Consider the following 57,671-nt stretch of genomic DNA (forward strand, 5'->3'; position numbering starts at 1 on the left):
ATATAGTATTATTTAAATATGATAAATAATAATTAAATATAATTAATTGGAATGGAGTGAAGAATTTGGTTATTAAAAATCGTGCTTTTATCCAATCAAGTGCGGCACAAATAAAAAAGGAATTACATAATCCTAAGTTAGTAGAAATGTATGAGCGTTGCATGATTAATACGCTAGATACAACTATTAAAATTCGTGAAAGCGGGATGACATTTATTTTAACTGGTGATATTCCGGCGATGTGGCTACGTGACTCAGTTTGTCAGGTTCGTCCGTTTTTATTTTTTGCAGCAGAGAATGAAGAAATTCAATCGATGTTAATTGGTCTTAGTAAAGAACAAGCTAAATTAGTAGCGATTGATCCTTATGCAAATGCCTTTAATGAGACTGCTAATGGTGCCGGACATCAAGCAGATATTACAGAAATGCATCCACAAGTTTGGGAAAGAAAATATGAAATTGATTCCTTATGTTATCCAATTCAATTAGCATACTATATTTGGAAAATCACAGGCAGAACAGAACAATTTGATCAAGCCTTTTTAAAAATGTTGCAATCAATTTTTGCATTATGGCAAGTGGAGCAACATCATGAAACAAAATCTACTTATCGATTTGAACGAATGGACTGTGTACCGTCCGACACATTAAAACGAGATGGCCAAGGTACCGAAACAACTTATACTGGAATGCTTTGGTCTGGTTTTAGACCAAGTGATGATGCATGTGAATATGGCTATCTTATCCCATCTAACATGTTTGCAGTTGTGGTGCTAGGCTATGCGAAAGAAATTATCGAAGCATTTTATCCAGATGAAAAAGAAACATTACAACAAGCAGCTACTTTGAAAGCCGATATTCAAACTGGAATTGAGAAATTTGGCACGTATAACCATCCGACTTTTGGAGAGATTTACGCATTTGAAGTTGATGGTTTTGGTAATCAATTATTAATGGATGATGCTAATGTTCCGAGCTTACTTTCACTGCCAATTATTGGCTATAGCAAGAAAGAAGAGAAAATCTATCAAAATACAAGAAATTATATTTTAAGTAAAGATAATCCATATTATTTTGAAGGAGAACATGCAAAGGGTATTGGTAGTCCTCATACACCAAACGGTTATATTTGGCCAATTGGACTTGCAATTCAGGGGCTAACTGCAACAGACCAAACGGAAAAAAATAGCATTCTTGATATGTTGCTTAGAACGGATGCAGATACTGGCTTAATGCATGAATCATTTCACCCAGATAATCCAGCAGACTTTACTCGTGAATGGTTTTCATGGGCGAATATGATGTTTTGTGAATTAGTGCTTGATACAGCAGGGTTCAAGTTGGTGGGTGCTTTACCGAAGTAACGAAAGGAGGCTAATCATGGCACAAATTAGAAATAAATCTGTCCAAGTACATCAACAAAGAATGGCGTATCTTTTTATTGCTCTTCCTGTTTTATTATTAGCAATCTTTATGATTTTGCCCATAGGTATGGCGCTAGTAGTAAGTTTTACCGACTACGATATTATTAATACACCAAATTGGATTGGCTTTGATAACTATGTCAAGATGTTCCACGATCCATATTTCTTCATTTCATTGAAAAATACAATCGTTTATACAGCATTATTTGTTCCGCTTGGGCTTGTAGCATCACTTGGAGCAGCTATTTTAATAAATATGAGTAAAAAAGGAGCAGGGTTATTTCGAACATTCTTTTATGTTCCAGTACTTTGTTCCACAGTTGCTACGGCGACAATTTGGTATTGGCTTTTAAATCCACAGTACGGTTTAATTAATCGTGTGTTAGGATGGTTTGGGATAAATGGTCCCGCTTGGCTTTATGATTCTAATTGGGCAATGTTTGCAATTGTTGTGATGAGCGTCTGGATGACTTTTGGAACAAATATGATGATTTTCATTGCAGGGCTTCAAGGAATTCCAGCCAATTTATATGAAGCTTCAAAAATCGAAGGCGCATCTAGATGGAAGACATTTCGCTATGTTACTTGGCCATCACTTTCAAGAACAACTTTTCTTGTGACAACAATGTTAATCATCAATGCATTTCAAGTATTTGACCAAGCGTATGTATTAACGAAGGGCGGACCAGGGAACTCAACGATTACACTTGTTTATTATATCTACAATGAAGGCTTTGGTGGCTTGAAAATGGGTTACGCCTCCGCGATTTCTTTTGTATTATTTTTAATCATCTTAGTATTTTCGATTATTAATATGCGCATAAATAAAGAAGATAGGACAGTTTAAGGAGGCTTAAAATGAACACCATAAAATTGAAAAAAATAAGTAAATCGGTACTTTGGTACATTGCTGTCATATTAATTAGCGTAATTACGGTATTTCCACTTATCTGGACTTTATCAACATCATTTAAGCCAGCAAGTGAAATTTTGAGTAATAGTATGAATTTAATTCCAAAAATGTTTACTTGGGATAATTACAAAGATGTCTTTAGTACGACTCCATTTGCACGCTATTTAGTAAACTCACTGATACTTGCAGTTGGTGGTGTATTAACAAATCTATTTTTCGGCTCACTTGCCGGATATGCTTTTGCTAAGTTGCCATTTAAAGGAAAAAAAGGATTGTTTATGACATTCCTAGGAAGTATGATGATTCCCGCAGTTGTAACAATGATTCCATCTTTTCTAGTTTTAAAGAATTTTCCGCTGATGGGTGGAAATGATATTACTGGTCATGGTGGAATGGGTTTTATTAATACTTACTGGGCAATTCTAATTCCCGGAGCAGCTGGCGCGTTCTCCATTTTCTTTATGAAACAATTTTTTGAAACACTTCCAGATGAACTTTCGGAAGCAGCGCGAATTGATGGTTGCTCTGAATTTAAGATTTTCTGGAAAATTTATATGCCACTTGCAAAAACTGCCCTTGCTACACTTGGAATTATGACTTTTCAAGCAGGGTGGAATCAGTTTATGTGGCCATTGATTGTCCTCAACTCGCAGAAAATGATGACCGTGCAAGTCGGACTCGCCTCCTTCCAGTATAATGAGAGCGCGAATTACGGGGCACTGATGGCGGGGACAATTATCTCCACAGTTCCAGTATTATTTGTATTTATTTTTGCACAGAAATATTTTGTCGAAGGTATTGCCCATAACGGCGGTAAATAAACGAAAAAAGGAGTGTATACAATGAAGAAAGTACTTTTAGCAATTCTTGGCACAGTGTTATTACTTAGTTTGGCAGCTTGTGGTGGTGGCAAAGATACTAGTAGTAAAGAAAAAGATGGAAAAGAAGAAATTATTATGTGGGGGTCATGGTCAGGGGATCAAATTAAACAATTAGATAAGCAAATTGCTAGTTATAATGAATCTCAAGACACTTATAAAGTAAAATATGTATTACAAGAAAATGTAGAAGAAAAACTGTTAACAGGAATTGCTGGTGGAGAACTTCCAGACCTAATTATGTGGGATCGTTATCAAACGGCACTTTATGCTCCAAAAGATGTGCTTGAACCTCTAGATAAGCTAGTTAAAGACGATAAAGTGGAACTAGGTGACTTCTATGAAGAATCCGTTAAAGAAATGACATACAACGATAAATTGTATGGTTTGCCACTTTTAAATGATAACCGTGTTTTATTTTACAACAAAAAATTACTTAAAGAAGCAGGCGTTGAACCACCAACAACATGGGACGAGCTTGCAACTGCAGCTCAGAAAACCTCTAAATGGGACGGTAAAAAGATGACACAAGCAGGTATGTCATTACAAGATGTGGGCTTATTTAATCTTTACTTAATGCAAGCGGGTGGAGAGTTAGTAACTAGTGACAACAAAAAAACAGCTTTTAATTCGGAACAAGGGTTAGAAGTACTTAATTATTGGGATAAAATGCAAAATGATTTAAAAGTGTATCAACGTGGTTTTGATGATGGAACAGATGCATTTGCTGCAGGAAAAGAAGCCATGACATTTAATGGACCATGGGCACTTGCTGATTACAATAAAGTAGAAGATCTTGACTATGGTGTAGTAGAACCACCAACAGGACCAAATGGAGATAAAGGCGCAATCATGGGCGGATTTGGTTTAGTAATGCCAAAACAAGCAGAACATAAAGATGGCGCATGGGACTTTATGAAATGGTGGACAACAAAACCAGAAAATGGGGTAGAATTTGCTAAAATTAGCGGTTGGTTACCAGCAAACAAAGTCGCTGCTGAAGATGCTTATTTCACAGATGATCCCAACTATTCTGTTTTTGTTAATACGATGAAATATGCGAAAATCCGTCCAACTGTAGCTGGTTACGCAGACGTTGAAGGATTAGCGATGAAACCACAATTCGAAAAATTCATGAACGGAAATATTAGTGCTGAAAAAGCTTTATCGCAATCGGAAAAAGAAGGTAATCAAATTTTAAAAGAAGAGAGAGATAAATAATTGATGAAATGGTCAGATTATGCAACTTTAGGACAAGAAAGTTTAGAGAAATTTTATAAAGCTGATACAGAAGAGCAGTTTTTAAATAACTTTTATCCAATCAAAAATATTGAGGAAGATAATAAAGTTTTTAATTACTGGTGGCTAGCACATCTAGTAGAAGTAAGATTAGATGCTTACTTGCGGACAAATAAGCAAGCTGATTTAGAGGTAGCAGAATGGACATATGCACATAATAAGAACCGTAATGGCGGAACACTTATTCATGATTTCTATGATGATATGCTGTGGAATGCACTTGCAGCTTTTCGGTTATACAAAGTAACTGGTAAAGATATCTATTTGAGTGACGCAAAGTTAGTATGGCAAGATTTAGTTGATACTGGTTGGAATGATACGATGGGTGGAGGATTTGCTTGGCGCAGACCACAAATGTATTATAAAAATACCCCAGTGAATGCACCATTTATCATTTTATCATGCTGGCTTTATAATGAACTAAGCGAACAAAAATACCTTGATTGGGCGCTTAAAACCTATGAATGGCAAACAAAAGTCCTTGTTCGTGCCGATGGGTTTGTAGAAGATGGGATTAACCGTTTAGAAGATGGCGCTATCGACATGGAATGGAAGTTTACCTATAATCAAGGTGTATACATTGGTGCGAGTTTAGAGCTTTTCCGAATTACAAAAGAAAGTAAATACCTTGAAATGGCCAATAAAACAGCAGACATTTCATTGCAAGAGCTAACTGAAAACGGTATTTTCAAAGAAGAAGGAAGTGGCGGGGACGAAGGACTTTTCAAAGGAATTTTCTATCGTTACTTTACTGATTTAATTGAAGAAACAAATAATCAAACATTCCGGGATTTTGTTACAAGTAGTTGCCAAGTGTTAATTGACAATGCGATGGTTGACGGATACTTGCTAATGGGAATGAACTGGAAAGAAAAACCAAGTGGTCAAATTCCTTATTCAGCAGAGTTAAGTGGAATGATAGCACTTGAGATGGCAGCAAAACTAGAAAAATAAATAAAAAATACCTCCACTAGTGAATCGACCTCCAAAAGTTAGAATGCTTAATCTGACTTTTGGAGATTACGACAGTAGTGGAGGCTTTTTTAATTTTTCTTATATGCTTTGACAGAATCTCCCTCGACAAGAAGTGGGGGTAACATTTCTTTTTTAAACGCGTCAGGTTGATTAATTTGTTTTAACAACATATCAACCGCCTTAACACCGATTTTATATTGTGCTTGTTTAATATGGGTAAAACGAAAAGCAGATGCATCAAAGAAATTATCTGGGTGATCAAAACAAACAACCGATAAATCTTCAGGGATGCGCTTATTCAATTTAATACAAGCTTGCTTTATTAACAGCGCAATATTGTACTCTGTTGCAACCAGCGCGGTAATTTCTGGATGCGTTTCTAAAAACAGGGCAATTTTATTAATATCCGTTTGAATTGAAACAGTTGAATTGGGCATTACTGACTCGATTTCGCGAAATACATAATCAGAATGAAATGCCGTATGGAATGAAGCATGTCCACGGATAAAGCCATTCACACGACTATCCAGGGTTGAAACAGGACTTGTAGAAGTAATCATCCCAATATGTTTATGGCCCAGCTCAAATAACTTTTCGGTAATAATCCTACCCGCTTCCGTATTATCAGAGCTAATTGATGAAATTGGTAAACCTTCCAATGTGCGGTCAATAACAACTAAGGGGAATTTTTGAGAAGCAAGTTCCAGCAAAGTTGGCGAAACAAATTTTGAACTAGCAGGTAAAATCAGTATACCAGCTACATTCATTTCAATAAATTCCTGTAAAATTTCTTCTTCTCGTTCGGTATCCCCAAGTGATTTTTTAACAACAATATGTGCCTTCGAGTTACTATGCTCTAACATTCCCGAAAGCAAAATCGTGCCAAAAGTGTCATCGAAGTTAGTGATAATACAACCAAATAGAGGCTTGTCGAACATTCTAGTTTCCACTTGTTCACTATTTGGAGATGCACTAATAACGAAAGTACCAACACGGGGACGTCTGGAAATATAACCATCTTTTTTTAATAGTTCCAGTGCCTTTTTTAGCGTAATACTACTCACATCAAATTGATCCATTAGTTCTTTTTCTGCTGGCAGTTTATTTCCAACTGGGATTTCACCATCTTGAATAGCCAGTTTAAGTTGATCATAGACTTGCTGATACAATAGTTTTTTCATTTACTCACCCATTAAATATATTTTATAATATTAATTATATTTATTTTCGACACCAAAGTAAACTAATTACAATAAAAAAGTGAAAATTCATTTACAAACTTTAATAAATGGATGACTCATGTTAAACTTAAAGCTAGGAAAAAAGGAAAAGGTGTAGAAATGGCCATCAAAAAATTAAATGATTTTTATTTTAAAAAATTAGGAAACTGGAATTTAATACATAGCTTTATAAAAGGTTTTTGGAGAGCATTTTTTTTGTTAGTAATAGTATTAATTATTAGTGATATAGTCATTATTGGGCTATTGGATTCTCGTTACTTTATTCCAACCATTTTACTAAGCTTGGTGTGTGTGCCGCTTCTTTACTATATCTTGATTTATACCCGTGCAAAAAAATTTATTCGTGTTCGTTATCAACTAAGAAGTTTTTCGGAATTAATAACGATGCGTCGCTATTTATTATTTGCATATCTAGAAAAAAGCGGTTTTAGCACTAGGGATGATTTGGAAAAATTACTTCGCTTTATTCACTCAGAAATGGCAGAAGAAAAGAAAAACAATAAACCGTTAAGTTCGATTGTAGGCGTATTTGTTGCTGCTTTTTTGGCTATTTTAGGGGGCTCATTTCTATTTTTTGTAGATAATGTTGTAGAGCGACTTATTGCTGCTGTTTTAATCATCGTGATGGCGATTATTCTATATATAATAGGTACGTTTATTATGCGAATATTTCGTTCTCACTCCGAACTAAATGCAAGAAAAGAGCACGAACTAACAAAAGAAATTATCGCCATTCAAACAGCTATGCTAGTCAGTGAAAATACCAGTTATCATCCATTTTTAGCGATGGAGAAAAAAGTGAATGAAAATGATTTTTTAAAAGAGATTATTACATCAAGATCCTTTTTATAGACCTATTTAGGAGGCATCATCATGACAACCAAACGCAAAGAGACAAGAGAGAGTGTTTGTTATCGAGAAATCAAAAAGAAAATTCGCAACGGGGAATTAAAGCCAGGAGACCGATTAATCGAGAATACACTATCGCAACAACTAGAAATTAGTCGCACGCCAATTCGTAAAGCTATTGGTATGTTAGCAGCAGATGGTTATGTTGAATATAATGATTTTCGAGGAGCTTTTGTTAAAGACAGCATCATCAACAAAGAACGCTACTTTGAAATGACAGAAATCTTAGGTTTATTTTTAAAACAAGCGATTCATAAAATCCGAACCAAAAAAATAAGTTTTGATAAATTAAAAGTGACAAATAAATTAACCGAAATAAAACAACAAGAAGAGCAAACAGATCCAACAGTCTATATTGATTATGAAAAATGGTTTATTCAAGATTTGCTTACTTATTTGAAAAATAATTATTACTTAAAAATAAGTGAAGATTTTTTTAGTAATATAAAAGAATTTGGCGATGAGGAAGTTATTAAAATTGCACAAAATGCTTCTGTTAAAACCATTGAAAATATTGAATATTTTATTAATGCACTTGCTGTTCATGATTATGATAGGTGTTTAATGATTATTGATGAAGTGATTGATGCACACGTATTAGTTGCTTATCGATGAAAAAATGAGCATCCGCTTTTTTATAAGAAGCAGATGCTCATTTTTTATTTAATTTTCACTAAATATCTACCAGTAATGCCACCGTTCATTATTTGATGAAGGGCAGATGGTAAATCAGTGAACGAAATTTCAGTTGCCAATTCATCCAAATTAGTTAAGCGGAAATCAGTTGCAAGGCGATTCCAGATTCGTTTACGCTTTGGCATTGGACAAAGTACGGAATCAATCCCAAAAAGTTGAATACCACGCAAAATGAATGGATAGACAGTGGAATCTAATTTCCCACCAGCAGACATACCACATGTTGTTACTGCACCGCCATACTGAATAGCAGTTAACAAGTAAGCTAGCGATTTTCCACCAACACAATCAATCGCACCAGCAAATAGTTGCTTATCTAACGCACGAACTTTCTCTGGTTGAAACGCTTCTCGGGAAACAACTTCAGAAACGCCAAACTTTTGTAGAAATTCTTTTGCATCCGCTTTGTTGGAAGCAGCTACGACTTGATAGTTACGTTTAGAAAGTATGGCTGAACTAAGACTTCCCACACCCCCAGTGGCACCACTTACAGCAATTTTTCCATCTTCTGGAGTTACACCACTAAACTCAAGTGCATCTACAGAAAGAGCTGCTGTGAATCCTGCTGTCCCAAGTATCATTGCTTCCTTAAGTGATAGGCCAACTGGTAATGGAACAACCCATTCAGCAGGGACACGAATAAACTCACTATATCCACCGAAATAACTAACGCCAAAATCATAACTAGTTACAATGACTTCATCCCCAACTTGAAACAGCGCTGATTTCGATTCTACAACAACACCACTCGCATCTATACCAGGAATAAAAGGATAACTACGAACAATTTTGCCGTCGGGAAGCACTGCTAAACCATCTTTATAATTAATTCCTGAATAGTGTACTTCGATAAGTACATCGTTTTCCGGTAATTGATCTATGCTAGTTTCTCTAAAATGAAGTGAGGTCTTTTCTTGTTCTTTTTCAATAAAAAGGGCTTGAAATGATTTCATCTAAAAATTCCTCCACCAATCGATTTTGTGTTCTTCATCACTTTACGACTTTTTTAAGGATTTTTCAAGGCTGGTGCTGGTACTAATCTGCATTTCAAGGTAAACTATAATAGATAAGATGCCTAACTATGTGTAATTATAGCAATAGATTTTTTGGCAAGAGAGGGTGAGTACGATGGGGAAGGCATTATTAATTGTGAATCCATCATCAGGTAAAGAAAAAGGAAAAGTATACCAAGGAAAAGCAGAAGCAGTCTTAAAAAAACGTTACGATGAAGTAGAAGTGCGTTTAACGGAAAAAGCTGGGGATGCTACGGAATTTGCTGCTTGGGCTTCTAAACAGGGGTTTGATGCAGTAATTGCGATGGGCGGAGACGGAACTTTAAATGAAACAATTAATGGGCTTGCTATCCATGAAAACCGCCCGGACTTTGGATTTGTGCCACTTGGAACGGTGAATGATTTAGCTAGATCGGTAGGCATTCCATTAAAACCTGAAAAAGCAATTCAGGCATTAGAGCATGCAGAGGGAGTACCAATGGACATCGGCCGGATTGGCGACCAGTACTTTATGAATGTATTAGCAATTGGAATGATTGCTCAAGCAGTTGACCAAGTGAGTGTGGAACAAAAAACTAAATTTGGTTCCGTAGCTTACTTTTTAGAAGGATTAAAAGCTTTTAACCGGAATGAATTATTGAATTTTAAATTAGAGTATGACGATGAAGTTTGGGAAGGTGAGGCTGCATTAGTTGTAGCTGGCTTAACAAAGTCTGTTGGCGGAATTGAATCATGGGCACCAGATGCAAAAATCGACGACGGCTACTTGCACATCGTTATTTTGACAAAACTTGGCTTGCTGGATGCTGCTAATATGATTCCGCAACTAATTCGTGGTAATTTGAAAAATAGCGGCGGCGTAGTTTATATTAAAACAAAGAAATTAACTATTGATGCAAGTGGAGATGATTTAAGTATTAATGTCGATGGCGATCCAGGTCCAGGCGTTCCAGCAGAAATTGAAGTACTTGGAAGTCATTTAAACATTCTTGCACCAAAAGAAAGCAGCAAAAAGCGTTTCGGTCCATTTGTACTAAAGAAATAGGTTATAATAAAGTATAGAAAACAAGGAGATGATACGCTTTATGGAAGAAGAATTAGATGTCATTCATAAAGGTCTAGCCAACGCAAAAAATGGTTTTAAGGCAGTCCCAGGGAAACTATATTTAACAAAAACCTATATCGTACACAAGCCAAATGATTATTTTGATGAGGAAATCAATATCCAATTAGATAGAGTGAGGAAGATTCGTGGTGTTCGCACTAAAATTCTCGGTAAACCACTGTTGTCCAACATTCTAGAAATAGATATGATTTCTGGTGTAAAGTATCAATTTGTTGTTAATAAACAGAAAAAATGGCTCGAAGCAGTTGCGAATGTTTTAGAAAGTCGCGGCGAATCTGAAAAATTAGCATAAAAAGAAGCTGGCGCAAAAAAACGTGTCCAGCTTCTTTTTTTTATGCTAAATAAAAGGCCGTTGCACCAATAAGGTTGGCATCATTACCAAATTCACAGCCAACCACCGTCGGACGAATTTTGGCAATTGGAACGCTTGCTTTTACTTCATCTACATAGGTATTTAGTTCTTCGATAAAGCCAGTTCGCTCACTAATTGCCCCGCCAATAACTACTAATTCAGGATCCAGTGCATATTGTAAATTAAAAATGCTTCGAGCCAAACAATTAAACATGGTTTTAAGCTCGTTAGTTGCGATCAAATTACCTTCTTCTCTAAGTTCAAAAGCTCGAACTCCATCAATTTTTTCTGCTGGTGTAAGTTTCTCGCCAATTCGTTTCGCAGCATTCACCACTGTTCCAAGATCGCTTAGGGTGTTTCCTTCTTGATTCATTAACATATAACCAAACTCGCCGCCATGTAAATTTGCTCCGTGATGAACTTTTCCGCCCTGAATCACTGCTCCACCAACACCAGTGCCAATAATCATAAAAATAATATCTTGTTTATCTTTCGCAGCACCAAGCCAAACTTCTGCTAGTGCAGCACAGTTAGCATCATTTTCCATCGTCACAGGTAGCGCTAATTTTTCTTCCAAAAGTTGCCGAAACGGAAAATTATGTATATAAGGAATTGCACTCGCTCCGCCAATGACGCCGGTTTCATTATTTACCGCACCAGGACAACTAAATGCGGCTCCTTCGAAAGAATGCGTATTGTTTTCCTTTACCTCGACAAGTAATCGAATTAGTTCATCCAAATTATCAGGAGTAGCAAATTTTCCTTTCTCAAGTAACTCACCTTGTTTCGTTAACACGCCATACTTCACTGCTGTACCGCCCATATCAAATGCAAGAATCGTCATAGTCTGTTCTCCTTTATTTAAAAGTATATACTTATAATACTTTTAAATCAGACAAATAACAAATAAAAAGTGAAAATACTTAGCTAAAAATTAACGTCAATTTCTAGTTTTGTGCTATAATAAAGCAAGAATTTAAAGCGCAGGAGGAAACAGTTAGTGGAGATAAAGGTTCAAGAAAAATTGACTGACGGCAGAATCGCTTTTAGTAGTGAATATGGTGAATGCGTTGGGATTTGGGCCGATGAAGACCCAGAACCAAGTAGGAATTACACGGTAGAGATTACGATACCTGATATGATTAGTGCAGAACTTTTGCATGAAAGTGAAGAAAAACATTGTGTTTTAGAAATAGATGAAGAAGGTTTAGTGCACGTGGTTGGGAAGTTAGAAGACTACGAGGAAGATGGATTCGCCGTGCTTCGATTGGAAGAAAGTATTATTTGTTTTGACACCAAGTTCAGTGAAGAAATCGAAATGCTTCATGGTAGATTTGTCGAATTTGTTATTCCAGAAATTAAATTAAGTAATGTTGGTATATAGTTTTAATAAAAAATGAAACTCATTCTTTAACACTTTGTTAGAGAATGAGTTTTTTTGTAGGGAAACATAGGACTAATAAATATACATGGTTATTCATTTGTTATGATTTGAAAACGTTAACTATTTTAAGAATAAGTTTAAAATTGCTATTAAAATCACATAAAACACATTGATAATCGAAAGCTTTGTGACGTTGTATTTTGAAAGTGAATAATTTGTGAATAATGACTCAAATTGTGCTTTTTTTTTACACACGCAAAACTACATATATACATAATTTGTGTAGTAATTATTATAAACAAGCCTTTTTTAAGTCGTTCATGACAAGAATCGGACATTTCATTACATTTTTGGTTATACATTAAGTATTTATATTATTATAAATGGGGAATAACAAAAAAACAGGAGGCAACAAGATGAACAAAAAAATGACATTTCTTAAAGGTACGATGGCTTTAATTGTAGGAGTAAGTATAATTTCAGCTCCTTTGATTACAGCATATGCTGCAAGTGATAAAGTGAAAATAACAATGGAGCGAAGATATGTGAGCGGAAAAGCAAATAATAAATTCCATTCACTAAATAAGGGAACAGTAAAATTGAATGTATCGGCAAAGGGATTTGGAAAAAGCAAACCGAGCTCGACTATTGCTTTATACAAAAGTAGAATAGGATTGGATCAGTATTATGGTAGAGTATCTGTTTCAAGTGGGGCAAATTACTATTATAAAAATCAAACAAAAGTATTTCCTACAAAAGCAGATAAAAAATCTAGTGATTATTACTTAGTGGCTGAAAAAGCAATGGATCGATACACAGTTAAGATTGAAGGGAAAGTTAGTAATTAATAGATTGGAAGAAAGTATATGCTGACATTTTCGATATTAGTAATGATGGTAGCACTTATTGTGTATATTGTTTTTTTCTTATTAAGATGGTTAAAAAAGAAGGAAAAATTTGAAATTATTATTTTTAAAACATGTTTATATATCTATTGTTGTGGAGTAATAAAATATACTATTTTTCCTATTATGGTACAACCGTTTTTAATAGAAGATACAAAAAAATATATAACTGGCCCTTATATGAATCTAATACCATTCAAAACAATAAGTGAGATGTTTATTTATAGTACAGATAGTGATATTTTTCAAGTGATTGCAAATTTTATCATGTTTGTCCCACTAGGAATGATTTTACCTTTGTGCTATCAAAAAATGACTTGGAAAAATGTTTTTCTTATTAGCTTGTTTGCTCCGCTAGGTATTGAACTTATACAATTATTGCAAGATATCATCTATCAATCTCCATTTAAATTTGTTGATATTGATGATATAATACTAAATTTTAGCGGGGGAATATTTGGGTATCTTGTCTTTATTTTACTTCGGCCACTTTTAAGGAAAATGGGATTATATATTGATAAATGTGGAGTGAAGGCAATATAGAATAATTAAATTTAGCAATAATGAAATTACATACATGGAACATATTGTGGTGTCTTAATATACTAATAAATAACCACACTTTTGCACAAGAAAGCATAAAAAGGGGCTAACAACATGATAGCAAAAAGTAGATTAAGAATAGCTATTTCTGCAGTGGCGTTAATTGTACTATGCTTGTGTGTTGGTATAATTTTAACCGCATGTTCGAATGATAAAAGCACCCAAGAAAAGCCTTTGGAAGCAAACGAAATAGAGCAAGTGAAACCGAAAAGTGGTGTTATTTCGTATCATGGGAAATATCTTCAATTAGCTGATAATATAGAAGAACTTGATGACAGTTCACCAGTTATAGTTACTGTCACCAAGGAATCTGAAAAAACGTCTATAACGAGAGAATCTAAAGATAGTGAGATACCAACTGATTTTTATACAATGAGTGAAGTAACGATAAATAATATTCAAAAAGATGAATCAGGAATTTTGAAAGAAAACAAAAAAATCAACGTGTTAGAAGATAGTGTAGAGAATGTAGAAGTAGATGGTGAAAAGTATGATTTAACGATGGACGGATATAAAAATATGCAAGCGGGCGAAGAATATACACTTTTCCTTAGAAAGAGCACATCGGGAGATAATTATGTTTTGACTAACGCTCTTTTAAGTAAGTATCCTGTGGAAGAGGTAGAACAAGATGAATTATTTTTAGAAGATGGGGAGAGCATGGAAGAAACCGAGGATATGAAAGATACTTATCAAGAACTCTACAAAGAGGTTTTGAAGGAGTATTAGTTGGAGAGTTCCCCATTATAGGAGGAAGAAAATAATGAAAAAAGTAAAAATGGAAAAATGGCTTATAGGAGTTTATGTTCTTGAAGTTATTGCATGCATTTGTATATATTTTGCAACAGATATAAAGCTCATACTAGTCTTAGGGTTTATAGCATTTATGGGGATAGGATTCCAAATTTTAAGATACCGAAATGCAAAAAAAGAAATTAATTAACCAACAAAAAAAGCTATGTCTCCATTCCTAACAAACAGGAAAATGAGGCATAGCTTTTTTTAACTATATGTAGCAAACACAGCAAGCATTTTCTCCAAATCTTTCTCAGATCTCGCAAACAACATTAACCGTTGACGATTTGTTTCAATCACGAGGATGCCGTCTTCCGATAAATTCATTCGTTCAATTTTATCATAAGGGAAGAATAATAAGGCGTAGAAAATACCGGTTTTTTTAAAGACTGCTCTTGAACTACGGAAAAAACAAATGTAGATAAAAAGCACGCCCATAATTGCTAGTAATACCGAAGTGGAAAATGGACCTTCCCGGAAAAACGCATTGGAAACAAACAGTAGCGCGATAATTCCGACGAAAATATAGCCATCCCAACGACCTCGAGAACGCAATTTGACAGTTAAAACAGATTTGCCTTTCCATAGTGGAATTACTGCATCATTATACAAGATATACAGTAAAGTTAATATGTTGGCAACAAATAAGAAGATATTCGTAGCATCCCAGACCATTTTTAAATCACTCACAATCTAATATAGATTTCATTTAAACATATTGTAACATAATTACTCAAATAAAAGGGAGAACCGGACTTGACTCCGATTCCCCACATATAAGTTAAAGCTAATTTCTTAACCTAGTGGTGAATAACCTGCTGGCGGAAGTCCTAAGATACCTGACCAGTAGCCTAAAATACCAACTACGAATAGTGCTAGAATTAACCAAAGTGCATTGACTTTTTTCTTCAGTACCCACATACATGCGAAGGTTAGAAGTAGGGCAAGAAGACCTGGCATTAATTGGTCCAAAATACTTTGAACAGTAGTTGGAATGTCTTTACCAGTTTTAGGATCTTCTGTTGTATAAGCTACAAGTGGTACGTAAATTGTGGTCCATTTATTTACGAGCGCACCCATTACGAATAGTCCTAAAATAGAGGCACCTTCAGTTAATTTTTGGAGTAAACCACCAGACATATCAGATACAACATCGGTACCTTTTGTATAGCCATAGAACACGCCCCAATAACGGAAGCCTAAACGAATTGCGTTGAATAATACAAAGAATAAAATCGGTCCAATAATACTACCATCCGTTGCAAAACCAGCTCCTAATGCGGCAAGTACAGGACGAACGGTACCCCAGAAAATAGGATCCCCAACACCTGCAAGTGGTCCCATTAAACCAACTTTGATACCATTGATTGCACCATCGTCTATATCGGAGCCATTTGCTTTTTGTTCTTCCATTGCTGTTGTAACACCTAAAATCGGTGCGGCCATATAAGGATGGGTATTAAAGAATTCTAAGTGACGTTTGATTGCTTGTTCTCTTTCCGGACCTTTTTCAGGATAAAGACGTTTAATGACTGGGATTACAGAGAAACAAAAGCCTAGAGATTGCATCCGTTCAAAGTTCCACGACCCTTGGAAGAGGTTGGAACGAATGAATACGCCCATTAAGTCTCTTTTCGTTATTTTCTTTTCATTTACGATAATTTGTTCACTCATATTTTTCTCCCCCTTCCTTAGTCGTCAAGGTCGTCGTCGAGATCATCAGATTGACGTCTGCCGCCGCCTCCACCATATTGTTCTATAGCATCTTTTAATTGGTATTTAGGATTTAGTTGAATATAAATAATTGCTGCAACTAGACCTAAAACACCCAGCGCTACTAAGTTGAATGCTGTAAATGCAGCGACAACAAAACCTAAGAAGAAGAAAGGCATTAAATATTTCGCTGACATCATATTAATAACCATTGCATAACCGACAACAACGATAAAGCCACCAGCTACGTTAAGACCATTTACAATAACTTCTGGTATAGCATTAAGTAAATTTTCTACGGCGCTTGTCCCAACTGTTACGGCAACGATCATTGCTGGAATAGCGATACGCATAGCTTGAAGTAATAGTGCTGAAACATGTATCCAGTCGAGACTTCGGAGGTTTCCTTCCTTACCAGCTTTATCAGCCATATGTTGGAAAGCAACTGTAATTGTACGAACGAGGATAGTAAGTACTTGTCCAAGAGCAGCTAAAGGAATTGCTAGTGAAATACCTACGCTGATATCTTGTCCACCAGTGATAACTAAGATAGTGGAGATGATTGATGCGAGCGCAGCATCTGGTGCAACTGCCGCCCCAATGTTCATCCATCCAAGGGCAATCATTTCAAGCGTACCCCCAATGATAATGCCGGTTGTAATATCCCCAAGAACAAGACCAATTAGTGTACAGGCAATTAATGGTCGATGTGTTTGCCACTCATCCAAAATACTACCCATACCACTAATACATGATACAAGGAATACAAGGATTAATTGTACTGTAGTCATATTTTTCCCTCCCAATTTTTCTTTAAAATGATAAAAAAGATAATTTCAAGTTGGTAATTGAATTCCCAGATATTTATTACAGGTGCTTTTATTCATAAATCACCCCTTTAAAGGTTTTTTCTGAACGTCTGCACTTTTCTTAGGGCTTAAAAAGTAAGACCAAGGGTGAATTATTTTTCTTTATCAAGCAATGGAATGAGTTTTACTTTGTTATCAGAAGCAACTTTGCGAATCTCAAGTTCAATTCCTTTTTCATCTAATTTATGGAAAGCTGCTTCATCTGCTTCGTCCACTGAAACAGCATTGGTAATCATATGTTTGCCTTCGCGGAAAGCCATACCACCAATGTTAACGGTTGTGATGTTTACACCAGCTTCGACTAAAGTTAATACATCTGTTGGATTTGTGAAGAGCAACATTACCGGAGTAGTAGCATATTTGGGATTGTTATATACACGAATTCCTTTTTGTACATCTACAACGCTTGCTTTCACTCCAGGAGGTGCTACTTGTGTAAGAAGTGTTTTACGAACCTCATCTTTTGCTACATCGTCACTAATAACGATAATACGTTCTACCTGTGTTTCTTTTGTCCAAACTGTTGCTACTTGTCCGTGAATTAAACGGTCATCAATACGTGCTAAGCGAATTTCCATTATAAATCGTCCTCCCCGACTTGTTTTTCTGTTTGTGGTAATGATTTTTTAAGTGATTTAACGCCACCGATTCCTGCTGTAAGGGCAGTTTCAACTAAATCTTTTTGATTACTTGCAGCACGCATGGATAGTGTTTCAAGTAACATCGGAATATTAACGCCGGTGACAACGTCCATATTATCTTCTGGCAGTGCAATTTGGCTGGATGCATTGTATGGACTGCCACCAAATAAATCAACCATAAAAATAACGCCTTCAGAAGTATCCAGTATTTCTAATTTTTCTTTGAATTTAGTAATTAGCGTATCTGTGTTTTCTCCAGGAACAAATGTAATAAATTCCACATTATCCTGTTTACCAATAATCATTTCGGCTGATTTTAAGAGTTCACGTGCAGATTCACCATGAGTGCCAATAATAATCCCAACTGGCATAAGTATCTCCTCCTTAAAGCGTGGATATGACTCCTCCATAAATAGTAACGCAATAACCATGCCAACTTTTCTGTATCAAACGCCCCCTTTAATAATAGAAGTGTTCCAAGGCCTTTATAAGCATTGAATGAAAGTTGGCTGAGTCTGTAATACGCTACAAAAATACCTTAATACACTAAAAAACTCTTTTTTAGACATACATACCACCTTACCCTAAAAAACTGGCTAGGAAACTTTCTAGTAAATCTTTGGACATTTTTAATAAAAAAAGCTAAAACAGCTATTGATTCAAATTACAACAGTTGTTTTAGCTCGATATAATACTTATAAAATTACTTCTGGTTGGATTTCATTTAAAATATCATATAAATAGCATAATTCGTCATTTGTGAGTTTTAAATTCATTTTGTAAATAACTTCTTTGTTGGTTTCTTCCAGTGCTTTGAAAATAGGGGTTTCGGTCATCGTTTTGGCATCATGATAAGTAAGACCATCATGTAAAACCATCCGTTCAAGCGCACATCCAACATGTATAAGTAAATTAATTTTAAAGGTATTATCAAGTTCGTAGCCAAGCTTTTTCTCAAGTACATTAGCAAAAGAAGTGAGAATTTCGATTGTTTTCTTTGGATTTAAGTACATTAAGAATTCATTTAAGCTTTCTTCAATAATTTCTTTTGCAATTCGTCCTGTTTCACCAGTTTTTACAATGATATTGCGCTGTTTAACAAGGCTAACAAGTTGTTCCTCACCATCATCACCAAAAAGTCGCTCAAGTGGAATAAATGGGATTTGGATTTTCGGATCTTGAATACCAACTGCCATTAAAATATCGTTGTCTTCTTGTAATTGTTCCAACCGTGCATCCATCTCGTGTAAGCCAATTGGAATCACTTTAATTGCATCCGTTGTAATTGTATCTAAAATATTTTCGATAAATAGTTGAAGTTTTTCCGCGGTTCCTTCACCAGTCGCGCAAATAGTAACAATAGCATGGGGTTTTTGATTTGCATCAAGTGAATCGTCTTCAGAAGTATAGCCCCCGTATCCTCGGAAATCTTTTAAAGAGTCATAAATACTATCTAACTCCATATCCAAAATATTAGATTTTCGAACAGCTTCAATGACAGTTGCGGTGGAAACCATATCAATAGAACGAACTGGAATTCCCGTACGTTCGGAAATAACCGGCGCAAAGCTTGTCAGAGATCCCATATCCACAAGTAGTAAGAGGCCTCGTCCCATATCCATTTCTCGTGCACGTTCAGTTAATTTATCTAGGACAATTTTGGGGCTCTGGTCAAGCGGCATATCAATTCCTTCTACTAAACCTTCACCAAGCAATTTCTTAGCAACACTAACCATACTACTCGCAGTGTTATTACCATGAGTCGCCACAAGTACTGCAACTCGGGCATTTTCCTGGTCTTTTAAAAGCGAACTAATAAGCAATGTTAAGTACATTACTTCCATATTTGGAACGCGAATGTGGAAAGTTGCTTCAATATCATCTTTAATTTCTCGTGAAAGTTCATAAGCTTCTGGCTGGTCATTAACTACATTTTCGATATTCGTATATTTAAGTGGCTTATTACTTTCTATTCGCTTAATAAAGGATGTTAAATGAAGACTAAAGGCAAGCAAAAAGCGTTCATTTAGTTTTTTGCCAAGTTGATGCTCAATCCGTTGTTCCACACTTTCAGCAAAATTAAGGATTTCTTCATTGACGATTTTTAAAATATTTTCGCGGTTATGAATTGTATTTTTAAATTTGTTGTAAAAACTATTGAGGTGAATATCAATATCCATTTTAATGAATTTTTTAATATCATCATCTTCTACACCTTGATTCATTAATATAGAAGCTTTATCTTCAATAATTTTGTATAAATTGAAGTTTGGTTCATATTCATCCGACGTAATTAATGTATTATTAAGCTCTGGAAAAATGGTTGTATAAGGCTCTAAATACTCGGCGATTGCTTGAAGTTCTTTGCGGCGATTGCTAAAGTGGAAAAATCCGTCTTTAATATTAATCGGTAAAGTTTTAAAATCAATTAGAATTTCATCATCTTTATCAAAACTATTTAAAAAACCTTGTGCACAAACAAGTTGGATATTTGATTTTAACTGTCCAATATTTCCATAAGTAGTATTTCCAAGTAAAGCTTTTGCTGCTTCATCTTCAATTCGAATGGGTTTATTTACACGATGGGCTTCACTAGAAAGTAAGTATTTAAGCAGTTCAACACGTTCAAAAGCAGTTCGCTCTTCCAAACTTGGTAATGTAATAATAATGGGAATCCGTCGCATAAATGTTTTTAAGAGAGAGGATTCAGGGTTTTCAGTAGTGGCGCCAATTATTAATACATTTGATTTTCGTGTTCGATCAGTTTCGCCAAGTTTATTATAGGTTCCGGAGTCCATTAGATAAAAAATCATTTCTTGACCTTCAGGAGGTAGACGATGAATTTCATCAAGGAACAAGATACCGCCGTCTGCCTTTTCAACAAGTCCACCTTTGTCATTATCGGCACCAGTAAAAGCGCCTTTGACATGACCAAAAATATGGGACATTAATAATTGCGGGTTGTTATAATAATCTGCGCAATTGAAAATAATAAATGGCGCATCCGTTGGTAGACGTTTGGCATGTTGCGAAAAGCGATACATTAAATTAGCAAAAAGTGTTTTACCAACACCAGTTTGTCCAAGAATCATTGTATGTAATCCATTAGGTGGATAGAGGACAGCAGCTTTTGCTTGTTCAACGGGAGTTTTTAAACTATCATTTACACCAATTAAATCATCGAAAGGGCTTCTTTCGGCGATTTTTGGTTTGAGTAATTTTAAAAGGGATGCAGAACTTTCAAATTCAAGTTCATTATCAGCTAAGTTACGGCCTATTTCTTCTTCAACAGGTTTTTTGGGAAAATAAAGCACTGGACGACCAATGATTTTGATGATTTTCCCTTGTCTGTGAAGTTCATTTAATTCCATACTGACATTATTTCTTAGAATATCTAAGGTTTCTGAAATAGTTGTGGCGGTAAATCCTTCATTATTCTCAAGCTGTTCGCGAATCGTCATGGTGGAGGGGTTTTCTAAAATAAATTTATAAATACGGTCAATACGCTTCATTAAAATACCTCCCTTTAGTGTATCCGGAAACGATTAGTGTATTAAAACGAGTTAATACACTTATAAATTCTGTATTTAGTTTAGCATGACCACTGAAAAAGTCAATGATAATAGAATAAAAAACAAATTGACTACTCTCACTAAGTAAGTAATAATATTATAGAAGTAACAAATAAAACGAATGAGGTGTTCATAGTGTCAAAAGTACTTTTTATTAAAGCATCGCCACTTCCAAATGAAGTATCAAGAAGTTCGCAAGTAGCAGAAACATTTATCGAGGAATACAAAGCGAAAAATCCATCAGATACAATAGAAGAATTAGTATTATATAATACAGAAGTGCCATTACTCGATTTAGAGTTAATGACGGCTGGAAGAGAACTACAAGCTGGAAAAGCATTTACTGATTTAGCTCCAGAAGTACAAAATAGATTGAATACTTATAATGCGCTTACGGAACAATTCCTTGCAGCAGATAAATATATTTTTGTCTTCCCACTTTGGAATCTTGGAATCCCGCCACTACTAAAAGCGTATGTGGATACTTTTGTTGTTGCAGGTAAATCATTCCGCTATACAGAACATGGTCCAGAGCCATTACTAAAAAATAAAAAAGCTATTTTAATTCATGGTAGTGGTGGTGTTTATTCTGCTGGACAAGCAAGTTCTTATACGCACGGAGAACCATATTTAAATACCATTTTACAATTTATCGGTATTGAAGTTGCTCCAACCATTTTTGTAGAAGGTATTGATCATAATCCAAGCAAAGAAGCAGAAATCGTTGCAGCTGCTAAATCGGTAGCGCGTGAAAGTGCTGCTAAATTCTAAAAACTTTGTGAAAAAATTATTAATATCTTTAATTGATAAGGTAGTATTATCAACTGTCTAGACCAATAAACACTTAGAAAAAGATTGCTAATCCCTAAAGATATTGGTAAAGTAGAATAGAAGAATTCAAGGATAAAGTGCTAATTTTTTAGCACTTTATTCTGTTTAATTATTCGAAAGGGATGAATTAGGATGGCGGAGCAGAAAGAAGAATTGCAAAGAGGGCTGAAAAATAGACATATTCAGTTGATTGCAATAGGCGGGGCAATTGGAACAGGGCTTTTTTTAGGAGCTGGAAAAACGATTCATTTAGCTGGTCCATCTATCATGTTAGTTTACTTAATTATTGGGGCTATCTTATTCTTTGTAATGCGAGCTTTGGGTGAGTTATTAATACATAACCCGACAACCGGGTCATTTACAAAATTTGCAGAACAATATATTGGACCATGGGCAGGCTTTATAACAGGTTGGACTTACTGGTTTTGTTGGATTGTCACAGGTATTGCTGAAATCACAGCAGTTGGAATGTATGTAAAATTCTGGGTACCAGATTTGCCACAATGGATACCGGCGCTAGCGTGTGTGTTAGTTTTACTACTTTTTAATTTAGCAACTGTAAAAGCATTTGGTGAAATTGAATTTTGGTTTGCTATTATTAAAGTAGTTGTTATCATTGCGCTAATTGTTATCGGTTTTGTTTTAGTATTTATTGGCTATAAACATGGAACAAGCACTGCGTCATTTTCCAATTTAGTAGATTATGGTGGCTTTTTCCCAAATGGAATAGCTGGATTTTTACTTGCATTTCAAATGGCGACATTTTCGTTTGTGGGTATTGAGCTTGTGGGGGTAACGGCTGGGGAAGCAGATGATCCAGAACGCACATTACCAAAAGCAATTAATAATATTCCCATTCGGATTTTGATTTTCTATATTGGGGCATTGCTCGTTTTAATGTCCATTTATCCATGGAGTAATATTGATCCAAACACAAGTCCATTTGTTAGTGTGTTTTCAATGATTGGTATACCAGCCGCTGCCGGGATTATTAATTTTGTTGTATTAACTGCGGCGATGTCTTCATGTAACAGTGGGATATTCAGTACGAGCCGGATGCTTTATACACTTTCTGCTGAAGGTAAAGCACCGAAAAAAATGCATCATTTAAGTTCTAATGGTGTGCCAGCAACGGCATTAATTACATCAACTGCATGTTTACTTATTGGTGTATTTTTAAACTATTTTTTACCGGAGAAAGTATTTATTTTGGTAACAAGTATAGCAACAATTTGTTTTATTTGGGTTTGGGGAGTAATTTTAGTTGCACACTTACGTTTTCGTCTTAAATACCCAAAAATTGCGGAGAAAAGTACATTTAAGATGCCTTTATCACCATTTATGAACTGGGTTAGTTTAATTTTCTTTGGCGGATTATTAATCATTCTAGGCTTTGCGGCAGATACACGAATCGCATTATTTGTAACGCCAGTATGGTTCTTAATCTTAGGAATTGCATATCAAATTTTAAAAATAACTAAAAATAAAAAGTCGAAAATTCGACATAATTAACGATTAAGCCCTCCATCGCTAAGCAAAGCAGTTTTAGCAGTGGGGGGGCTTTTTTTTGCTAAGAAAAATCGCCGCAAAATTCTTTACAAATCATGAAAATCGTGTAGAATGATAGGTGTTTAGAGACTTTACAGTGCTTATGCATTTCGAGTGAGTACTCACTCATTTTTATTTCATGGCATTTAATGTGAAGTTTTCTACAATTGAGCGTTTATATGTGAATTTCTATACATAAAAAGATAAAGCGTAGCGAAAGGAATGAGGTAAATGATTCATGCAGGGTTAGATGTTGGCTCAACCACAGCGAAAGCCGTAGCGTTGAACGATCAAGGGGATATTTTATTTCAAACGTACAGAAGACATTATTCGGATATTAAAAAAGTAACACTCGAAATTATGCAAGATATGCAAAAAAAATGCGGTATGACAGAAATGACTTTTAAAATCACGGGATCTTCTGGATTAGCTATTTCCAAATTTTTAAAAGTACCATTTGTGCAAGAAGTTATCGCTTGTACTGAAGCAGTGGAACAAGTTATTCCTGAGACAGATGTAGTGATTGAGCTTGGCGGGGAAGATGCGAAAATTATTTATTTTAGTGGTGGTATTGAACAACGAATGAATAATGCTTGTGCTGGCGGTACAGGAGCTTTTATCGACCAAATTGCCACTCTTCTTCAAACGGATCCAACTGGTTTAAATGAATTAGCGCAAAATGCTAATACGATTTATCCAATAGCTTCAAGATGCGGGGTTTTTGCTAAAACAGACGTTCAACCGTTATTAAATGAAGGAGCTAGAAAAGAAGATATTGCGGCATCTATTTTTCAAAGTGTTGTTACACAAACAATTAGCGGACTTGCATGTGGACGGCCAATTCGTGGTAAAGTAGCTTTTCTTGGCGGTCCACTAACATTTCTAGATCAACTACGATACCGTTTTACAGAGACGCTTAAAATGAAAGAGAGCGATATTATTGCTCCACAAAATGCAGAATACTTTATTGCACTTGGAACGGCATTTACAGGGCTTAATGATGTTCCAATTAAAGTAGAAGATATGGTTAACCGACTTTCCAATATGGATATGACAACCATGACAACAGATACAGTAATCTTACCAGCATTATTCGAAAATGAAACGGATCTAGAAAACTTCCGAGCTCGACACAATAAAATGAAAGCTAAACGGGCGAAGTTGGAAGATTACGAAGGTGATGCTTATTTAGGTATTGATGCTGGCTCAACGACTACAAAACTAATCTTGATGAGCCAAACTAATGAAATTTTATATTCATTTTATTCTAGTAATAATGGGAATCCGCTTCAATCTGTTATTGACGCGACGAGTGATTTATATGAAATTTTGCCAGAGAAAGTGCGAATTGCGCAATCGGGTATAACCGGTTATGGTGAATCGCTTATTAAAGCCGCACTAAAAATTGATGTTGGGGAAATCGAAACAGTTGCTCATTACCGTGCTGCTCGCGAATTTTTACCTGATGTAGATTTTATTTTGGATATTGGCGGACAAGATATGAAATGTATGAAAATCAAAAAAGGAGCGCTTGATAGTTTAATGCTTAATGAAGCGTGTTCTGCTGGTTGTGGTTCTTTCTTAGAGACATTTGCTCAAACGCTAAATTTATCTATTGAAGAATTTGCAGCACGTGCGCTAGAAGCAAAAGCGCCAGTGGATCTTGGTTCACGTTGTACAGTGTTTATGAACTCCAAAGTAAAACAAGTGCAAAAAGAAGGCGTCAGTATGGAAGATTTATCTGCTGGACTAGCCTATTCTGTTGTAAAAAATGCACTACAAAAAGTAATCAAACTTCGTAGCCCTAAAGATATTGGCGAAAAAGTGATTGTGCAAGGCGGAACTTTTTATAATGAATCTGTTCTACGTGCCTTTGAACTTTTGACTGGTCGGGAAGTTATTCGTCCGGATATTGCTGGAATGATGGGAGCATACGGGGCAGCACTAATTGCTAGAGAACATTACGAAACTGGTGAAGTAACGGAAATGCTCGTACTTGAAAAATTACGTGAATTTAGTGCTGAAACTTCACAATCGCGCTGTAATCTTTGTAGTAACACATGTCAGCTGACTGTTACTAGATTTGGTGATGACCGGACATTTATTAGTGGAAATCGTTGTGAACGTGGCGAACGCGTTGAAACAAAACGAAATGTTTTACCAAACTTATATGCATATAAATTAAAACGAACTTTTGATTATAAGTCACTCAAAAAATCAGAGGCTACTCGTGGAACTATTGGAATTCCTCGTGCATTAAATGTGTTTGAAAACTATCCGCTTTGGCATACAATTTTAACGAATTTAGGATTCCGTGTGGTACTTTCTTCTAAATCATCTAAAAATCTTTATGATAAAGGAATTGAAACAATTGCATCAGAAGCAGTTTGTTTCCCAGCTAAATTAACACATGGTCATATTATGGATTTGATTAAGAAAAAAGCCGAACGAATTTTCTACCCATCGGTTGTATATGAAAAACCAGAATTTGGTGAAGCAACAAATAACTTTAACTGTCCAGTTGTTGCAGGCTATCCAGAAGTTATTCGTGTCAATGTTGATGCGCTAGAAGAGAAAAATATTCCAATGATTAGCCCATTTTTAACATTAGATAATGAAAAAGCGTTAATTAGCCAAATGATTTTAGCGTTCCCTGAAATCCCAGCAGAAGATATGGAAAAAGCAGTAAAAGCAGGGCTTCTTGAAGCGGAAATGTGTCGTAAAGATATTCAAGAAGAAGGAGAAGCGGCACTTACTTACATTAAGAAAAATAAAATCAAAGGTATCGTTCTCGCAGGACACCCTTATCACATTGATCCAGAAGTAAATCACGGAATTCCAGAACTGATTACCATGAATGGAATGGCTGTATTAACAGAGGATTCGATTTCCCATCTGGGTGAGATTGACCATAAACTTCGCGTTGAAAATCAGTGGAAATATCATGCAAGACTTTATCGCGCAGCAAGTTTTACAGCTAAAAGTGAAGATTTAGAATTCGTGCAATTGACTTCATTTGGTTGTGGTCTAGATGCTATTACAACAGATATGTGTCAGGAAATTATTGAAGGTCATAATAAAGTGTATACTTTGCTTAAAATCGATGAAATCAATAACCTTGGTGCAGCAAGAATTCGCGTCCGTTCCTTGAAAGCTGCAATGGAAGAGCGTGAGAAAAATAATGTTAAACCTAGCATAATGAAAAAACCAAAAGAGCGCGTAATGTTTACAAAAGAAATGAAGAAAACTTACACTATTTTAGCACCACAGTTAGCGCCAACTCATTTTGAAATGTTGGAAGCTGCGTTTAAAGTTGGTGGCTATAATTTAGAAGTACTTCCAGCCGTTACCCCTCGTGCAGTGGATGAAGGTTTGCGTTATGTCAATAATGATGCATGTTATCCAGCTATTTTGACGATTGGGCAAATGATGGATGCGTTAAAACATGGTGATTATGATTTGGATAATTTAGCTGTTTTAATGACGCAAACAGGTGGTGGATGTCGGGCAACCAACTATATCTCCATGTTGAAAAAAGCATTAGGTGAGGCGGGAATTGACCATATTCCAGTAATTTCACTGAATGCAAATGGCCTAGAAAAACAACCAGGATTTAAATTAACTCCTAAAATACTCGTTCGTCTATTAGCAGGAATTAGTATGGGGGATGCACTTGACCGGATGCTTTATCGGACTAGACCTTATGAAGTAGAAGAAGGTAGTGCCAATAAGTTATTCCGTAAATACCTTGATGCTGGTCGTGAGTTAATGGAGGATTATTCTTTTACTGGATATAAAAAACTTGCAAACGAAATGGTTCAAGCTTTCGATCAACTACCAATTACAAATGAAATCAAACCGCGTGTAGGTGTTGTTGGTGAAATTCTTGTGAAATTCCATCCAGGAGCAAATAATAATATTGTTGATGTAATTGAAGAAGAAGGCGGAGAAGCTGTAGTACCAGATTTGACTGATTTTATTTTATATTGCTGTTACGATGACCATTTTGCTGCAAATACATTTGGTCGCTCAAAAGTAAAATCTTTCGCAAAACAAAGTGTGGCAATTCCGCTAATCAATCAATTCCGTAAACCAGTTACAGATGCACTGAAGAAAAGTGAACGTTTTGAAGCGCCAGCAAGTATTGAATCTATTGCAGAAAAAGCAAGCCAATTACTTTCACTTGGAAATAAAATGGGAGAAGGTTGGTTCTTAACAGGAGAAATGTTTGAGCTACTAGATAGTAATGTGCCGAATATTGCTTGTTTACAACCATTCGCTTGTTTACCAAACCATATCACAGGTCGTGGAATGATTAAAGGCTTGAAAAAAATGTATCCAGAAGCCAATATCATGTCTATTGATTATGATGCGGGATCAAGTTCTGTAAACCAATTAAACCGAATTAAATTAATGCTTTCGATTGCTAGAAAACAACTAGAAACAACTGAAGTAGTCACTGAAAAAGAAACTAATACTAAATTTAACCCAAGAGAAAAAATTCTTGGGAAAGCAAAACAAGTCAGAGAGAGCGCTCCAGTTGAAATGATTGGCAATAAAGTGAAACAAGCAAGAGAAGCTGATCCAGTAGGTGCAATTGCTCAAAAAGTAAAACATGTTGCATCATCAAGTAGTGAACATATTCAAACAGATAACGATTAGTAAAAAAACTGTAAGCAGATAGGAAAAGGAACTGCCCTTCAAAAGTAAGATTTTTCGTCTAACTTTTTGGAGGGCACTACAAAACCTAATTGCTTACAGTTTTTATTTTTCAGTAATCAAAGCAAATTTACCATGAATGACTTGTTTTAAATCCATTGGCGCAATACGGATTTGCAAGCCTCTTTTTCCAGCTGAGATAAGTATTGCTTCCAATGACTCTGCACTACTATCAATAAATGTAGGAAATAACTTTTTCATTCCAATAGGAGAACAGCCACCACGGACATAACCAGTTAATTTTTCAAGCGTTGTTACAGGAACTAACTCACATTTCTTATTACCACTAATTTTAGCGATAGTTTTTAGATTAATGGATTTGCCTGCTGGGATACATGCTACAAGGTGCCCAGTTCTATCTCCTGTTAAGCAAATAGTCTTAAAAATATGAGCCGGATCATTACCGGTTTCTAGTGCCACATGTAATGCATCTAGTGAATCCTCATCCCAAGCATATTCTTGAAGCTGGTAAGGGATTTTTTGTTGATCTAATATTCGACAAACATTTGTTTTTTTGTTCACAACTTCACCTCAAATCTAGTTTATTTATGTACAATTTATGACAATTTGGCTCTTTCAATTGGTTTTTTTAGAAAGTTTGGGTACAATAATAGGGTATCAAAAAAGGAGAGGGAGATTTTAATGAAAAAAGGTTTATTTAGCATGATTATGTTGCTTGCCATGATGTTAGTTTTAACAGCATGTGGAGCTTCGAGAGTAGAACCAAAAGAAGCAGGGGAAATTACTGTAAATGCAGTTGTTTACAATAAAGATACTGATAAAGTGAAAGATGTCTATGGTGAAGACGGTAGTGAGTTTGAAAAAGAATTCGAAAAAAGCTTTAAAGAAAGCTTTATCAGCACATTTAGCGCTAGTCTTTCTGGTGATGTTAACATAGACAAAGAAGTAGATGATTTCTACAATGCATTGCGCAAACAAGTAAATGAAAAAACATCTTACACTACTAAAGTAATAAATGACGACAAAGAAAATCCAGAAATTCAATTTGCTGTAAAAGGATTGGACATGAAAGGCGTTCAAGCAGAGCTAACAACAGAATTAACTGCTGATCCATCTATCGCTACTGACAATGAAAAATTAGCGAAGAAAACAATGGAAGTCTACACAAAAGCAGTACAAAATGCAGATGCAGTATCTGAAACAAAAAATGTAAATCTTAAATTAACTGTAAATACAAAAGATGATTCACTTTGGAAAATGGAGAATGACATGGCCTTCATGCAAGAACTAACTTCCGCATTCTTTATGGGTGGCATGTAAAATTAAGTAAAAGCTGTACAAAATAATTTTTTATAAAAACAGGCAACTCTCATCATGGAGGTGCCTGTTTTATTTATAGCGATTAGTTAAAAATAATAAAGTCCCGCAACAATTACTGCTGCTACAAGAATGCCGGGAACTAGGTTTGCAACTCGGATTTTAGTTAAACCAAGTAAATTAAGACCGATAGCTAAAATCATAATACCACCTGTTGCAGTTATCTCATTAATAATTAGGTCCATTAATTCAGCTGGAATAAATTGGTCAATCTGCGTGGCAAACAGAGCAATGATTCCTTCAAAAAGAAATACAGGAATAGCTGATAGCATAACGCCCCAGCCAAGAGTTGTACTAAGAAGCAGTGCAATAAAGCCATCCATAACCGATTTTGTAAATAGAACATCATGATTGCCACGAATACCACTATCAAGCGCCCCGATAATCCCCATTGCTCCAATAACAAAAATAAGTGTAGAAGTAACAAAACCTTTGGAAATATTACTTGCTCCATTTGTACCAACTTTTCGTTCAATCCAGTGACCAAGTTGATTAAGGTGATAATCTATATTAAGCAGTTCCCCTATAATTGCCCCAAAACAAATACTTAAAATAACGATAAGTGAATTGCTCGTTTTAAACCCCATTTGAATACCAAGAACAATAACGGACAAACCCATTCCTTTCATTACAGTGTCTTTTATTCGTTCAGGGATATTATGTAATTTCATACCAATTACTGAACCAATCAAAATTCCTAGTCCATTAACTAGCGCACCAAGTAATACCATTTTATTCCTCCCTTTTAATCAATATTCTTATTATACAGCAACTCACGCAGAATGGGCATAAAAAATCGAAGGAACTAATAATCTAGTCCCTTCGACTAAAAATTCACTTTTCAGCAACTGTAAAGCGCTCATTTAAATGGTTTGGTCGTTCTATTTCGTCCAAAATGGCGATAGCAAAGTCTTCCATACTAATAAAACTATTGCCTTTACTATTAAATAGCAGATGATTTTTTCCAACTTGATAGGTGCCAATTCGTTCGCCTGGCTCAAACATTGCAGGAGGACTAACATATGTCCAGCTGAAAAGCGATTCATTTTCTTTTAAATGTGTTAATTGTTCTGCTTGAGCTTTGGCAGTTGGATAGTATGGAGCTTCTTTTAACCCTTTAGATTCTAGTAACGTATTGCCAGTATCATCAATTTGAAGGCTAGCTGCACCACCTACAACGATAAGTCGCGGCGATACAGTTCCATTTAGAACTTTCATTAAATGTTGCAAGGATAAAACATGTTTCTCAGCTTCTTCTGGACTTGTACCATAAGCATCTACAACAACATTTAAATCAGATACATCAGAAAGTGTTAACTCAAATATATCTTTTTGTAAAATATTAATATCTTTATGTGTTTGGGTGATTTTCCCCGCATTTCTTACAATAGCTGTTACTTCATGACCACGGTCTTTTGCTTCGGCTAAAATTCGTGAACCAGCACGCCCCGTAGCGCCAATTATTCCTATCTTCATAAAAAAAGCCCCCTATTCATTTTTCTGGAATAGATTCTCGCTTGATAGAAGAATTATTCCCGAAAGAAGGGGCTCGAAAACATTTATTTTTAAGATTGTTCTTTTGCAGCAGCGGCTAATTGTTTGATTTTGGCTGCTGAGTAGATGTGAGAAATGGTAAATATAATTAATGCTAACCAGATAAATAGAAAGGCGAATAATTGGATATGGTCAAAACTTTCTTTGAAAAGCAAAACGCCGAGAGCAAGCATTAATGTAGGTCCGATATATTGCAAGAAACCAACCATCGTATAACTGATTTTTTTCGCAGCAGTTGCAAAAAGAAGTAATGGAATAGCGGTAACAATTCCTGCACCAACTAAAATAATATTTGTGTTTGCAGGATATTGCATTAAACCATTAGTTGCAAAAAATAAGACATATATAAGTGCGAATGGTGTAATAATCAGTGTTTCTAGTGTTAAACCTGTCCAAACAGAAACCGGAACAAGTTTTTTAATTAGACCATAAAGTGAAAAGGTGACAGCCATGCCAATTGCAGCCCATGGGACAGAGCCTAAGTGCCAGGTTAAAATTAGTACACCAATAGTAGCAGAGATAACGGCAATTATTTCCCCACGACTTAAACGTTCCTTTAAAATTACGGTAGCTAGCAGAACATTTACAAGTGGATTTATATAATAACCAAGACTTGCCTCAGTTACATGCCCACTATTTACTGTATAAATGAATAAATACCAATTTCCTGTCACTAAAAAAGCAGCTGTAATAATGGCAATAAGCGTTTTTGGCTTAAGTAAAATTGCTTTCGTTTCTTCCAAAACCATGGATGCTTTTCGTAAACAGACAATCAAAAATAGCATAAAAATAAAAGACCATAGTATTCTATAGGCCAAAATTTCCATTGGAGGGACATTTGTCACTAACTTCCAATAGATCGGAAGTACTCCCCAAAAGACATAAGCAAGAGCGCCAGCCATAATGCCACCCAGTTGCCCAGTTTGTTTATTTTCCATAATTAATTTTAGCCCCCCTTTTTTTAAACAATAAGACTATTTTAGCGCAAAAGGAGAAAGAAAGCTATATAAAAATACGAATAGGGTAAGCTATTCGCATTTTTTTAAAATTATTTACTTGCTTCGATTTGGATGTTTAGTTTCACTTCATCGCCAATTAATACGCCACCAGTTTCAAGGGCTGCATTGTAGTTAAGACCAAAATCTTTACGATTGAATTTACCTTTTGCTTCAAAACCAGCTACCATGTTGCCAGTATTAGGATCTTTTCCAGTTCCTTCATAGCTAACTTCCAGTGTTAGTGGTTTAGTTACATCACGAATAGTTAGGTCACCAGTAACCATATATTCATCGTCACCATCTGGCGTAATTTTAGTTGCGGTGAATGTTACATTAGGATATTTCTCTACATTAAAGAAGTCTTCGCTTTTTAAATGACCATCACGTTGAGCTTGACGTGTATCAACTGAAGCAGCATCTACAGAAAAATTTAATTTTGCAGTTGTTAAGTCTTCAGGATCCATTTCGATATCTGCGGAAAAGCTATTAAATGCTCCTTTTACTTTTGATACCATCATATGTTTTACTTGAAACTCGATTGAACTATGCGCTGGGTCTACATTCCATTTTTCTACTGTCATTTTTCATTCCTCCAAATATGTTTTTTATAAAAGCATTCTATTATAATCTAACCTATTTGGGCTGAGATTAAACCTAGTATAAAATACTTTTATGAATTAAGTAAGCAAGTAGCTTAACTGTTAATAGCTAAACTATACCATACTTACTTTTAATAAGCAACTATTAAATCGTAATAAGAAATATATTTTTTTCGTAAATTTAATTGAGTTTTTATCATAAAGTGCGTAGAATAGGTTGTAAGAGGAGGTTGGATGATGACAATTATTAATAAAGATACAGAAAATATTAGCGAACTTTTAAAAACATATTGGTCGATTCAGCGGATTTCAGCGGGGTATGCTGACCAAAATGCAGCTAGTTTAGGTTTAACCATACAACAATTGGCGATTATTAATGTAGTATACAGCGCTCCAGGAATTTCAGTTGCAGAATTAACGAAGCGATTAATCATTACCGGAAGTTCCGCCGCAGCAAATATTGACGGATTAATAAATTTAGGATTAGTAGTGAAATTAAATAAAACAATACCAAGTGATAGTATGGATTTAACCTTAAAACTTTCTAAAAAAGGGGAGGATTTGTCCAAACGATCTACAGCAAATGCGTTTATGTATAAAGCAATGATGAAAGTTTTTGAAAATCTTAACGAATCGGAAGTAAAAGAATTGCTTCGCTTGAATAAAAAAGTAGAAACATTATTAAAAAAGAGTAAATAAAAACATCTCCTGTCACTCAGGTTAGCCTGAATGAACAAGAGATGTTTTTTTATTTTTTATCGAATTTACAATCTTCTAGTGGGATAACTTTGGTTTTATTTACGAATTTAAACGATAACCAGAAAATCAGGAAAATAGGTAGGCCGATATAAGAAATACCTATTTTTTGCCACCAAGCAGGATTTGTGAATTCCGGTTTTAAAAAGGCAGCATAATCTTGTCCGATAATAACCAAAATACATAATATCAATGCAAGTATCGGTCCAAACGGGAAAAATTTCGCTTTATATTTTAGTTCGTTTAAATCATGACCTTGTTTTAAAAATGCTTTACGGAAGCGATAATGACTGATGGCAATACCAACCCAAGCAATAAAGCCTGTTAATCCAGAAGCAGATAGTAACCATGTATAAATTACGGTTCCGTTTTCTGTTAATGTAGTGATAAAGGTCATAGCGCCAATAATGGTTGTCACAATTAAAGCAGCCATTGGAATTCCGCGCTTATTTACATTTCCCAAGAAACGTGGTGCTTTTTTGTCACGAGCCATAGCCCAGAGCATTCTAGTTGAAGCATATAAACCAGAGTTCCCGGCAGATAATACCGAAGTAAGAATAACTGCATTCATTATCGAAGCAGCAAAAGCAAGTCCCGCTTTCTCAAAAACAAGTGTAAAAGGACTAATAGCAACATCTGTCGCATCTGCACTTAGTAAATGCGGGCTTGTATAAGGAATAATCATCCCAATAATAAAAATCGCGAAAATGTAGAATAATAATATCCGCCAAAAAACTTGTTTAATTGCTTTTGGAACACTTTTTTCTGGGGTAGCACTTTCACCAGCAGCAATTCCGACCATTTCTGTTCCTTGAAAAGAGAAACCAGCGATTAAAAATGTTCCAAGGATGGCAAAGAAACCACCTTTGAACGGCGCCTCTCCAGTGGTGAAATTAGAAAAGCCAATTGCTTCTCCACCAAGAATTCCAACAATGGTTAACACTCCTACAATAAGAAAAATAATTACAGTTGCTACTTTGATGATGGAGAACCAATATTCTGATTCGCCGTAAGCTTTTACAGACAAGGCATTTAAACCAAAGATTAGGATGAGGAATATAGCGCTCCATAGCCATGCAGGTGTATTCGGTAGCCAAAATTGAACGATAATAGCTGCGGTAGAAATATCAACTGCAAGGGTAATTGCCCAATTAAACCAATAATTCCAACCAAGTGCAAAACCAAATGCTGGGTCCACAAAACGAGTAGCATATGTACTAAATGAACCTGAAACCGGCATATAGGTGGCCATTTCGCCTAAGCTAGTCATTAAAAAGTAAACCATAATACCAATAGCGATATAGGCAACGAGTGCTCCGCCTGGCCCAGCTGTATGGATGGCATTTCCACTGGCTAAAAACAACCCAGTTCCGATAGATCCACCAATAGCAATCATGGATAAATGTCTCGTTTTTAAGTCACGACGAATTTCGCCATGTGTTTCTTTTTTCAAAATATATCTTCCTTTCTATTTTTAGAGGAAAGTGCGCAAAAAAACAGCCAATCTTCAAGAAATTGGCTGTTACATATTTTACCAACATCTTCTTGTCAGATAGCACATCCATAAGAAAATTTGACAAATTCTTATAGCAGTCCAGCGCTTTTGAGCAACTGTCCCAACAACTATTTCTTAAACAAAGATAAAATAGTCACTTCGGCGATCATCCTGTTCGTTTTTTGTCATTGGCGTCTTTGTTTCGCCTCTAAAAAAGTACTAGTGAATCTCGCAACCTCTACCTCACCATTTGGATGAGGGTTTGTATTTGATTATTTACTCATAATAACGGAAAACAACTCATTTTGCAATACGTTTTTTAATAATTTTGTAAGGCTTCTTTGATAGTGCTGTAAGTTGTTAAAGTAGATAGATTTTCTTCATAGCGAATTAATGTCATGGCGAACTTAGGGGAAATACCTGTAATAATTAACTCTACTCCAGTTAATTTCATAAATCCGTGAAATTTCACAAGATTCATCACTGCATCCTCATTAAAATCCGCAAGTCCGGAAAGATCCATAATTAAGTAATCTTCCTTGCCATTATCCATATAGTCACTTACATATTCAGACATATGCTGAAACCGGTCGTTTGTAAGCGAGCCAATAAGTGGTAAAACACATATATTATCTTTAATAGGTACAATGGGTGTAGAAAGTTTTTCGATTTCTCTTAGGGATTTTTCGAGTTCCAGCTGGTAATTATGTTCTGTTGTAATATCCTTTTGAATACCAACAAAATATAAATGTCCGTTATCATCATAAATCGGTTCAATCGTTAGTTCATTCATAAAAGATGAACCATTTTTTCGGTAATTTTTTAGTAATGCTCTTGTTGTGGTTTTGTTTGTAACTGCATCACGAACTTTTTGGATTTCATTTTTATCTGTATCTTCCCCTTGTAAAAAGTAACAATTGGAACCAAGTGCATCAGCTTTTGTATAGCCGGTAATATTTTCGAAACCTGTGTTTACAAAAATAATTGGATTATTTTTTTGTTCAGCATCAGTAATAATTACCCCAACACTCGATAAATTTAATGCTTCTAAGATAATATCAAATTTTGGATAAGCAGACATCTGCGTGTTTCGCCCCCTTTGAAAATACATCTATATCATAACACGATGATGCGCGAAAGCCCAATGTCAAATTTGTGAATTTAAAATAAGGAAAATCGATAACGAGAAAATATATCAATGAGGGTGTATAATAAAGGTAGAGGTGATACGTTATGTTTATTAGATTTACAAATAGTGCTAAAAAACGGCTTGAAGTACTTCGATCTGGGTTACCTGGACAACTACATTTGTATTACGATACAGAAGGCTGTGCATGTGAGAATAGCGGCATTTTTACGCTTCGTTTAGTAGAAAAACAAACAAAAGAAGATGATGAAGTGGAGTCAAACATTGGTCCGATTTTAATTAAACGCTGGACAAAGATATTTTTAGAGGAAGAATTAATCATTGATTATGATGATAAAGCGAAGGTAATGATGCTAAAAAGTGATGGACAGTATTATAATCGTAATTTACTTTTAGTAACAGAGTCGGATAAAGTAATTAGTTGCCCTGTTAGTGTAAAATAATTCCATTTAAAACCTAGGGTAAATATTATTATTCTAGGTTTTTTGATGAAATTTTCATGAGAATGTAGTGAAACTTTCAACATATAGTGACACTAGCTTCCGAATTGTAGTAACATAGAATAGGGAAGTTTTTTACATAAGGAAGGAGTGTTACGATGGAACAACCATCAGTAGATGAGTTAAAGAGTTGGAGAAATGTTATGCTGCTCCATCGCTTTGCTTTAGAAGAAGTAAATACAAAACTTAAAATATTAAATGAAGAATTTCAATTTATTCATGATTATAACCCAATGGAACACTTGAAATCTCGGGTGAAGTCATTAGAAAGTATTGGGGCAAAATTAGAAAAAAAAGAGTTGGATATTACACCAGAAAATGCGTTAAAACATGTCCATGATATTGCCGGCATTCGGATTACCTGTTCTTTTGTATCAGATATTTTTAGAATTCATGAGATGTTAGCAGGACAAAACGATATTACCATTTTGCGTGTTAAAGATTATGTGACGAATCCTAAACCAAATGGCTATCGGAGTTTACATTTACTTTGTGAAGTACCAGTTTTCTTAACAAACCGTTCTGAAAAAATGACCGTTGAAATTCAAATTCGAACCGTTGCGATGGATTTTTGGGCAAGTTTGGAGCATAAGATTTATTATAAGTATCAGCAAGAAGCGCCAGAGGAATTGGTTAAAGAATTACAAGATGCGGCAAGAATAATTACTCATTTAGATGAAAAAATGAAAAACTTAAATGACCAAATTGACCAGTATAAAAAGGAAAAAGAACAATAAATGATAAAACAGCTTTATTTCTTTGCAGGCCAATACGTTGCAAAGAAATAAAGCTGTTTTATATTTGCGAGATAATTATTTTTGCTTCATAATAATATAGGAGAAAAAACGAAAGGGGCGTACATAATGGAAATATTTTTATATGTTTTAGCATTACTTGTAGCTATTTTTATTTCTAATTTAGTCAATCGCTTTGTGCCCTTTGTATCAGTACCACTTATTCAAATTGGCTTAGGTGTGATGATTGCGCTTGTACCAATTACGTTCGATTTAAAATTAAACCCGGAACTTTTCTTGGTGATGTTTATTGCGCCATTGTTATTTAATGATGGAAGACGAACTGATAAGAAAGCCTTATGGGGAATGCGGATGCCAATTTTGGTATTAGCACTTGGGCTTGTGTTTGCAACGGTAGTGGTTATTGGCTATTTTGTAAATTGGATGATTCCGACCATTCCACTAGCTGCTGCTTTTGCGCTTGCTGCTGCACTTGCGCCTACAGATGCCGTTGCTGTGAGTTCGCTTTCAGGTCGGATAAATTTACCTAAACGAATAATGAATTTGTTAGAAGGAGAAGCTTTAATTAACGATGCATCAGGTTTAGTTGCTTTCCAATTTGCGATTGCAGCGATGGTAACGGGTGTTTTTAGTTTACTGGATGCGAGTATTAGCTTTTTTGTTATTGCAATCGGCGGTGTTTTAGTCGGATTAGTACTTAGTTGGTTAAAATTCAGATTTCTTAAGTGGGTACGCGGGCTTGGAATGGAAGACGTTACTTTCCACATGCTTATCCAAATTTTGACACCATTTATTATTTATTTAGTGGCGGAAGAATTTCATGTTTCTGGAATTTTAGCGGTTGTCGCAGCAGGAATTATGCACTCAATGGAACGAAAGAAAATCGATCCACAATCAGTTAAACTAAATATTGTATCTCAAAGTACTTGGTCAGTTATTATTTTTGTTTTAAATGGGCTTGTGTTTTTACTTTTAGGTACCCAACTTCCTTCTATAATCGAAGTGGTTTGGAATGATTCAGGTATCAGCAACTGGCAAGTGACTGCCTATATTTTATCCATCACCGCTGCTTTAATTTTACTTCGCTTTGTCTGGGTGTATATGTCATGGAATATTGGTGCAAAAAAACGGGAAAAACATAACAAAAAAACAACACGACCAAAACTGCGCCCAGTAATACTTACTTCTTTGTCTGGAGTACGTGGAGCAGTAACATTAGCCAGTGCGCTTGCAATTCCATTTTTCCTAGATGATGGGACACTTTTTCCACAAAGAGCGTTAATTATTTTCTTAGCGTCTGGTGTTATTCTTTGTACATTAGTAATTGCGACATTTATTTTACCACTGTTAGCTAAAAATGAAGAAGTAACAACGGAAGATGAACGAGCAGAAAAAGCGACTCGAATTCGGATTTTAAGAAATGTGATTAGGGAGCTGAAAGAGCAAACTTTACCAGAGACGAAAGCAGCAACAGATGAAGTGATTGAGGACTACCGGAGACGGATTTATGATTTACAGCATAATAGTTCAAATAAAAAGATGGATGAGAGAGAGCGAGAAAAACGGTTAGAAATTATTGAATGGCAACGAATGAATACGCAGAAAAAAGCGGATAGCGGAGAATTGGTAGCAACCGATAGTTATCGCTATCAACATTATCTAAATATGGTGGAGCAAGCAATTAAACAACGCTTCCGAACAAAAATAAAAACAGCATGGATGTTCTTTGTTCGACTTATGATGTTTGTCATTCACCCGAAAAAATGGTACAAAATTAGTCATAAAATGAAAAAAGGGATTTCAAAAGATAATGAACGCTTCCAGGCAATTCGTAAGTTAAGAGAAGAAAATGAGATACTAGTTATCCAAAAATTAAAAGAGCAACTTACAAAAGAAAATGCGGATATTATCGGTCCACTTATTACAGAACATACAATGTTTTTAGAGCGAATTAGGAATGACAGTAATATAACTCGTAGAAAACGTGCAAAATCAGAACAGAAAAAACGCGAAGTTCAAATTGTGGCTTTCCAAACTGAACGTGATATTATTCAGCATCTATTTGAAACAGGTGGAATTTCAAGAGATTTGGCACGTGAACTCCGTCAGAATTTAAATATGATTGAGACTTATTTATATGATGATTTTTTGGGAACCGATTAAAATGATTATAATTGCTTATATACCTAAAGAGGTGTATAGGCGATTTTTTTACTGTTGGAAAATAGAAGCTAATTAAAGAAAACTAAAAAGCCTCGCAGAACGTGGGACAAAGAGCGGGGTTACTACGTATGGATAGATTTACGATTGAACTTTTCTTAAATGGTCACTAAATCGGCAAATTTCTTCTTGCATTTTTAAGTCAGCACGTTGATATTTTCTTGTAAAAGCGAAAATAATTATAACTTTTTCTTTTTCTGTTTCCAAATCCAGAATTGTAATTCTATAAAAAGGCGGCGATTTATAACCACGATAATATAGCTCCTTATCACACGCAACATAATATCTGTGAAAGGGATAATTTTTATCAGAAAACGCTCTTTTATGATAAAAGGCATTTTTCTTGATGGTAAAAACTCCAGAAAAGAAGTAGTGTCTGAAAAATAGGAAGAAAGTTGTCATTAGTGCAAGAAAAATAACTATTCCTGACAAATCATGTACTGAGGAAAAAATATAGGAAATGAGAAATTGTCCACATATAAAAGTTGAAAGGCTCATTATCAATATTGAAGCTAAGTTTATAGTATGTTTTGAAAATCGATATTCCGTCATGGATGCCACCAGCCTCTTGTTGTAATGATAAAATCTTCGCATTAAAAAAATCCTTGTCTAGCTAATAAAACATAAAAAACTATTGTCCGTATGATAGCTTTGTTGTATAATGTATCTTGCTGTAAGTAAACTCTATGTTTAATATTAGTAAACTTATCTAACTTGAGGTTTACTATCACTAAACTTGAAAGAAAGGAAACAGACATGGAAATTGGCAAACGTATTAAAAATCTTAGGCTTAGCAAGAATTTAACGCAAGAGGAACTAGGCGAGCGGACTGATTTAACTAAAGGCTATATTTCACAATTAGAGCGAGATTTAAGTTCGCCATCTATTGAAACCTTGTTTGCTATTTTGGAAGTGCTTGGTTCGACACCAAAAGACTTTTTTGATGAGGAAGAACATAATCAAAAAGTAATATATGGGGAGTTAGAGCATACATTTTTTGAAGATGAAGAGAAGGGATACAGAATTAAGTGGTTGGTTCCGGAATCGAATGAAAAAGAAATGGAACCTGTACTACTTGAAATAGAAGAAAATAGCTATTTTAAAAACTTTGAACCATCGCTTTCTGAAACTTTTGGCTATGTGCTAAACGGAGAAGTGACAGTGATACTTGGAAGAAATGAGTATATCGCAAAAACCGGAGAAGCTATTTATTTCCATGCAGCAGATGAGCATCAAATTATTAACAGATCAAATCAAAAAGCGACACTCATTTTAGTTGCAACGGATTCATATTTATAAGGGGGTAAACTATTTTGACAGAAACAATTATTCGTTTTGAAAATGTAACAAAACAATTTGACAATGATCCACCCGTACTAGACAATGTCAGTTTTGAAATAGAAAAAGGAAAATTTTATACATTATTAGGTCCTTCAGGGTGTGGGAAAACAACTATTTTACGCTTAATTGCTGGTTTTTTAGAAGCGACAGAAGGGCAAATTTTCCTTGGTGAAAAAGTTATTAATCAAATACCAGCAAATAAACGCCCAGTTAATACGGTATTCCAAGATTATGCTCTATTTCCACATTTAAATGTATACGAAAATGTCGCTTTTGGGCTTAGAATAAAAAAATTAAAAAAAGAAGCTATAGACGAAAAAGTCAAAGAAGCTTTACGATTTGTTAATTTAAAAGGATATGAAAAAAGAGAAATTAGCGAAATGTCGGGTGGGCAAAAACAGCGTGTTGCAATTGCACGTGCGATTGTTAATGAACCGGAAGTTATTTTGCTAGATGAGCCGCTTTCGGCGCTTGATTTAAAACTTCGGACTGAAATGCAATATGAACTTCGTGACTTGCAAAAACGGCTTGGAATTACGTTTATTTTTGTGACACATGACCAAGAAGAAGCACTTGCAATGAGTGATGAGATTTTTGTATTAAATAAAGGGGAAATCCAGCAAAGCGGAACACCAATTGATATTTATGATGAACCAATTAATAAATTTGTAGCAGATTTCATTGGTGAATCAAATATTGTCACTGGTAAAATGATGCAAGACTTTGAAGTGGAATTTGTAGAAAGACGCTTTGAATGTGTTGACCAAGGCTTCCGTCCAAATGAAACTGTAGAAGTAGTTATTCGACCAGAAGATCTTGAAATAACTTCTGCTGAAAAAGGGAAACTTCAAGTAACGGTGGACTGGATGCTATTTCGCGGCGTGCATTATGAAGTGGGTTGTATTGATACGGACGGAAATGAGTGGCTCGTTCATACTACAAGAAAAGTTCGTGTTGGTGATAAGATTGGCTTAGCGTTTGATCCAGAGGCAATTCATGTTATGCGTCTTGGGGAAACGGAGGAAGAATTCGATAAGCGGCTGGATAGCTATGATGAGGTGCAGTAATGAATAGACGCACTCGGACGGTATACCTTATTCCTTATGTACTTTGGATTTTACTTTTTGTTGTTGCACCAATTTTATTAATTGTTTATTACTCATTTTTTGATGTTGATGGTAATTTGACGATGGATAATTATATTCACTTTTTCACGCCAGTTTATTTGAAAATGACGGCTAGTTCGTTTTGGTATGCGTTTTTAATTACCGTTTTTACGTTACTTATTTCTTACCCAACAGCTTACTTGCTAACCAAATTGAAACATAAACAATTGTGGTTGCTGTTAATTATTTTGCCAACTTGGATTAATCTACTTTTGAAAGCATATGCCTTTATTGGGATTTTTGGGACTTATGGGGCGGCAAATCAGTTTTTGGAATTGATGGGAATTGGTTCAAAACAAATATTATTTACTGATTTTAGTTTCTTATTTGTATCAACTTATATTTTTATTCCGTTTATGATTTTGCCGATTTTTAATGCGATTGAGGAAATTAACCCAACTTTGATTCAAGCGTCTCGCGATTTAGGCGCATCCAGTTTGACGACGTTTCGACGAGTGATTTTTCCTTTGACAGCAGATGGGGTGAAATCTGGTTGTCAGGCTGTATTTATTCCGGCTTTATCTTTATTTATGATTACAAGATTAATTGCTGGAAACCGGGTGATTACGCTTGGTACAGCTATTGAAGAACATTTCCTTGTCACGCAAGATTGGGGAATGGGTTCAACGATTGGTGTGTTCTTAATAATTGCCATGATTTTAATTATGTTTTTAACGGGCTCTAAAAAGAAAAGAGGTGTGCGTAAATGAAGAAAAGTAAATGGGGAACAATTTATTTAGTACTTATTTTTGTGATTTTATACGCACCCATTTTTTACTTGATTTTCTATTCTTTTAATAAAGGTGGAACAATGTATAATTTTAGCGGGTTTACACTTGATTACTACAAGGAAGTTTTTCAAGATACGCGATTGTTAATTATTGTTTTAAATACCTTTGTTATTGCACTGCTTTCCTCAGTGATTGCAACAGTGATTGGGGTTTTCGGAGCATTGGCGATAAAATTTATGCCAAAACCTTTTGCGAAAAATTCGTTGCTTAGTTTGAATAATGTGTTGATTGTCAGCCCGGACGTTATTATCGGTGCTAGTTTCTTGATTTTCTTTACGATTTTAGGGGTGAAACTAGGCTTTATTTCTGTACTTGTTTCGCATATTGCTTTTAGTATTCCGATTGTCGTACTTATGATATTACCAAAATTACAAGAAATGAGTCCAACATTAATGGATGCTGCCCGTGATTTAGGGGCGAGTCAGTGGCAAGTGCTTTCTAAAGTTATTTTACCGTATATTATGCCAGGTGTTTTAGCAGGATTTTTTATGGCGCTTACGTACTCGCTGGATGATTTTGCGGTCACTTTTTTCGTAACAGGAAATGGCTTCTCTACATTAGCGGTGGAAATTTATTCTCGTGCTAGACAAGGGATTTCGCTTTCTATCAATGCTTTATCTACACTTATTTTCCTATTTACGATTGTTCTTGTTATTGGTTATTACTTTATTAGCAAGCATAATACAAGCAAAAATATTCGAACGGGGGCGACGAAAGAATGAAGCAATTGCTGAAAATTTTTGTGCCAGTTATTGTGGTGGCACTTCTTATGATGCTACTTGCAACAACGATGAACCGTTCAGAAGGATACGCTGGGAGTAACACACTAACGATTTATAACTGGGGCGACTATATTGACCCATCTTTAATAACGAAATTTGAAAAAGAAACGGGTATGAAAGTTATTTATCAAACCTTTGACTCGAATGAAGCAATGATGACAAAAATCGAGCAAGGTGGTACTACTTTTGATATTGCAGTACCGAGTGATTATGCGATTAGTAAAATGAAAGAAGAAAATTTACTAATTCCACTTGATCATTCCAAATTACCCAATGAAAAATATCTCGATCCGCGCTTTATGGATTTGTCTTTTGATGATAATAATAAGTATTCAATGCCATATTTCTGGGGAACACTGGGAATTATTTATAACAAGGAAATGTTCCCAAATAAGAATTTTGATACGTGGGATGCATTATTTGATCCTGACTTGAAAAATCAAATTCTTTTAATTGATGGAGCCCGTGAAGTAATGGGTCTTGGATTAAACAGCTTAGGATATTCCCTCAATGACACAAACAAAGTACATTTAATGGAAGCACGTGACAAGCTTGAAACAATGACTCCCAACGTAAAAGCGATTGTCGGTGATGAAATTAAGTTACTCATGGCCGATAATGAAGCTGGTGTTGCAGTGACTTTTTCCGGTGAAGCGGCAGAAATGCTAAGCGAAAATGAAGATTTAGAATATGTGATTCCAAAAGATGGCTCGAATTTATGGTTTGATAATATGGTCATTCCAAAAACTGCGAAAAATGTCGAGGGCGCCCACAAATTTATCAACTTCATGTTAAAACCAGAAAATGCAGCCATAAATGCCGAATATGTTGGTTACGCCACACCAAATGAAAAAGCAGTGAAACTATTACCAAAAGAAATTTCTAGTGACGAACGTTTTTATCCAAATATGGATGAGCTGACGAATTTAGAAGTATATGATAACTTAGGAAAACGAATGCTATCTTATTATAATGAGCTTTTCTTAGAGTTTAAGATGTATCGCAAGTGATCGGGCAACCGGCGAAAACGTGTTATATCAGCAAGCATTCAGGAGTATAAACAATCGTTTTTATTGCTAGTTTTCCAAAAGTTTACCAAAAGCGACGAAATTGTCGCTTTTTTGGTGTTTTCTATTAGAGAATTCTACCAGAGGTTTTTGGCTGGAAAGCTTGATGTGTATAGCGTTGAGCGTAGATGTTTTTAGAGAAAAATTTTCATGTAAAAAGTCTTGTTAAGAATAGTTTTTTTAAAGTACTAAAATATATACTGTAAATGTTGAAGATGTTTATACTCTATTACTAAAAAAGTTAGAAATAAATAATTAGTTTTTCTAGTTTATAAATTTGTATCCTGCGAATTCTTCCAAATCTAGTTAATTTTGATTGTGATACATATTATTTTAACTAAAAAAGAAAGGATTTTTTTAAAGTATATTAGAGAGCATGCTGCGAGGCAGATTAATTACTAGAATATGTAAGCTTTTATAGTTAAAACAGAAGTTATACTGTAGATATTTCTTATTGTTTTACGGCTTTGAAATAAAAATTTATTAATTGAAAAAGACATATACTTTAAATAAAAACGAAAAATAATGTTTTTATTTTAAAAATGTTGTATACTTACAGAGATAAATAGATTGGAGGGTTAAGTATGGATGAATTTAAATTAGGCGAAGCAATAAGCAAAGTAATAGTTGATGGTACTTTGAAAGGGTACTTACAGTATCTTGAAGAGCGAAAAAGCAAAAAAGAGTCAATGAGTGTTAGTGGTGCATACGCTTGGACAAAAGGAAATCACATCGATGATCAAGTTTCTAAAATTGGACAAAAACACAATTTACAGTTTAAAATTGAAAAAGCTGGTTATACTTGGGAATATTTACAGTTTACAGTTAGTGAAAATGCTGAAAATTATATGGTTATCGTAAAAAGTTCTAGACGAGTAAAAAAATCTTTTGATGATCAAAAAAAGAAAGCCAATGAAGATAATTACTTAGTTAATTTAGCTGACATAAACACCGATGTTTTAAAGAATAGAAAGCAAAACTTTGTTATTCAATCAGAACAGCTTCAACTTGAATTAAATTCCCCAGAAGAAGTAAGAGCTGTTATAGAAGGCAAGCAACTAAACGTAAATCAAAAATATGCACGCTTTTATATTGTTACATACGAGATTGATGATGAAACTAAAATTATTAAATCCATTCAATTAACCATGCCTAATCGTCAAACAATGAATCTAGAGCTAATTGAAGATTTAAGTTATCTTATACAAGCTAGTGAGTATGAAGCTACTATTGAAGATGTAGAGCCAATTATGAATGAAAAAATATCTGATCAGACTATCTTCTCAGGTGATTCAAACGCATTTGGTTATTCTATACCTGAAGAAGAAAAAGAAGAATCTGGAAACTAAATTTCCAACAAAAAAGCAAGGATGTGATTATAATGTTTTTCGGAGAGAAATTACAAAGTGTCAGAGAATTAAATGGTCTCTCCAGAAAGGAACTTGCTGACAAATTAAGTTTAAGTGAACAAGCAATCTGGCAGTATGAAAACCAGTATACTGTACCAAAATTTGAAGTGGTTAATGAACTAAAAAAAGTTTTTAATGTAAAAGCTCAATTTTTCTATACAGAGTCATTTGTAACTAATATTTCTAAAGTTGAAAGCATTGCCTATCGAGCTGAGGATAGGGAGGCTCGTAAAAAAACAAAAATGGAAACGACTTTTATTGATTTTACTAGTTATTTTCTAGATAAGTTTGAAAGTAAGCTCAATTTACAAGCTAGTCTCCTTTCACAATTAAGAAACGAATCAATTCAACTTTATAATACGTCAACAGAAGCAAGTGACAGACTCTTACAATTAGAGATTATTGCTGAAAATGCTAGAGAAAAATTGGACGTACAATCAAATTCAGAGCTTCTTTACAAGCTTGAACTTTCAGGGATATATATTTTAGAAAAAAATATGGGAGTAAGTATTGATGCATATAGTACTTGGACTAGTCAAGAAAAACCTTTTATTATACTTGGCAATAAAAAAAAATCTGCGGTTCGCAGAAATTTTGATTTAGCCCATGAATTAGGGCACTTGTTACTGCATTACAAGATTGATATGGACAGCTTAACAAAAGATGAACATAAAATAATTGAAAAAGAAGCAAATGATTTTGCCTCTTTTTTCCTCCTTCCAAAAAATCAATTTTTAAAAGACTTTTTAACTATCTCAAAGAAATCAAATCCTGAATCTTATTTGGATTTGAAAATGAAATATATGGTATCAATTGGTGCGTTAGAGTATCGTGCTTATAAAATGGGACTACTGACATTTGAAGAAAATCGTTACTTTTACGCAGCTCTAAATCGAAAAGGTTACAAAAAAAATGAACCTTTAGATGAAGATATCTCGATTATTAGACCTGGAAAAGTTCGTTCTTTGCTAGACTTAATTTTTAAAAATCACTTATTTTCATTAAATAATATTTTAAATGATTATTATATTGAACGTTCATTTTTAGAATCTCTATTGGGGATTGAAAATGAATTTTTAAGCAAGTACTCTGAAGAGTCAAATAGAGAATATTTTAATAACTCAAATGTTGTTTCTTTATTCACTAAGGAAACTAATTAATATTTGAAGACGTTCTTATATGTGCTGCCCATAAGTGTTTTTTGTCTTTTCCTCATATCTGGAGGCAGGACTGTTAAATATTGCTGTAGTAAAAGCCTGTTTTCAATGTATTAGCTAATTTCTACTAATTATAGTTAGCTTTGACTTACCACAAACAAGAAAGAAGCCTAATTTAAAGGCAATAAATTGGGGAAATTGACTATAAATTAGCTTAATCTACTCAATGCATAAAAATATCCTAGCGATTATCAGTTATTCTGATTTTCACTAAGATATTTTTTGTTTTAGGAGAGTTTTGCTGCACGCTTATTGTTCAGTTTGGACATATTGATTCTTTTTAACACCCATCGCTGAGGCAATCACTCTAAATAATTCTTCTGAAATAGCAAAATGTCCAAATCGTAATTGGGATCGTTTTTCTTGCCATTCTGGAAAATCACTCAGAGCGCGTAAAGGAAGTTCTTTTTCGAGTAGATAGTAAGCGATGTTTTTACGATATGGTCTAAAGTTTACTGCCATCTCAACTTGATAAGCGTCTCCTGCTTGTACTTGACCGAGCGCAGTAAATTTTTGATATGGTTCGGCACCATCTAAGCTCAATTTTGGACTATAAAAAACAATCCAATCGCCTGGTTTCATTCGTGTTAAAGGTGCTTTTTTTCCATGATTCAACTGACAAAAACCACCTTTAACGCCTATTTCTACATGGTTTTTAGAAACTACTCCCACCCAATAATTAGTCATAGTCTTTAGCCTCTTTTTCATGTTTGTTAATTATTTCTTTTAGATAATGATTAAATGTTGCTTGTTGTTCACTCAGAGCGCCAAAAATTTCTTGATCGACTCCTTCAACTAATGGTAAGGCTTGATTCATAACCAAGCTCCCTTTCTCAGTTAAGGACAAAGCTTTGGCACGTGTATCTGTTGAATGCGCTTGTCGCAAAATCAACTCTTTTTTTTCTAATATTTGTAAGACTTGTGAAACTGTCATAACATCCATTTCAGAGATTTTTGCTACCATTACCTGCGTAATTTCCTGTTTCGTTTGTTGTAAATAGCCAAGAGAAGTTAGAACTATAAATTGAGGGTGAGTCAGATTAACTTGTCGTAAGGTCATTTTAATCTGGTTATGCCATAAATTATAAACCTTAATAAATTGCAGCCCAATAGCCTCTTCAGAATTTTGTTTACTTCTTGATTTAAATTCCATTCGTTTTCACTACTCCTTTTAATAAAAGCATTATTTTAGATACATTTTTTAAAATACTAGTAAACATTGGAGCGACTCATTAATATACATGCTTATTATAAGTTAACGTACTATTAAAAGCAAGATATTAAAAAGATAGCTGTTGTGCACTAGGACCTCAATGAACAGTTCTCCTTTTTTATTTTAAACAACCAATATCTGTTCACAAGTTACTAGCGGAATGGAAAATCCGAACAATAAGCAAATAACTTGTTTAATATATCAATAATCCGCTAAAATAACATTACGTAATTTTTTTGAAAAGGAGAACTGATTATGACTGTGGAGAAAGTGAAATGGGGCTATGATGAAAAGACTGGTCCAGATATGTGGGGGCATATTTGTTCTGACTTTGAAATAGCGAATACTGGTAAGGCACAATCGCCAGTGAATATTGAACAATCAGATGTAGAAGAAGTTAAACCATCAACTATAAAATTTTATTATAAAGAAACAGATTATACGATTAAAAGAATAGAACAATCTGTGCATGTGTTTCCGCACGATAAAGAACAAGGGTTACGCTTTAACGGCGAATATTTTCCACTTGTATCGTTTCATGCCCATATTCCAGCAGAGCACCTGTTAGACGGGTATATTTATCCGATTGAATGGCATTTTGTACATGAAAAAGCAGATGGAACAACACTAGTAATGAGTGCTTGGATGGAGATTGATAATACAACTAATGTGGAATTAAAAGATTTACCAAAACATTTCCCAGAAGTTTTTGTCGATTTTGAAACAGAACGTGAAATTACTTTAGATGTTAATGAATTTATGCCAGAGGAACGTGTTTTCTATACATACCAAGGCTCGCGGACAACGCCACCAACTGTAGAAGGTGTTACGTGGATTGTGTTGAAAAATGCGAAGTCACTTAAACAAGCTGACTTTACTGAATTAGATAAAGCAATTGGCAATACCAGTCGACCAGTGCAACCTTTAAATGGTCGTGAAATTACTTTTTACAACTAAAAACTAGAAAGCCTCGCTCGAATCTTGTATAGTATAAGCATAGATTTACGAGTGGAGGCTTATTTTTATGTATGAAAAAGCACGCAAAAAAATGATTGAAGCACATAGTGGACAAGTTCGTAAAATTACAGGAGAGGCTTATTTTTCGCACCCTTTAAATGTGGCAAGAATATTGCGCCGTGCGGGTTTTTCAGAAGAGGTGGTTATTGCTGGGTTACTCCACGATGCAGTAGAAGACACTTCGATGACTGATAAAGACATTCGTGATATGTTTGGCGAGAAGGTGGCAGATTTAGTGGCAGCTCATACAGAAAATAAGGATTTATCTTGGGAAGAACGGAAAGCGCACACAATAGAACAGGTTCGTACGGGTACTTTAGAAGAAAAAGCACTTATTGTTGCAGATAAGTTAGATAATCTAAGCTCTGTAAGATATGCTTTAAGCTCTGAAGGCGATTCAGTGTGGAATTATTTCAAACGTGGCTACGACAAGCAAAAATGGTATAATGAAGGCATTAAAAATAATATGGAATATGGGCTAAATCCGTCTGAAATTCCACCCTTTTTTGCAGAGTATGCTCGTTTAGTTAAATGGATTTTTAAAAGATAATATTTAAGTTAAAATAACTGTTAAATTAGGTATTTAGAATTAATTTAGAAAGTTTTTAGAAAATAAGTTTCTTTTTCTTAAAATCTGATGTAAAATGAAAGCGTTATAAACATAGTAGAAAGGGAGTTTTTTGGATGGTTTATGGAGCAATTGAAGCAGGTGGAACAAAGTTTGTTGTTGCAATTGGAGAAGAATCCGGTAAAATTATTAAACGCGAAAGCTACCCAACAACGGAACCAGCAGAGACAATGAAAGCAGTAATTCAATTTTTTAAACAGTATCAAGATGAATTAAAGGCAATTGGAATTGGTTCTTTTGGTCCGATTGATATTCAAAAATCTAGTCCTACATACGGATATATCACGCAAACGCCAAAACTTGCCTGGAGAAATTATGATATTGTTGGTGCAATCAAAAAAGAATTTAATATCCCGATTGGTTTCACGACAGATGTAAATGCCGCAGCGCTTGGAGAGGTTAGTCTTGGAGCAGCAGCAGGTTTATCAAGTTGTGTCTATCTAACAATTGGAACAGGAATCGGCGGTGGTGCAGTGGTTTCTGGGAAGATTTTAGAAGGATTTTCTCATCCGGAAATGGGTCATATCATGGTTCGCCGTCATAAGCTAGATCGTTTTACTGGTAGTTGTCCAAGTCATAGTGATTGCTTGGAAGGACTGGCAGCGGGTGGCGCAATTGAAAAACGTTGGGGTAAAAAAGCAGCCGAACTTGCAGATAATGAAGAAGTTTGGAATTTAGAAGCTCATTATATTGCCCAAGCCTTAATGAATTATACATTGATTTTATCTCCTGAAAGAATTGTTTTAGGTGGAGGCGTGATGAAACAACGTCAACTTTTCCCATTAGTTCGTCAAAAACTAAAAGCGCTAGTAAATAATTATGTACAGTTACCCGATTTAGAAACATATATCGTTCCGCCAAAATTGGAAGATGATGCGGGGATTACTGGTTGTGTATTACTTGCTGTCGATGCGGAAAAAACAAATTAATCATATACAAGTAATGAAATTTAGATTTCAGTAAATAGAAAAATGGATTTAAGAATTCCTTTTTGAAAGGAGTGATTAAATCCATTTTTTTATACACAAAAAGGATTACTTTTGCTAGAATAGAAGTGCCTAAACGATTGATGGGAAATGGACTTTATCTATATAAAATTATAGAAGTAGAACATCATAGAGGAAAAAAGCAGTACTATGATACAAATTATGTTACACTATTAAAAGATATGACAAATAATAAAGGATGTATGAAATGGATATAGCAAATACAAAGTACGAATTAATTGCGAATGATTTACGCAGGAAAATTCAAGAGAAATCATATGAACCAAATGAACAGCTTCCATTCGAAAAAGACCTGTGCAAAGCGTATAATGCGAGTAGAATCACTATAAGAAAAGCAATGGACATACTCGTGAATGAAGGCTATATCTATAAAAGACGTGGATCAGGAAGCTATGTTAAAGATATAGAACCAAAAGAATTCACACATTCAACACTGCTAGAAAATTTTAATGGAAGAGAGATTACAACAGAAGTAATAGATTTTACAGTGATTAAATCACCGGATGATATAGCACAAAAATTAAAATTGTCTTCGAGTGAATTTGTATATGATATCTATCGACTAAGAAAGAAGAACGACCAACCTATTGCGATAGAGCGTAGTTTTATGCCAATTCAGTTAATCCAGGGAATGCGATTGGACGTTTTAGCAGATTCGGTATATACATTTATGGAAGAAGAACTTAGTCTAACACCTAAAAGTATTCATCGTAGCATTCGAGCTTCTAGGCCTTCCAAGCTGGAAGAAAAATGGCTTCAGGTAGACTGGAACTATCCACTGCTAGAAATTGAACAAACAGTATTTTTAGATAATGGTAGGCCTTGTGAATACTCACTTACTAAAATAAAAACGGATGAATACGAATTTAAAACAGTGAATATTATTTAAGAAATGAGCTAAAATTCATTTCTTTTCTTTTTTTTATTTAAATTTGTTATGACTTATATTAATAAGTATTGACTTATGATTTTTATTGGTTATACTATTAATTAAGAAAACGTTTTCTATTTAAAAAAGTGAGGAGAAATGAAAATGAAAATTGCATTATTTTGTAGTGGTGGAATGTCAACAAGTCTTGTAGGATCAAAAATGAAAAAAGCGTATGAAGCGATGGGGAAAACAAACGTAGATGTCGATGCTTATGACTTTGCAATGATTGATGAGGTTGGAAATGAAGTAGATGTAATCATTATTGCTCCTCAGATTTCGTGGGCATTTGATCAAGTGAAAGCAGCACACCCAGATAAAAAAATAATTTCCTTAACGATGGCGGAATTTGGTGCAATGGATGGTGTTTCTATTATTAATAGATTAAATGATGAGGGAGTGATTCCAGAATGAAGCCAGGTGGATTTAGTGGATTTCAGGCCTCTTTCACTCGCACGGTAGGAAAAATTGCTGGAAATAAATTGTTACTTACGCTTCGTGATACATTTATACTCGTTGCGGCTGTTACAATGATTGCTGGTTTTGCTGTAATGATTAGTTCTGTTTTCTTGGATCCAAATGGCTTGATTTTTGGAGAGCAAGGATTACATATTGGAAAATTAATAAGCGGTTCATGGAGTGCTTGGGCTAGCTCTGATTTTGCTCAAACCCTTACATATATTCAATCGCTGGTAAATCTATTCTCTCAAGGTGCCTTATCCGTATTTTCTTTACTTATTGTTGTAGTATTTTCCTATACATTCTCTAAAAAATTCTTTCCAAGTAATAAAGAGCATATGACATCTGTTCTGTATGCGATGGCTTCTTTCTTTATTTGTTTACCATGGAACTATGATTATATGGTGAATAATAAAAATGTAGAAATTACAGGCATGCTAAACTCTAATTTCTTAGGGACACCAGGTGTTTTTTCTGCACTTTTGATTAGTGGAATTGCTGTTTTTGTCTATAATAAAGTATTACAAAAAAATATTATTATAAAAATGCCTGATTCAGTTCCGCCGGCAGTTGCGCGTAGTTTTGAATCATTAGTTCCAGGGATTATTACATTAGCAGTATTTGTTATTGGGACGGGGATTAGTGTTGGTTTGGCAGGTGTTTCATTGCCAGAATTATTATTACAAATTCTACAAAAACCAGCAATGGCTATTTCAGGAACAGCTGCTTTTGCTTTAGTAGTTCAAATTACTTGGCCACTATTACAATGGTTTGGAATTCACCCAACATCCATTTGGGGACCCGTATTTGGAGTCACTTGGAATGTTGCAGATACAGAAAATATTTTAGGAACAGCGAAACATCTATATTCAACGATGTTTATGAACTTTTCTACTATTGCAGCAGGAACTTTTGCTTTAGCGCCAGTTTTAGCGATTTTGATTTTTTCTAAAATTAATGCAGAAAAAAAGGTATCCAAAATTGCTTTAATGCCAGCTGTTTTTAATATTAGTGAGCCAATTACGTTTGGATTGCCCATTGTATTAAATCCAGTTATGTTTGTTCCTTTTGTGCTTGTGCAGCCAGTTTGTTTTTATCTAGCAGTATTCTTTACTAATATCGGCTTTATTGATGTGATTACTAATAATGTACCATGGACAGTTCCGCCACTTATTTCTGGATTATTATTTACAGGAACGATTAATGGTGCAATTGTTCAATTAGTTAATTTAGCTGTCGCGGTTCTTATTTACATTCCATTTATACGTATAGCGAACCAAATGAATCTGAAAAAAATGAAAGGAGTTTGATTTTAAGTGAATGAAACGCAATTAGAACAAGCGATGCAATTAATCTTTGTTGCTGGAAACGCTAAATCAATGGCGATGAATGCAATTTTAGAAGCAGAAAAAGGAGAATTGGAGCAGTCAATAAAGACTGTAAAAGAAGCAAAACAAACGCTACATGAAGCACATGCGATCCAAACTGGTTGGTTGACTAGTGAAATGAATGGAACAGAAATAGAAAAATCGATTCTCCTTATTCATTCTCAGGATCATTTTACAACTGCGAATATTATGATTGATTTAGCAGAACGTTTCCATGTACTATATAGCAAATTAGAGAAGGTGACGAGTCAAGACAATGACGAATGATTTTAAGCTAGCGCCAATATTTTCAGATAATATGATATTGCAGCGAGATAAACCCGTTTTGTTTTTTGGAGAGGCTAGGGTGAATGCAAAAGTAACATTGGTTTCGTCAAATCTAAACTTGGAAACAATTGCAAATGAAGCAGGAGAATTTCAAATAGAAGTTCCAGCCTTTTCAGCAAATGAAACAGCATCATTTCAATTTATTTCCGAAGGGCAGCAAATCGTTTTAGAAAATATTTTATTTGGGGATGTATATTTAGTTGCCGGGCAATCTAATATGGAATTTCAACTAAAGAATGATGTGGAATTTGCACAAGCAACAATGAATTGGTCCAAAATTCGTTTTTATAATGTACCGCAAATCGAATACCCTGGTCACGAAATGGATTTGATGACTTGGGAAAATGTAAATGGAAATATATCCGCTGTCGCATATTATTTTGCAGTTCAATTATATTTAGAAAATCCAGAGGTTCCAATTGGGATTATTGGTTGTTATAAAGGTGGCACATCTGCATCATGTTGGGTATCAAATGAAGTGCTAGCAGAAAATAAGCTATTAAATCAAACATATCTTGAGCCATTTAAGCAAGCAATTTTAAATAAAGATGAAGCTGAATTAGATGCAGAACGAGAAGCTTTTGAAGAAAAAAGCCGTTCATTTGCTTGGAAGAAAGAAGCGTTTATTCGCGATAATCCAGCGCTATCCTTAAAAGAAGTGAAGCAAATACTTGGTCATTCTCCTTGGCCACCTCCAATGACTCCTAAAAGTTATGGTAGACCTTCTGGATTGTACCATACGATGCTACAAACTATTGTTGGAGTAAAGTTTCAGGCAATTATTTGGTATCAGGGAGAGGAAGATGTACAATTCGGTGCTGTTTACAAATTATTGCTAAAAAAACTAATAGAACAATGGCGACAAATTTTTGGTGACGCTAAACTACCTTTCTTTGTCATCCAACTTCCAAAATATGCCAATGCACCAGAAGGAAGTTGGCCAATTATCCGTGAAATTCAAGAACAAGTAGTGGAAGAAACTTTGCTAACTTATTTGATTACAACGATTGATACGGGAGAAGCTTATGATATTCATCCTCCTTCTAAACGTGTTATTGGAGAAAGAACGGCATTTATCATAAGTAGAATATTAAATCAATGTGCTGCTGAGATAACACCAACCATCTGCCGACTAAATCAATCAAGTATCACAATAAAAAATGCCCAAAAATTAACTATTGTTGGAGAATATCCTTTTAATTTTCCTGGTGTGGAAATTGATGGAGCAACATTAAATATACCTACAGAAATGAAGGGTATCTTTAAATATGCCTATGAAAACTTTCCAACGGGATATTTAGTGAATGAATTTGGAATTCCCGTTTCACCATTTAAAGTAATGATAGAAGAATAAAAAATGAAAAATGACAAAGAAGCACATGGAGATGCGCGGTTTCTTTGTCATTTTTTGCTGTAAATATTCTAAGAAATCAATGGATAAATAATCATAGGAATAACACTTCTTTAATGTTAAGATATTTATTGGCGAGTCAAACGAAATACATAATTTGTTTAATACAGCCAAATGGATAAAAAATAGATTTATTCAGGCTGTTTTTGTGATTATTTCATACAAATTCAGGGAATGAAAGGGAAGAGTACTTACTATCAAAGGGGGAATTAAGTTGATAAAAGAAAGAAAAATTGTTCTTATTACTAGTTTATTTTTTATTGCACTTGTATTTTTAGGGCTACTATTTCAACGAGAGATTATTTGGAATATGGTTTCAGGTCATTTTGATTTTTCTGTATCCAACATTATTAATCTTTTGGCTGGAAATGATTTGGTCACATTCTTTTTACATCAAGTTGTTGCTGCACTGAAAAGCACCGTTATTTTTGTAATTATAGAGTTGTTAATCATTATTGCAATTCCTATTTTTATTATTGTCATCATGTTTCGGGCTAAAAAGAAGGAAGGCTGGACGAAATCAAGCATTGCGATTACAAGTGGGTATGGTTTATTGTTGCTATCACTTATTTCTTTTATGATTTTATTTAGTGTTCAGTCGTTGCATACATATCAAAATATCCATGAAAATGTAGTTACTGTTAAAAAGGCTGTTTTAACCCATAATTCCCAAGAAGTAGAAGAGGCACTGACAAAAATTATCGATGATCCGCAAAAAGCTGTCCAAAAATTTAAGGAAATCTCTACTAAATTAGATAAACACACTGGGATTTTTACATTGCTTTCTGAATGGTTGGATAAAGTAAAGAGTTATGAAAATATGCTTATCATTGGAGTAGTAGTGTCATTCTTATTAATACTTATTTCGCATATTTCTGATCTATACAACTTATGGAAAAGACCACAGAGCTAGAAAAAAAGCTGTTTAACTTTTAAAAAATTATATTACACAAAAGGAGAAGTTATGGCTAACACAAATTATGATGCAGTAGAATTTAGACAAAAAATTATTGCAGATTTAAAAATTAAAACGAGCGATTCTGTCATTTTAATGTGCGCAATCCTAATAGCTTCTATAGGATTAAATATGAATTCAATCCCTGTTATTATTGGTGCAATGTTAATTTCCCCTTTAATGACGCCTATATTAGGTATAGGGTACGGTCTTTCTGTATTTGACTTTTATATTGTTAAACGAGCCGCAAAGTTACTTTTTGTAGAGGTTTTGGTGAGTCTTGTAGTAGCAACCCTTTATTTTACTATTTCACCAATTACCTATGCGAGTGATGAAATAATTGCCAGAACCTCTCCAACAATATGGGATGTTATTATCGCATTTGGCGGTGGGGTTGCGGGAATAATTGGAGCAACTAAAAAAACAAGCACAAATATTGTTCCAGGGGTAGCTATTGCAACAGCGCTAATGCCACCAGTTTGTACGATTGGTTATGCCATAGCTACACTAAACTTTTCTTATTTTATTGGTGCTTCTTATTTATTCATTATAAACTGCGCTTTTATCACTATTGCGACTTTTATAGGCGTTCGTTTTATGAGATTTCCACTCCATAAAGAAAAAACCAAGAAAGAAAATAGACGAATTATTATTTTTACGACTATTTTATCATTACTAATTGTTGTTCCAAGTATTTTTTCTGCTTCTGCTTTAGTTCAAGCCAGCATTCAAAAATCAGCTATCAAGCAATTTGTGGATGATGAATTTGCTGATTATGTCGTTTTAAATCAAAGTTA

58 protein-coding genes and 1 riboswitch (1 of these 59 running past the window's edge) are annotated in these 57,671 nt (G+C 34.8%); of the genes, 39 read left to right on the top strand and 19 right to left on the bottom strand.

Features of this window, described 5'->3' with window-relative positions:
• Nucleotides 1–65 precede the first annotated feature (65 nt).
• Genes HCJ45_RS12740 through HCJ45_RS12760 form a run of 5 tightly spaced genes read left to right on the top strand, consistent with a single transcriptional unit; the run spans nt 66 to nt 5,468 of the window.
• Nucleotides 66–1,364, top strand: coding sequence for a glycoside hydrolase family 125 protein (locus tag HCJ45_RS12740; protein WP_187125060.1), 1,299 nt, complete (start codon nt 66–68; stop codon nt 1,362–1,364).
• A 16-nt stretch (nt 1,365–1,380) separates the two neighbouring features.
• Nucleotides 1,381–2,271, top strand: coding sequence for a carbohydrate ABC transporter permease (locus HCJ45_RS12745; protein ID WP_038406890.1), 891 nt, complete (start codon nt 1,381–1,383; stop codon nt 2,269–2,271).
• A gap of 11 nt (nt 2,272–2,282) precedes the next feature.
• Nucleotides 2,283–3,158 carry a carbohydrate ABC transporter permease gene (locus HCJ45_RS12750; protein WP_038406891.1) on the top strand — a complete coding sequence of 292 codons (876 nt, stop codon included), beginning with the start codon at nt 2,283–2,285 and terminating at the stop codon, nt 3,156–3,158.
• 21 nt (nt 3,159–3,179) lie between these two features.
• Nucleotides 3,180–4,436 (top strand): ABC transporter substrate-binding protein, encoded by a 1,257-nt coding sequence (locus tag HCJ45_RS12755; RefSeq protein ID WP_187125061.1) that lies wholly within the window; start codon nt 3,180–3,182, stop codon nt 4,434–4,436.
• A gap of 3 nt (nt 4,437–4,439) precedes the next feature.
• Nucleotides 4,440–5,468 carry a glycoside hydrolase family 76 protein gene (locus HCJ45_RS12760; protein ID WP_187125119.1) on the top strand — a complete coding sequence of 343 codons (1,029 nt, stop codon included), beginning with the start codon at nt 4,440–4,442 and terminating at the stop codon, nt 5,466–5,468.
• An 89-nt stretch (nt 5,469–5,557) separates the two neighbouring features.
• On the opposite strand, the gene HCJ45_RS12765 is transcribed toward HCJ45_RS12760, so the two are convergent.
• Nucleotides 5,558–6,670, bottom strand: a complete 1,113-nt coding sequence (locus tag HCJ45_RS12765; RefSeq protein WP_187125062.1) for a GntR family transcriptional regulator — start codon at nt 6,668–6,670, stop codon at nt 5,558–5,560.
• Nucleotides 6,671–6,829: 159 nt separating this feature from the next.
• On the opposite strand from HCJ45_RS12765, the gene HCJ45_RS12770 reads away from it, so the two are divergent.
• Both HCJ45_RS12770 and HCJ45_RS12775 read left to right on the top strand, forming a co-directional pair.
• Entirely contained in the window at nt 6,830–7,582 is a 753-nt protein-coding gene (locus HCJ45_RS12770) for an ABC transporter ATP-binding protein (RefSeq protein ID WP_185344992.1), read from the top strand.
• 21 nt (nt 7,583–7,603) lie between these two features.
• Nucleotides 7,604–8,254: a GntR family transcriptional regulator gene (locus tag HCJ45_RS12775; RefSeq protein ID WP_187125063.1), complete on the top strand. Its 651-nt coding sequence runs from the start codon at nt 7,604–7,606 to the stop codon at nt 8,252–8,254.
• A 44-nt stretch (nt 8,255–8,298) separates the two neighbouring features.
• Here the strand turns inward: HCJ45_RS12775 and HCJ45_RS12780 are convergent, their stop codons facing one another.
• A complete protein-coding gene (locus tag HCJ45_RS12780; RefSeq protein WP_187125064.1) occupies nt 8,299–9,288 on the bottom strand; it encodes an NADPH:quinone oxidoreductase family protein in 990 nt (329 codons plus the stop codon).
• Between the two features lie 175 nt (nt 9,289–9,463).
• Between HCJ45_RS12780 and HCJ45_RS12785 the strand changes: the two genes are divergently transcribed.
• Nucleotides 9,464–10,393, top strand: a complete 930-nt coding sequence (locus HCJ45_RS12785; protein WP_187125065.1) for a diacylglycerol/lipid kinase family protein — start codon at nt 9,464–9,466, stop codon at nt 10,391–10,393.
• Nucleotides 10,394–10,433: 40 nt separating this feature from the next.
• Nucleotides 10,434–10,766: a hypothetical protein gene (locus HCJ45_RS12790; RefSeq protein ID WP_185345000.1), complete on the top strand. Its 333-nt coding sequence runs from the start codon at nt 10,434–10,436 to the stop codon at nt 10,764–10,766.
• A 40-nt stretch (nt 10,767–10,806) separates the two neighbouring features.
• Here the strand turns inward: HCJ45_RS12790 and HCJ45_RS12795 are convergent, their stop codons facing one another.
• Complete coding sequence (locus HCJ45_RS12795; protein ID WP_187125066.1) at nt 10,807–11,670, bottom strand: ROK family protein; 864 nt, start codon at nt 11,668–11,670, stop codon at nt 10,807–10,809.
• A 156-nt stretch (nt 11,671–11,826) separates the two neighbouring features.
• On the opposite strand from HCJ45_RS12795, the gene HCJ45_RS12800 reads away from it, so the two are divergent.
• From HCJ45_RS12800 to HCJ45_RS12820, 5 genes are all read left to right on the top strand, one after another.
• Entirely contained in the window at nt 11,827–12,210 is a 384-nt protein-coding gene (locus HCJ45_RS12800; RefSeq protein ID WP_185397531.1) for a hypothetical protein, read from the top strand.
• A gap of 416 nt (nt 12,211–12,626) precedes the next feature.
• Nucleotides 12,627–13,058 carry a hypothetical protein gene (locus tag HCJ45_RS12805; protein ID WP_187125067.1) on the top strand — a complete coding sequence of 144 codons (432 nt, stop codon included), beginning with the start codon at nt 12,627–12,629 and terminating at the stop codon, nt 13,056–13,058.
• A gap of 18 nt (nt 13,059–13,076) precedes the next feature.
• A complete protein-coding gene (locus HCJ45_RS12810; RefSeq protein ID WP_187125068.1) occupies nt 13,077–13,658 on the top strand; it encodes a VanZ family protein in 582 nt (193 codons plus the stop codon).
• 114 nt (nt 13,659–13,772) lie between these two features.
• Nucleotides 13,773–14,447, top strand: coding sequence for a hypothetical protein (locus HCJ45_RS12815; protein ID WP_187125069.1), 675 nt, complete (start codon nt 13,773–13,775; stop codon nt 14,445–14,447).
• A 34-nt stretch (nt 14,448–14,481) separates the two neighbouring features.
• Nucleotides 14,482–14,661 carry a hypothetical protein gene (locus HCJ45_RS12820; RefSeq protein ID WP_187125070.1) on the top strand — a complete coding sequence of 60 codons (180 nt, stop codon included), beginning with the start codon at nt 14,482–14,484 and terminating at the stop codon, nt 14,659–14,661.
• Between the two features lie 59 nt (nt 14,662–14,720).
• On the opposite strand, the gene HCJ45_RS12825 is transcribed toward HCJ45_RS12820, so the two are convergent.
• The 6 genes from HCJ45_RS12825 to HCJ45_RS12850 form a co-directional block, all read right to left on the bottom strand.
• Complete coding sequence (locus HCJ45_RS12825) at nt 14,721–15,188, bottom strand: Lmo0779 family protein (RefSeq protein ID WP_111143537.1); 468 nt, start codon at nt 15,186–15,188, stop codon at nt 14,721–14,723.
• Between the two features lie 120 nt (nt 15,189–15,308).
• Complete coding sequence (locus HCJ45_RS12830; RefSeq protein WP_185347107.1) at nt 15,309–16,187, bottom strand: PTS mannose transporter subunit IID; 879 nt, start codon at nt 16,185–16,187, stop codon at nt 15,309–15,311.
• A gap of 17 nt (nt 16,188–16,204) precedes the next feature.
• Nucleotides 16,205–17,017 (bottom strand): PTS mannose/fructose/sorbose transporter subunit IIC, encoded by an 813-nt coding sequence (locus tag HCJ45_RS12835; protein WP_185347105.1) that lies wholly within the window; start codon nt 17,015–17,017, stop codon nt 16,205–16,207.
• A gap of 170 nt (nt 17,018–17,187) precedes the next feature.
• A complete protein-coding gene (locus HCJ45_RS12840; RefSeq protein WP_185347103.1) occupies nt 17,188–17,673 on the bottom strand; it encodes a mannose/fructose/sorbose PTS transporter subunit IIB in 486 nt (161 codons plus the stop codon).
• A complete protein-coding gene (locus HCJ45_RS12845) occupies nt 17,673–18,107 on the bottom strand; it encodes a mannose/fructose/sorbose PTS transporter subunit IIA (protein ID WP_187125071.1) in 435 nt (144 codons plus the stop codon). Before HCJ45_RS12845 ends, HCJ45_RS12840 begins: the two co-directional genes overlap by 1 nt.
• A gap of 324 nt (nt 18,108–18,431) precedes the next feature.
• Nucleotides 18,432–21,248 (bottom strand): sigma-54-dependent transcriptional regulator, encoded by a 2,817-nt coding sequence (locus HCJ45_RS12850; protein ID WP_187125072.1) that lies wholly within the window; start codon nt 21,246–21,248, stop codon nt 18,432–18,434.
• Nucleotides 21,249–21,443: 195 nt separating this feature from the next.
• Between HCJ45_RS12850 and HCJ45_RS12855 the strand changes: the two genes are divergently transcribed.
• The 3 genes from HCJ45_RS12855 to HCJ45_RS12865 all read left to right on the top strand — a co-directional run bounded on the left by HCJ45_RS12855 (nt 21,444) and on the right by HCJ45_RS12865 (nt 28,349).
• On the top strand, nt 21,444–22,079 hold the full coding sequence (locus HCJ45_RS12855) for an NAD(P)H-dependent oxidoreductase (RefSeq protein WP_187125073.1): 636 nt from the start codon (nt 21,444–21,446) through the stop codon (nt 22,077–22,079).
• Between the two features lie 192 nt (nt 22,080–22,271).
• A complete protein-coding gene (locus tag HCJ45_RS12860) occupies nt 22,272–23,651 on the top strand; it encodes an amino acid permease (RefSeq protein ID WP_187125074.1) in 1,380 nt (459 codons plus the stop codon).
• Between the two features lie 267 nt (nt 23,652–23,918).
• A complete protein-coding gene (locus HCJ45_RS12865; protein WP_185381523.1) occupies nt 23,919–28,349 on the top strand; it encodes a 2-hydroxyacyl-CoA dehydratase in 4,431 nt (1,476 codons plus the stop codon).
• A gap of 102 nt (nt 28,350–28,451) precedes the next feature.
• Here the strand turns inward: HCJ45_RS12865 and ybaK are convergent, their stop codons facing one another.
• Nucleotides 28,452–28,928, bottom strand: coding sequence for a Cys-tRNA(Pro) deacylase (ybaK, locus tag HCJ45_RS12870; protein ID WP_187125075.1), 477 nt, complete (start codon nt 28,926–28,928; stop codon nt 28,452–28,454).
• Nucleotides 28,929–29,048: 120 nt separating this feature from the next.
• Here ybaK and HCJ45_RS12875 point away from each other — a divergent pair, with 120 nt between their 5' ends.
• Nucleotides 29,049–29,687, top strand: coding sequence for a DUF5105 domain-containing protein (locus HCJ45_RS12875; protein WP_187125076.1), 639 nt, complete (start codon nt 29,049–29,051; stop codon nt 29,685–29,687).
• A gap of 86 nt (nt 29,688–29,773) precedes the next feature.
• On the opposite strand, the gene HCJ45_RS12880 is transcribed toward HCJ45_RS12875, so the two are convergent.
• From HCJ45_RS12880 to HCJ45_RS12895, 4 genes are all read right to left on the bottom strand, one after another.
• On the bottom strand, nt 29,774–30,475 hold the full coding sequence (locus tag HCJ45_RS12880) for a DUF554 domain-containing protein (protein ID WP_187125077.1): 702 nt from the start codon (nt 30,473–30,475) through the stop codon (nt 29,774–29,776).
• Nucleotides 30,476–30,578: 103 nt separating this feature from the next.
• Entirely contained in the window at nt 30,579–31,220 is a 642-nt protein-coding gene (locus HCJ45_RS12885; RefSeq protein ID WP_187125078.1) for an NAD(P)-dependent oxidoreductase, read from the bottom strand.
• A gap of 89 nt (nt 31,221–31,309) precedes the next feature.
• Nucleotides 31,310–32,236, bottom strand: coding sequence for an EamA family transporter RarD (gene rarD, locus HCJ45_RS12890; protein WP_187125079.1), 927 nt, complete (start codon nt 32,234–32,236; stop codon nt 31,310–31,312).
• A 110-nt stretch (nt 32,237–32,346) separates the two neighbouring features.
• On the bottom strand, nt 32,347–32,877 hold the full coding sequence (locus tag HCJ45_RS12895) for a YceI family protein (protein WP_185347075.1): 531 nt from the start codon (nt 32,875–32,877) through the stop codon (nt 32,347–32,349).
• A 255-nt stretch (nt 32,878–33,132) separates the two neighbouring features.
• On the opposite strand from HCJ45_RS12895, the gene HCJ45_RS12900 reads away from it, so the two are divergent.
• Nucleotides 33,133–33,594: a MarR family winged helix-turn-helix transcriptional regulator gene (locus HCJ45_RS12900; RefSeq protein WP_185347121.1), complete on the top strand. Its 462-nt coding sequence runs from the start codon at nt 33,133–33,135 to the stop codon at nt 33,592–33,594.
• A 49-nt stretch (nt 33,595–33,643) separates the two neighbouring features.
• On the opposite strand, the gene HCJ45_RS12905 is transcribed toward HCJ45_RS12900, so the two are convergent.
• Nucleotides 33,644–35,104 carry an amino acid permease gene (locus HCJ45_RS12905; protein ID WP_187125080.1) on the bottom strand — a complete coding sequence of 487 codons (1,461 nt, stop codon included), beginning with the start codon at nt 35,102–35,104 and terminating at the stop codon, nt 33,644–33,646.
• A 92-nt stretch (nt 35,105–35,196) separates the two neighbouring features.
• A riboswitch (Lysine riboswitch) is annotated at nt 35,197–35,395 on the bottom strand.
• Nucleotides 35,396–35,465: 70 nt separating this feature from the next.
• Complete coding sequence (gene ytvA, locus HCJ45_RS12910) at nt 35,466–36,227, bottom strand: YtvA family blue-light photoreceptor (RefSeq protein WP_187125081.1); 762 nt, start codon at nt 36,225–36,227, stop codon at nt 35,466–35,468.
• 152 nt (nt 36,228–36,379) lie between these two features.
• Between ytvA and HCJ45_RS12915 the strand changes: the two genes are divergently transcribed.
• The 3 genes from HCJ45_RS12915 (at nt 36,380) to HCJ45_RS12925 (ending at nt 39,711) form a co-directional block, all read left to right on the top strand.
• Nucleotides 36,380–36,736 carry an iron-sulfur cluster biosynthesis family protein gene (locus HCJ45_RS12915; protein ID WP_187125082.1) on the top strand — a complete coding sequence of 119 codons (357 nt, stop codon included), beginning with the start codon at nt 36,380–36,382 and terminating at the stop codon, nt 36,734–36,736.
• 155 nt (nt 36,737–36,891) lie between these two features.
• Entirely contained in the window at nt 36,892–37,530 is a 639-nt protein-coding gene (locus HCJ45_RS12920; protein ID WP_187125083.1) for a GTP pyrophosphokinase, read from the top strand.
• Between the two features lie 126 nt (nt 37,531–37,656).
• Nucleotides 37,657–39,711, top strand: coding sequence for a Na+/H+ antiporter (locus HCJ45_RS12925; RefSeq protein WP_185397537.1), 2,055 nt, complete (start codon nt 37,657–37,659; stop codon nt 39,709–39,711).
• A gap of 138 nt (nt 39,712–39,849) precedes the next feature.
• On the opposite strand, the gene HCJ45_RS12930 is transcribed toward HCJ45_RS12925, so the two are convergent.
• Nucleotides 39,850–40,320 (bottom strand): hypothetical protein, encoded by a 471-nt coding sequence (locus tag HCJ45_RS12930; RefSeq protein WP_187125084.1) that lies wholly within the window; start codon nt 40,318–40,320, stop codon nt 39,850–39,852.
• 204 nt (nt 40,321–40,524) lie between these two features.
• Here HCJ45_RS12930 and HCJ45_RS12935 point away from each other — a divergent pair, with 204 nt between their 5' ends.
• The 7 genes from HCJ45_RS12935 (at nt 40,525) to HCJ45_RS12965 (ending at nt 47,484) form a co-directional block, all read left to right on the top strand.
• Nucleotides 40,525–41,067 (top strand): helix-turn-helix domain-containing protein, encoded by a 543-nt coding sequence (locus HCJ45_RS12935; protein WP_185347054.1) that lies wholly within the window; start codon nt 40,525–40,527, stop codon nt 41,065–41,067.
• A gap of 14 nt (nt 41,068–41,081) precedes the next feature.
• Nucleotides 41,082–42,176, top strand: coding sequence for an ABC transporter ATP-binding protein (locus HCJ45_RS12940; protein ID WP_185347052.1), 1,095 nt, complete (start codon nt 41,082–41,084; stop codon nt 42,174–42,176).
• Nucleotides 42,176–42,985 carry an ABC transporter permease gene (locus HCJ45_RS12945; RefSeq protein WP_185347050.1) on the top strand — a complete coding sequence of 270 codons (810 nt, stop codon included), beginning with the start codon at nt 42,176–42,178 and terminating at the stop codon, nt 42,983–42,985. Before HCJ45_RS12940 ends, HCJ45_RS12945 begins: the two co-directional genes overlap by 1 nt.
• The gene (locus HCJ45_RS12950; protein ID WP_187125085.1) at nt 42,982–43,788 is read left to right on the top strand and encodes an ABC transporter permease; all 807 of its coding nucleotides are present in this window, start codon (nt 42,982–42,984) and stop codon (nt 43,786–43,788) included. The genes HCJ45_RS12945 and HCJ45_RS12950 overlap by 4 nt, the downstream gene beginning before the upstream one ends.
• Complete coding sequence (locus HCJ45_RS12955; protein ID WP_187125086.1) at nt 43,785–44,858, top strand: ABC transporter substrate-binding protein; 1,074 nt, start codon at nt 43,785–43,787, stop codon at nt 44,856–44,858. Before HCJ45_RS12950 ends, HCJ45_RS12955 begins: the two co-directional genes overlap by 4 nt.
• Nucleotides 44,859–45,499: 641 nt before the next feature.
• Complete coding sequence (locus HCJ45_RS12960; protein ID WP_187125087.1) at nt 45,500–46,264, top strand: spr1630 family ClpXP-sensitive toxin; 765 nt, start codon at nt 45,500–45,502, stop codon at nt 46,262–46,264.
• A gap of 32 nt (nt 46,265–46,296) precedes the next feature.
• Nucleotides 46,297–47,484, top strand: a complete 1,188-nt coding sequence (locus tag HCJ45_RS12965) for a spr1629 family repressor/antitoxin (RefSeq protein ID WP_185347043.1) — start codon at nt 46,297–46,299, stop codon at nt 47,482–47,484.
• A 306-nt stretch (nt 47,485–47,790) separates the two neighbouring features.
• On the opposite strand, the gene HCJ45_RS12970 is transcribed toward HCJ45_RS12965, so the two are convergent.
• Both HCJ45_RS12970 and HCJ45_RS12975 read right to left on the bottom strand, forming a co-directional pair.
• Nucleotides 47,791–48,228 carry an EVE domain-containing protein gene (locus HCJ45_RS12970; RefSeq protein WP_187125088.1) on the bottom strand — a complete coding sequence of 146 codons (438 nt, stop codon included), beginning with the start codon at nt 48,226–48,228 and terminating at the stop codon, nt 47,791–47,793.
• Nucleotides 48,221–48,694: a MarR family winged helix-turn-helix transcriptional regulator gene (locus HCJ45_RS12975; protein ID WP_187125089.1), complete on the bottom strand. Its 474-nt coding sequence runs from the start codon at nt 48,692–48,694 to the stop codon at nt 48,221–48,223. The genes HCJ45_RS12970 and HCJ45_RS12975 overlap by 8 nt, the downstream gene beginning before the upstream one ends.
• A gap of 315 nt (nt 48,695–49,009) precedes the next feature.
• On the opposite strand from HCJ45_RS12975, the gene HCJ45_RS12980 reads away from it, so the two are divergent.
• The 10 genes from HCJ45_RS12980 to HCJ45_RS13025 all read left to right on the top strand — a co-directional run.
• On the top strand, nt 49,010–49,711 hold the full coding sequence (locus HCJ45_RS12980; protein WP_187125090.1) for a carbonic anhydrase: 702 nt from the start codon (nt 49,010–49,012) through the stop codon (nt 49,709–49,711).
• Nucleotides 49,712–49,778: 67 nt separating this feature from the next.
• A complete protein-coding gene (locus HCJ45_RS12985; protein ID WP_187125091.1) occupies nt 49,779–50,321 on the top strand; it encodes an HD domain-containing protein in 543 nt (180 codons plus the stop codon).
• Between the two features lie 134 nt (nt 50,322–50,455).
• Nucleotides 50,456–51,328 carry an ROK family protein gene (locus HCJ45_RS12990; protein ID WP_185347032.1) on the top strand — a complete coding sequence of 291 codons (873 nt, stop codon included), beginning with the start codon at nt 50,456–50,458 and terminating at the stop codon, nt 51,326–51,328.
• Nucleotides 51,329–51,593: 265 nt separating this feature from the next.
• Nucleotides 51,594–52,295, top strand: a complete 702-nt coding sequence (locus HCJ45_RS12995) for a GntR family transcriptional regulator (protein WP_038406923.1) — start codon at nt 51,594–51,596, stop codon at nt 52,293–52,295.
• 144 nt (nt 52,296–52,439) lie between these two features.
• Nucleotides 52,440–52,748 (top strand): PTS sugar transporter subunit IIB, encoded by a 309-nt coding sequence (locus HCJ45_RS13000; protein WP_038406924.1) that lies wholly within the window; start codon nt 52,440–52,442, stop codon nt 52,746–52,748.
• On the top strand, nt 52,745–54,103 hold the full coding sequence (locus HCJ45_RS13005; RefSeq protein ID WP_185335885.1) for a PTS sugar transporter subunit IIC: 1,359 nt from the start codon (nt 52,745–52,747) through the stop codon (nt 54,101–54,103). Before HCJ45_RS13000 ends, HCJ45_RS13005 begins: the two co-directional genes overlap by 4 nt.
• 6 nt (nt 54,104–54,109) lie before the next feature.
• Nucleotides 54,110–54,448, top strand: coding sequence for a PTS lactose/cellobiose transporter subunit IIA (locus HCJ45_RS13010; RefSeq protein ID WP_187125092.1), 339 nt, complete (start codon nt 54,110–54,112; stop codon nt 54,446–54,448).
• 79 nt (nt 54,449–54,527) lie between these two features.
• Complete coding sequence (locus HCJ45_RS13015) at nt 54,528–55,862, top strand: sialate O-acetylesterase (RefSeq protein ID WP_187125093.1); 1,335 nt, start codon at nt 54,528–54,530, stop codon at nt 55,860–55,862.
• A 271-nt stretch (nt 55,863–56,133) separates the two neighbouring features.
• Entirely contained in the window at nt 56,134–56,832 is a 699-nt protein-coding gene (locus HCJ45_RS13020) for a hypothetical protein (protein ID WP_187125094.1), read from the top strand.
• A gap of 51 nt (nt 56,833–56,883) precedes the next feature.
• Nucleotides 56,884–57,671: the 5' portion of a DUF389 domain-containing protein gene (locus HCJ45_RS13025; protein ID WP_187125095.1), read on the top strand. Its footprint extends 241 nt past the window's final position; 788 of the gene's 1,029 nt are visible here — the first part of the coding sequence; it begins with the start codon at nt 56,884–56,886; its stop codon lies beyond the right edge, outside the window.

Origin of the sequence: Listeria immobilis, from assembly GCF_014322845.1 — a bacterium.
Taxonomy (GTDB): domain Bacteria; phylum Bacillota; class Bacilli; order Lactobacillales; family Listeriaceae; genus Listeria; species Listeria immobilis.

What these genes read in the sequence shown, in the direction of transcription:
- HCJ45_RS12875 (WP_187125076.1), top strand. Translation starts at nt 29,049, where the DNA reads ATGAAAAAAGGTTTATTTAGCATGATTATGTTGCTTGCCATGATGTTA.
- HCJ45_RS12775 (WP_187125063.1), top strand. Translation starts at nt 7,604, where the DNA reads ATGACAACCAAACGCAAAGAGACAAGAGAGAGTGTTTGTTATCGAGAA.
- HCJ45_RS12975 (WP_187125089.1), bottom strand. Translation starts at nt 48,694, where the DNA reads ATGGAATTTAAATCAAGAAGTAAACAAAATTCTGAAGAGGCTATTGGG.
- HCJ45_RS12840 (WP_185347103.1), bottom strand. Translation starts at nt 17,673, where the DNA reads ATGGAAATTCGCTTAGCACGTATTGATGACCGTTTAATTCACGGACAA.
- HCJ45_RS12990 (WP_185347032.1), top strand. Translation starts at nt 50,456, where the DNA reads ATGGTTTATGGAGCAATTGAAGCAGGTGGAACAAAGTTTGTTGTTGCA.
- HCJ45_RS12920 (WP_187125083.1), top strand. Translation starts at nt 36,892, where the DNA reads ATGGAACAACCATCAGTAGATGAGTTAAAGAGTTGGAGAAATGTTATG.
- ytvA (WP_187125081.1), bottom strand. Translation starts at nt 36,227, where the DNA reads ATGTCTGCTTATCCAAAATTTGATATTATCTTAGAAGCATTAAATTTA.
- HCJ45_RS12880 (WP_187125077.1), bottom strand. Translation starts at nt 30,475, where the DNA reads ATGGTATTACTTGGTGCGCTAGTTAATGGACTAGGAATTTTGATTGGT.
- HCJ45_RS12750 (WP_038406891.1), top strand. Translation starts at nt 2,283, where the DNA reads ATGAACACCATAAAATTGAAAAAAATAAGTAAATCGGTACTTTGGTAC.
- HCJ45_RS12780 (WP_187125064.1), bottom strand. Translation starts at nt 9,288, where the DNA reads ATGAAATCATTTCAAGCCCTTTTTATTGAAAAAGAACAAGAAAAGACC.
- HCJ45_RS12955 (WP_187125086.1), top strand. Translation starts at nt 43,785, where the DNA reads ATGAAGCAATTGCTGAAAATTTTTGTGCCAGTTATTGTGGTGGCACTT.
- HCJ45_RS12980 (WP_187125090.1), top strand. Translation starts at nt 49,010, where the DNA reads ATGACTGTGGAGAAAGTGAAATGGGGCTATGATGAAAAGACTGGTCCA.
- HCJ45_RS12820 (WP_187125070.1), top strand. Translation starts at nt 14,482, where the DNA reads ATGAAAAAAGTAAAAATGGAAAAATGGCTTATAGGAGTTTATGTTCTT.
- HCJ45_RS12945 (WP_185347050.1), top strand. Translation starts at nt 42,176, where the DNA reads ATGAATAGACGCACTCGGACGGTATACCTTATTCCTTATGTACTTTGG.
- HCJ45_RS12925 (WP_185397537.1), top strand. Translation starts at nt 37,657, where the DNA reads ATGGAAATATTTTTATATGTTTTAGCATTACTTGTAGCTATTTTTATT.
- HCJ45_RS12895 (WP_185347075.1), bottom strand. Translation starts at nt 32,877, where the DNA reads ATGACAGTAGAAAAATGGAATGTAGACCCAGCGCATAGTTCAATCGAG.
- HCJ45_RS12970 (WP_187125088.1), bottom strand. Translation starts at nt 48,228, where the DNA reads ATGACTAATTATTGGGTGGGAGTAGTTTCTAAAAACCATGTAGAAATA.
- HCJ45_RS12900 (WP_185347121.1), top strand. Translation starts at nt 33,133, where the DNA reads ATGACAATTATTAATAAAGATACAGAAAATATTAGCGAACTTTTAAAA.
- HCJ45_RS12985 (WP_187125091.1), top strand. Translation starts at nt 49,779, where the DNA reads ATGTATGAAAAAGCACGCAAAAAAATGATTGAAGCACATAGTGGACAA.
- HCJ45_RS12795 (WP_187125066.1), bottom strand. Translation starts at nt 11,670, where the DNA reads ATGACGATTCTTGCATTTGATATGGGCGGTACAGCAGTGAAGTATGGC.
- HCJ45_RS12790 (WP_185345000.1), top strand. Translation starts at nt 10,434, where the DNA reads ATGGAAGAAGAATTAGATGTCATTCATAAAGGTCTAGCCAACGCAAAA.
- HCJ45_RS12785 (WP_187125065.1), top strand. Translation starts at nt 9,464, where the DNA reads ATGGGGAAGGCATTATTAATTGTGAATCCATCATCAGGTAAAGAAAAA.
- HCJ45_RS12860 (WP_187125074.1), top strand. Translation starts at nt 22,272, where the DNA reads ATGGCGGAGCAGAAAGAAGAATTGCAAAGAGGGCTGAAAAATAGACAT.
- HCJ45_RS12935 (WP_185347054.1), top strand. Translation starts at nt 40,525, where the DNA reads ATGGAAATTGGCAAACGTATTAAAAATCTTAGGCTTAGCAAGAATTTA.
- HCJ45_RS12765 (WP_187125062.1), bottom strand. Translation starts at nt 6,670, where the DNA reads ATGAAAAAACTATTGTATCAGCAAGTCTATGATCAACTTAAACTGGCT.
- HCJ45_RS12930 (WP_187125084.1), bottom strand. Translation starts at nt 40,320, where the DNA reads ATGACGGAATATCGATTTTCAAAACATACTATAAACTTAGCTTCAATA.
- HCJ45_RS12960 (WP_187125087.1), top strand. Translation starts at nt 45,500, where the DNA reads ATGGATGAATTTAAATTAGGCGAAGCAATAAGCAAAGTAATAGTTGAT.
- HCJ45_RS12755 (WP_187125061.1), top strand. Translation starts at nt 3,180, where the DNA reads ATGAAGAAAGTACTTTTAGCAATTCTTGGCACAGTGTTATTACTTAGT.
- rarD (WP_187125079.1), bottom strand. Translation starts at nt 32,236, where the DNA reads ATGGAAAATAAACAAACTGGGCAACTGGGTGGCATTATGGCTGGCGCT.
- HCJ45_RS13005 (WP_185335885.1), top strand. Translation starts at nt 52,745, where the DNA reads ATGAAGCCAGGTGGATTTAGTGGATTTCAGGCCTCTTTCACTCGCACG.
- HCJ45_RS12885 (WP_187125078.1), bottom strand. Translation starts at nt 31,220, where the DNA reads ATGAAGATAGGAATAATTGGCGCTACGGGGCGTGCTGGTTCACGAATT.
- HCJ45_RS12810 (WP_187125068.1), top strand. Translation starts at nt 13,077, where the DNA reads ATGCTGACATTTTCGATATTAGTAATGATGGTAGCACTTATTGTGTAT.
- HCJ45_RS12760 (WP_187125119.1), top strand. Translation starts at nt 4,440, where the DNA reads ATGAAATGGTCAGATTATGCAACTTTAGGACAAGAAAGTTTAGAGAAA.
- HCJ45_RS12845 (WP_187125071.1), bottom strand. Translation starts at nt 18,107, where the DNA reads ATGCCAGTTGGGATTATTATTGGCACTCATGGTGAATCTGCACGTGAA.
- HCJ45_RS12825 (WP_111143537.1), bottom strand. Translation starts at nt 15,188, where the DNA reads ATGGTCTGGGATGCTACGAATATCTTCTTATTTGTTGCCAACATATTA.
- HCJ45_RS12745 (WP_038406890.1), top strand. Translation starts at nt 1,381, where the DNA reads ATGGCACAAATTAGAAATAAATCTGTCCAAGTACATCAACAAAGAATG.
- HCJ45_RS12805 (WP_187125067.1), top strand. Translation starts at nt 12,627, where the DNA reads ATGAACAAAAAAATGACATTTCTTAAAGGTACGATGGCTTTAATTGTA.
- HCJ45_RS12950 (WP_187125085.1), top strand. Translation starts at nt 42,982, where the DNA reads ATGAAGAAAAGTAAATGGGGAACAATTTATTTAGTACTTATTTTTGTG.
- HCJ45_RS12995 (WP_038406923.1), top strand. Translation starts at nt 51,594, where the DNA reads ATGGATATAGCAAATACAAAGTACGAATTAATTGCGAATGATTTACGC.
- HCJ45_RS12815 (WP_187125069.1), top strand. Translation starts at nt 13,773, where the DNA reads ATGATAGCAAAAAGTAGATTAAGAATAGCTATTTCTGCAGTGGCGTTA.
- HCJ45_RS12770 (WP_185344992.1), top strand. Translation starts at nt 6,830, where the DNA reads ATGGCCATCAAAAAATTAAATGATTTTTATTTTAAAAAATTAGGAAAC.
- HCJ45_RS13000 (WP_038406924.1), top strand. Translation starts at nt 52,440, where the DNA reads ATGAAAATTGCATTATTTTGTAGTGGTGGAATGTCAACAAGTCTTGTA.
- HCJ45_RS12915 (WP_187125082.1), top strand. Translation starts at nt 36,380, where the DNA reads ATGTTTATTAGATTTACAAATAGTGCTAAAAAACGGCTTGAAGTACTT.
- HCJ45_RS12830 (WP_185347107.1), bottom strand. Translation starts at nt 16,187, where the DNA reads ATGAGTGAACAAATTATCGTAAATGAAAAGAAAATAACGAAAAGAGAC.
- HCJ45_RS12865 (WP_185381523.1), top strand. Translation starts at nt 23,919, where the DNA reads ATGATTCATGCAGGGTTAGATGTTGGCTCAACCACAGCGAAAGCCGTA.
- HCJ45_RS12835 (WP_185347105.1), bottom strand. Translation starts at nt 17,017, where the DNA reads ATGACTACAGTACAATTAATCCTTGTATTCCTTGTATCATGTATTAGT.
- HCJ45_RS12965 (WP_185347043.1), top strand. Translation starts at nt 46,297, where the DNA reads ATGTTTTTCGGAGAGAAATTACAAAGTGTCAGAGAATTAAATGGTCTC.
- HCJ45_RS12850 (WP_187125072.1), bottom strand. Translation starts at nt 21,248, where the DNA reads ATGAAGCGTATTGACCGTATTTATAAATTTATTTTAGAAAACCCCTCC.